Origin of the sequence: Pararhizobium mangrovi, assembly GCF_006516965.1 — a bacterium.
Taxonomy (GTDB): Bacteria; Pseudomonadota; Alphaproteobacteria; order Rhizobiales; family Rhizobiaceae; genus Pararhizobium_B; species Pararhizobium_B mangrovi.
Window position 1 is genome coordinate 1 of record NZ_VHLH01000001.1, and the last position, 55342, is coordinate 55342.

The window sequence follows — 55342 nt, forward strand, 5'->3', positions numbered from 1 at the left end:
CACCAGCCTCCCATCCGGCCAGAAGCTTGAATCAGAAAACAGCGGCAGACGGAATCCTGGACCGATTCACGAAGCTCGGATCACGCTCTAGCTATCGAGTAACATACTGGTCCTCATCTTATGAAGCGCCGGCGCGCTCGCTCGGTTTCCAGCTACAAGAATTGACAGTATATCACGAACGTCCATCAACGCCGACCCAACCACCTGTCCGGCGAATACCCCATGCGTAACAGATTTAAGCGAAACACCATATTCCCTAAGTCTATCTCTCACGGGAGATGATTTATCGAGACTCATGAGTTCAAAGAATATGGATTCATCGTTTTTCCAGAAGGCCGTATCGAATTTTTCCGATCCAGAAATATGAACACTCCAACACTGTCTTCTTGCAGAACGCACGACCTTCACAGCAGCAGACCCGCCTCCTGAGACATCACGGGCTCGCAATTCTTGAAGGAACAGCGACGCCAAGCCCGTAGTTGTGAAATGAAGATGACTAGTGTGTTCGGATGCGCCGCCGCTACGGGCTTCACGAAGAGCGTAGAACCCTATCCTGAGCTTCTCGGAGACAAATCCATCTAAGTGGTCAACAATATCCTGCCCTGCCTTCACCGATTCAACAACGAATGTAATGTTAGGTAGCGGGCTTGAACCCTTAGTATGTTGTAGCTTATTCCATAAACCGGGAACTTGATCTGTAAAATCGGACGAAGAAGTGATGACACCGACGGATGGCCGGACCTTATTTTTTCGGAAAGGAAAGACACCTGCATAGAAAACTGCGCTATCCTTACGAAACCGTGATGTCTGGTTGGCACCGACTAAGCTGCCTACTACCATTCTTCCACAAAGATCTTCATCGATCACCTTCGGCGAATACATGTTTACCTTTTCCAATTGATCTATCGGAAAGGCGCCGAAACCGTTTAAAGCAATTCCTCCAAAATAATGCCCCTTGCCGAAAAATCTTTCCGTCATCGTTCGAAATTCCTCAAATGAGAACGTCTTGCGATGGAAGGAATTCAATGTTCTTCCTGGTCCAAAATACAACTCGTCATTTGGGACGGTGAGAACAACGCAGCCGCCTGGCGCCAATCTCGATCTAATCAACTGGAGGAACTGTTCTGGCTTCTCCAGATGCTCTAGGGTTTCTATCGAGACAATAACGTCGAACATTCGGTCGCATCGGTGAAGATACTCCAGAGCATCATCGCAATAAAAATCTAAATTATCGATGCCTCTGAAATTAGTTTTAGCGGACAAAATTGCTTCTTCGCTGACATCAACGCCGATGACTTCGCGCGCCCCCCAGCAGCTAGCGAGCTGCGCAGATCCCAAACCTTCGCCGCACGCAATATCAAGCACCGATCGGCCAGCAGTATAGCTTGATGCGAGTAGGTACCGTGCCTGATGTATAGCAACAGCAGTACTCACGTACGATGAGCCAGGTGCAACCCGCTTGCGTTCGATCGGCATACGCTAGTCCCATCCAAGTTGGCTGCGAATTAATGGCCCAAATGGGGCAACACACGAACATCTTAGCGGAGCCTGCGCTACACCGCCATTATTTCGACCGGCGACTGCGTTTCCGAGTAGATACAACCAATTCTCTACGAAGTCCGGGTGACGAAGATGCTTCTCTGCGAATGCGGCAGCTTTCAAACTCATTTGCGCTCGAAAATCTGGCTTGCTCGCCCTCATTAGAGCGATTGCCAGTGAACCCGCCGTCGAGCGATCGGCTAGGCATCCCGTTTCTCCTTCCGATATTAAGTAATTCACTCCGGGACAATCCGAATATCCGACACACGGCACGCCGTAACTAAAGGCCTCGATCACTACATTAGGAAGCCCTTCCTCAAAAGAAGGTATTACTAGAAGAGAAGCATCAGCATAAATTTTGTCCGGGTCTGAAACGATTCCATGATCTGTTATAGAAATTTTTGGATTTTCCGCCTTAAAGCGCGTAAGCTCTTCATAGAAATTATTCGATCCATAAAGATGAAGTTGCCATTCTGGGTCGGCATCAGCAAATCTAGCGAATGCCTCAACTGCGGACATTCCGTTCTTGTTGCGGTTTTTCATTGCACCGACTGCTATGATTTTTTTTTGCGGTGATGTCTGTGTTGATGCTGGTTCATGCTTGAGAGAGTTGAAGAACGAGTAGGAGAACGGCTTGATCGCAGGTGTTATTGTTTGTGCGTAGTCGGGGACTGTAAAGCGGACCGCCGCAGCTCGGCTAAAAATCCCTTGGCGTAACCAGAACGCGTCTTCGAGCGTGCTGCAGCCGTCCTGTTGCATAACGTACAAAGTTGAAACCATTCGGCTTGGATTCGTACATTCTTGAATGACAAATGGAGCAGCAACGAGATCGCTAATTTCAGCAATCCGTCGAAAAAAGCCTGCCATCCCAAAACCAACGACAACGTCGTAACGACCGCGCTCGCGCAACAAGTCATCGTCTTCCCGCAAGTTTAATGGTCTGATATCAACGCCTGACGGAAGTTCGTATGATGGCGCTGCGTCCTTCCGTGAGTTGCACAAAATGGAAGCCGTCCCTCCGTTTTGATCAATTATACCTGATACTTCAGCAGCAACTTTTTCGGCCCCGCCTTTTCCGGTCAGAAAGCTTGGGATAAGTAAACCTACTCTCATCGTAACACCAATTCCCCTATTAAAGCGAGTCAAACATGACTGATATCTCTTTTCGAATTGATTTTCTCAATTCCGTTTCTAGGAAGCCGATCCGCGTTTTGTGACGGGCTACAACGTCGCTCGATCGTTTTAACAAGCGCTCACCTTTTTTGTTCTTAGACTGCTCTTCTTTCAAGCGCTCTCGTAGTTCTTCGATCCTCTGAAGATCTTTTGGATATAGGTGCGTCTCCTCGATGGTACCGTTTTGAACTTTCTCGTTTTGGAGGTTGAGTAACAGCTTACGTTTCTCAGTCTGCAACGCATCGAGTGACGAAAGCCTGACCAACCGCAAACCAGCGACTGATAGGCAACGATTCAATAGTTTCGCTAGCGACATCATGCACCCCGCTCTCTAAATGCACTTCGAATGGGTTCTACCCGACACCCCATGATTAATTTGCAACCTAATGCAGATCTAACTGCATGCCGCGAGAGATCTAACTGCTAGGCCTTGAACATGGAATCTTAATACGATCATATCTACTACGGTGGTCGCCGTCGCAGTTGGCCCGGTTCCTGAAAACAAGCCCTACCTGATAGCATCTTCGACCTATAACTGAACTGGCATCCATCAGCGATTAGAATGCTGGCCTTTGCTGTTACGCCTGAAGGTGCGGGTTCATCAACCTGTCGAGATATGAAGTCCCCTCTTAAGTTGCATCAGAGCCGGCTGCAGCGAGAGTTCTAGCGGCCGCAGGGGTCTGATATCTGCGCAGCGAGTCCGGTTTCGCGGCGTTGACGCCCCGATTGCAATGGGCGGTGGCGGTCCCTATGGAGTCGAAGTTGGAGCAATGGCTCTCTTTCAATAGTGCATCACGCATCCAGTCTTTGAAGCTTTCAACGGAGCTATTCTGCATCCGCATTCCTAGCGCAATGTCCTGGCACTAGGCGTTGCGCCCCCTAGCCTGGGCGAACATGGAGTTCGAAGTGAAGTCCGGGCCGTGGTCAAGCTACACGCTGTCTGCCCCGAGCTATCCATCACTAAGCATGCTGTCTTATGGAGCTACGGATACGACAACCTCGAATATCAGGACCCCAAGTTCTCTGAGCGCGCCTAGAACTTCTCTGCAACTCCAATAGGGCAAGAAAGAATTTTCTTGCAGGCGTAAATGCTCTGTACGGCTATAGGGATTATGCCACGTGCATCGGACTGTATCGCTGTGTCGAAAACTCGGGCGGCTCTCTCGCAAATTCCGTCGAACTACAATCTGAAGCTGATCGGTACGGTGATGCACAAGGTGCTTGCTCGAAATCCGAGCATTCCTCGAAGTTGCAGAGCAGTTCGGCTGCTCGAGCGTGAGAAACCCGCCATACCTTCCACTCGCGCATTCTGGCGCCGAGCTTGTCGGAGAAGTCCAGGACGTCGCGCGAACAACGAATTTCCTTTTTGGAACGGTAGGCTTGGTGCAGCTTGAACCTTTGCCCATTCTTGACGGCCCGAACCTTCCGGCTGGCGATGATGTCCTCGGTCGTCTCATGGATACGGTGGTTCGTTCGCGGCGAGATCGCGATGGTCGGAGACAAGGCTCGGCAGGCCTCGACGAATTCTCTGAGAATTACGGCAGGGTGGGTGATTGCAGTAGCCATTTCGAACTCCGTTGTTGATGCGGCGCTGGTGCGCCGATCGCACTTTACGGAATGGCTCGGAGGGTCCGGGTGCTCATTGAGCGCATTTCGACCGGATCGTCGCGCTTACAGCGCGCACCTCGCAACGCGGTGATGCCCGTAATTGGCAAAATGACCACCGCGGTCAAAGTGTGGGGTGAATTGGTGCTGCACGTTCGACAAAATACAGAAAAACGCGCCATTACAGGAACTTAACGGGGTAGAGTGGCGGACAGAGAGGGATTCGAACCCTCGAGACGGTTACCCGCCTACACGCGTTCCAGGCGTGCGCCTTCGACCGCTCGGCCATCTGTCCGCTTCGCCGGCCGGCCGCATCGAAGCCGGTCGGCGGGGCGTTTGCCGGGTCGACCGGTTCGCCGCGGCGGACTATAGTCACAGCTTCGTGCGGATCAACCGGTTTCTGGCGATTTCCCAAACTTCGGATGGGTGTCGCTCCTGGCGGAAGGCCTCCGATCGACGTTCGCTTCGCCGCGACGGAGCGCTTGTGCCTCATGCGGGGTCCGCTTCGATCGGCCAAATTCGGCTCTGGCGATTGCGGGATGGCGCGGATGTCCTACCTAGGGCGGTAGGTTCGATCGATCGGCCGTTCGCCGATCCCGCTACGCGCAGAGGCTTCGATGCGGTTCGTCTTGTCCGTCATTGCGCTCGTCGCACTTGTCGCAGCCATCGCGACGGGCTTGCTGGATGCGGTGCGCTCCGTCGCCGTCGGAGGCGTCGCGTTGACGCCGATCGCTTCACCCTGGGTCGCAGCGGCGCCTTCGAGCTATCACGTGACGATCGCAGCGCTAGCGGCCGGCGCGCCGGGCTTCGTCGCGGCCGGCTTCGCCTGGCTGATGGCGCAGCCGGTGATCGTTCCGTCCGCGGCGATCGCGCTTGCCGCCTATCTTGCGGCCGTTCGGGCGGGGTCGTCCGCCGCGCGGGGAAGGCCCGCCGGGCGTTCGGCCTGGCTCCATCAATCGAGGAGATGATTGCGATGTTGTTCAACGATCTTTTCGCGAAGAAGACCGAGATGGTCACCGCGGCGAATGCGCTGCCCGGCCGTTCCGAGGCGATCCCGACGGCCGAGCGCCACCGGGTCAACGACCATCCTCTCAAGGGGCCTTATCCGGAGACGAGCCAAATCGCCATGTTCGCCATGGGTTGCTTCTGGGGGGTCGAGCGGCTGTTCTGGCGCATGCCGGGCGTGTGGGTGACGGCGGTCGGCTACGCCGGTGGCCATACGCCAAACCCGACCTACGAGGAGACGGTGACGGGCAAGACCGGCCATGCCGAAGCCTGCCGCGTCGTCTACGATCCCGAAACGGTGAGCTATCGTGACCTCCTGAAGGTCTTCTGGGAAGAGCACGACCCGACCCAGGGCATGCGCCAAGGCAACGACGTTGGCACGACGTACCGCTCGGCCATCTTCGTCTACGACGCCGAACAGCGGCGCGAAGCGGAGGAAACGCGCGATGCCTACCAGGCGGCGCTGCGCGCGGCAGGCCGGTCGGATCGCATCACCACGGAGATCCTCGACGCGCCGGAATTCTATTTCGCGGAGGACTACCACCAGCAATATCTCGAGCGAAATCCCGGCGGCTATTGTGGGCTGAAGGGAACCGGCGTCGATTGTCCGGCGGCGTGAGCCGGGCCTTCCGCCGGTTTTGAACGGCTGGTAAATTTTCACGTGAAATTCGCGTTTGGGCGTGCAAGGATGCGCTCCGGCACCGGAAGCGCGGCTTTCGGCCATGCCCGGCCATGTGCCGGGCAGGCTTCATTTCCGTGCGCTGATCCGGCAACGGCCAGCAACCACAGAGGGCTCGAACACATGAAAAGACTCCTGCTCACCGCCGTCGCACTCGCCGCCCTTTCGGCCGGTGCCGTGGCGAAGGACTTCAAGCCGGCCGTCATCTACGACATGGGCGGCAAGAACGACAAATCCTTCAACGAGGCCGCCTATAACGGCGCCCAGAAGTTCAAGAAGGAGACAGGCGTCGATTTCCGTGACTTCGAGATCGCCAACGATGCGCAGCGCGAGCAGGCGCTACGCCGCTTCGCGCGCGACGGCGACAATCCGATCGTCGTCGTCGGCTTTTCCTGGGCCAACGCCATCCAGTCGGTCGCGCCGAAATATCCCGATACGGACTTCGTCATCATCGACGCGACGGTCGACGCCAAGAACGTGCGTTCGGTCACCTTCGCGGAGCCGGAAGGCTCCTATCTCGCCGGCATCATGGCGGCCATGGCGTCGAAGACCCACACGGTCGGCTTCATCGGCGGCATGGACGTACCGCTCATCCGCAAGTTCGAGTGCGGCTACATCGGCGGCGTGAAGCATGCCGACAAGGACGCCAAGGTACTGACCGCGATGACCGGCACGACGCCGGACGCCTGGAACGACCCGGTCAAGGCCGGCGAGATCGCCAAGTCGCAGATGGACCAGAGCGCCGACGTGATCTACGCCGCCGCCGGCGGCTCGGGCACGGGCGTGCTGCAGGCGACCGCGGACGCGAGCAAGCTCGCCATCGGCGTCGATTCCAACCAGAACTACATGCAGCCCGGCCATGTGCTGACCTCGATGGTCAAGCGCGTCGACGTCGCCGTCGAGCAGGCGTTCAAGGACGAGCAGCAGGCGGTGAAGGACGACGGAAAGTCCTTCAAGACCGGCGAGCAGCATCTCGGGCTCGCCGATAACGGCGTCGGCGTGGTGTTCGACAAGTACAACAAGGATCTCGTCACCGACAAGATGAAGCAGGCCGTCGAAGAGGCCAAGCAGAAGATCATCTCCGGCGACATCAAGGTCCACGATTATCTGACCGACGACAGCTGCCCCTATCAGTCCAGCTGAGCCGCTTCGAAACACGGGTTTCCGGTCGGTCGTGTTCCGGACGGGGACCGCAATGCTTCGTTGCGATCCATCCCCGACGTCGCGTGCTTCAAGCGCGCGACGTTGGTGCTTTCATCATCGATCCTGCTTTCGCATGGCGAATGGCGAGAACGGCCTGGTGCCGATCTCGCTTGCGACCGAATGCCGGACTTTGAATCCGCTCGCGAAGGCGATAGCCATGGACGTAATCTTCCGGCAGACGAGATGGCACGCGGCAGGCGATGAGTGAAACGGCGATCGCGCTGAAGGGCATCGACAAGAGTTTCGGTTCCGTTCACGCAAACCGCAACATCAATCTCACGGTGCGCAAAGGCACCATCCACGGCATCGTCGGCGAGAACGGCGCGGGCAAGTCGACGCTGATGTCGATCCTCTACGGCTTCTATCAGGCCGATGCCGGCGACATCCTCGTCAACGGCGAGAAGGTGGAGATCCGCGATTCCAACGCAGCGATCGCGGCGGGTATCGGCATGGTGCACCAGCACTTCATGCTGGTCGAAAACTTCACCGTGCTCGAAAACATCATGCTCGGCGCGGAAGACCGGCAGGTCCTCAACGCCGGCATCGCGCGCGCCAGGCGCACGCTGAAGGAACTCGAAGAGGAATACGCGCTTCAGGTCGATCCCGATGCGATCACCGAGCAGCTTCCCGTCGGCAGCCAGCAGCGCGTGGAAATCCTGAAGGCGCTCTACCGCGGCGCCGACATCCTCATCCTCGACGAGCCGACCGGCGTGCTGACGCCGTCGGAAGCCGACCACCTTTTCCGCATCCTCGAGCAGCTCCGCAACCAGGGCAAGACGATCATCTTCATCACGCACAAGCTGCGCGAGGTGATGGCGATCACCGACGAGGTCTCCGTCATGCGCCGCGGCGAGATCGTGGCGACGAAGGAGACGTCGCAGACGTCGGTCGACGAACTCGCCGAGCTGATGGTCGGCCGGCGTGTGCTGCTCCGCGTCGACAAGGGCGAGAGCACCCCGCGCGAGACGCGCCTCGAGGTTAAGAACCTCACAGTCGACGACGAGCGCGGCGTGACGATGGTCAAGGACGTTTCCTTCGCCGTGCGGGCCGGTGAGATCGTCGGCATCGCGGGCGTCGCCGGCAACGGCCAATCCGAACTGATCGAGGCGATCTCCGGCATTCGCCGTGCGCGCTCGGGCGAAGTCATCCTCGAAGGGGAGCCGATTTCGGTCAGCGGGGAGGCGGATCCGCGGCGGCTGCGCGCGCGCGGCCTCGCGCACGTGCCGGAAGACCGCCATCACATGGGCCTCGTACTGCCCTTCGAGGAGAGCGAGAACGCCATCCTCGGCTACCAGACGGATGCGCGCTACGTGAACGGCGCCTTCCTCAATCTCGGCGCCATCCGGTCCGACGCCGGCGAGAAGATGGAGCGCTACGACATCCGCCCGCCGGACCCGCGGCTGAAGACGGCGAACTTCTCCGGCGGCAACCAGCAGAAGATCGTGCTCGCGCGCGAGATCGAGCGCGATCCAGAAGTGCTCATCTTCGGTCAGCCGACGCGCGGCGTCGACGTCGGCGCCATCGAGTTCATCCACAAGCGCATCATCGAGATGCGCGACGCCGGCAAAGCCGTGCTCGTCGTCTCCGTCGAACTCGACGAGATCCGCGGCCTTTCCGATCGCATCCTCGTCATGTTCGACGGGCGCATCGTCGGCGAGCGTGACGGGGAGGCGGGCGAGAACGAACTCGGGCTGCTAATGGCCGGTGTCGAAGAGGAGGGGACGGCGGCATGAGCACGCCCTATGCGAAGTTGCCCGCCTGGGCGGAATACGTTCTCCTGCCCTTCGTCAACGTCGTCGTCGCGTTTCTCGTCGCCGGCCTCGTCGTGCTTCTGGCCGGCGACAGTCCGCTCCACGCCTTCCAACTGATGATCGAGGGTGCCTTCGGCTACGGCGAGGGGATCGGCTACACGCTCTACTACGCGACGAACTTCATCTTCACCGGGCTCGCCGTCGCCGTCGCCTTCCACTGTTCGCTCTTCAACATCGGCGGCGAGGGGCAGGCGTATGTCGGCGGCATCGGGGTGGCGATCGCCGCCCTGTGGCTCGACCGTTTCGTGCCGTGGTGGGTCACGTTCCCGGTCGCGATCGCGCTTTCGGCCGGCTTCGGGGCGCTTTGGGCCTTCATTCCCGGCTATCTCCAAGCCAAGCGCGGCAGCCACGTCGTCATCACGACGATCATGTTCAACTTCATCGCATCGAGCCTGATGGTCTATCTGCTCGTCCATGTGCTGAAGCCGGTCGGCGCAATGGCGCCGCAGACGCGTACCTTCGCCGAGGGCGGACAGCTGCCGACGCTCGGCTGGCTCCTGAAGCTCTTCGGACTCAATCCGGGCATCGCGCCGTTCAACATCACCTTCCTGCTCGCGCTCGTCATGTGCTTCCTCGTCTGGGTGCTCGTGTGGCGCACGCGCTTCGGCTACGAGCTTCGCACGCTCGGCTTTTCGCGCGGGGCCGCGCGCTATGCCGGCATCAACGAGGCGAAGATCATCATCCTCACCATGATGATCTCGGGCGCGCTCGCCGGCATGATGGCACTCAACAACGTCATGGGCGACCAGTTCCGCCTGCAGCTCGACTTCGTCAACGGCGCCGGCTTCGTCGGCATCGCCGTCGCGCTGATGGGCCGTTCGCACCCGCTCGGCATCATCCCCGCCGCGATCCTCTTCGGTGTCCTCTATCAGGGCGGCGCGGAGATCTCCTTCGACATGCCGGAGATCTCGCGCGACATGATCGTCATCATCCAGGGGCTGGTGATCCTCTTCGCCGGCGCGCTCGAAAACATGTTCCGCCCGGCGCTCGCGAGCGCGTTCGGCCGGATCGGCCGGTCGAGGCGCGACGTCGCGGCCCCGGCGGCAGGAGAATAGGCGATGGTCTGGCAGACGATACTCGATCTTCTGGAATCGACGGTGCGTGTCTCGCCGCCGCTGATCTTCGCAGCCCTTGCCGGCCTGTTTTCGGAGCGCTCCGGCATTTTCGACATCGGCCTCGAAGGCAAGATGCTCGCCGGCGCGTTCGCCGCCGGTGCGGCGGCCTCCGTCAGCCATTCCGCGCTGATCGGCCTGCTGGTGGCGATCGTGGTGTCGCTGCTTCTGGCGCTCGTCCACGCCTTTGCCTCGATCACCCAGCGCGGCAACCAGATCGTCTCGGGCGTCGCGATCAACTTCATCGCCGCCGGCGCGACCGTCATCCTCGGCCAGGCATGGTTCGACCAGGGCGGGCGCACGCCGCAGCTTGCGGCCGGCGAGCGCTTCACGACCGTTGACCTGCCCTACGCACAATGGGCTTCGAACCACATTCCCGTGCTCGGGCCAATCTACGAACACCTGATCTCGGGCCAGTTCTGGCTCACCTATCTCGCCTTCGCGATGGTGCCGTTCACCTGGTGGGTGCTTTATCGCACGCGCTTCGGCCTGCGCCTGCGTGCCGTCGGCGAGAACCCTGCCGCGGTCGATACCGCCGGCATCTCCGTCACGTGGCTGCGCTACCGGGCGGTGATGTGCGACGGCATCCTGTGCGGCATCGCCGGGGCCTATCTGTCGATGGCGATGGCGGCAGGCTTTACGAAGGGCATGACGGCCGGTCGCGGCTACATCGCGCTCGCCGCCCTCATCTTCGCCAAATGGCGGCCGGTGCCGGTGCTCTTCGCCTGCCTTCTCTTCGGCTTCCTCGATGCCTTCGGCATCCGCATGCAGGGCGTGCCGCTGCCGATCATCGGCCAAGTGCCGGGCCAGTTCGTGCAGGCACTTCCCTATATCCTGACCGTCGTTTTGCTCGCCGGCTTCATCGGCCGCGCCATCCCGCCGCGCGCCGGCGGCAAGCCCTATGTGAAGGAACGCTGACGCCATGGCCGACGACGCCGTGAACGCCCTGTTCGATGCCGCGCGCGATGCGATGGCGCATGCCCACGTGCCGTATTCGCGCTTTCCGGTCGGCGCGGCGATCCGCGACGGCGAGGGCCGCGTCCATACCGGCGCGAACATCGAGGTCGTCTCGTTTCCCGAAGGCTGGTGCGCGGAGACGACCGCGATCGGCCACATGGTCATGGCCGGTGGCCGGCACATCGAAGAGGTCGCCGTCATCGCGGAGAAGCTCGCGAAATGCACGCCTTGCGGCGGCTGCCGGCAGCGCCTCGCCGAGTTCGGCACGGCCGAGACGAAGGTGCATCTGTGCGACGAGACCGGCGTCGTGGAAACCGTGCGCCTTTCCGATATGCTGCCGATGGGCTTCGATGCGGAACTGTCCAAATGAACCGGATGATGACCCCGGCGGCCGAGGCGCTGAAAGCGCGGCTCGGCGGTCTCTCGCCGCGCCATGCGCTGGTCCTCGGCTCCGGCCTCGGTACCCTCGTCGAGGCGATCGCCGATCCGGTGCGCGTGTCCTATGCCGATCTGCCGGGCTTTCCGGTGTCGTCCGTTTCCGGCCATGCCGGCGAGATCGTCGCGGGCACGATCGGCGGCACGCCGGTCGTCGCGCTGTCCGGCCGCGTCCATTTCTACGAGACCGGCGACCCGGCGGCGATGCGTCCTGCCATCGAGACGCTGCGCGACCTCGGCGTCGAAACGCTGATCCTCACCAACGCCGCCGGCTCGCTGAAGCCGGACATGCCGCCCGGATCGGTGATGCGCATTGCCGACCACATCAACTTTTCCGGTTGGAACCCGCTGATGGGCACGCCGGACGCCCCGTTCGAGGACGGCCGCTTCGTCGGCATGTCGAGCGCCTACGATCAACCGCTCGCTGAAGCGATGCGCAAGGCCGCGAAGCGCATCGGCGTCGAGCTTCACGAAGGCGTCTACATGTGGTTTTCCGGCCCGAGCTTCGAGACGCCGGCGGAGATCCGCATGGCACGCACCCTCGGGGCCGATGCCGTCGGCATGTCGACGGTGCCGGAAGTCATCCTCGCGCGCTTCTTCGGCTTGCGCGTGGCGGCGGCCTCCGTCATCACCAATCTCGGTGCCGGCATGGACGCCTCCGAGCTCTCCCATGCCGAAACCAAGGAGATGGCGCCCGTCGGCGGCAAGCGCCTCGCCGCTCTTCTCACCGCCCTTTTCGAAGAGGAAGCACCATGACCGTCCTGCCGCAGGAGATCGTCCGTGCCAAGCGCGACGGCAAGGCGCTTTCGGCCGAGGAGATCGGAGCCTTCGTGAAGGGCCTGACGGACGAGAGCTTCGGCGAGGGGCAGGTCGCAGCCCTTGCCATGGCGATCTTCCTGAACGGCATGAGCCGCAAGGAAGCCGTCGCTCTGACGCTCGCCATGCGCGATTCCGGCGACGTGCTCTCCTGGGAGGGCATCGAGGCGCCGATCGCCGACAAGCATTCGACCGGCGGTGTCGGCGACAACGTCTCCCTGATGCTCGCACCGATCGTCGCGGCCTGCGGCGTCGCCGTGCCGATGATCTCCGGGCGTGGCCTCGGACACACCGGCGGCACGCTCGACAAGCTGGAATCGATCCCGGGCTATACGGCGATGCCCTCCTCGGAAGCCTTCCGCAAGGCGGTGAAGGAAGCAGGCTGCGCGATCATCGGCCAGACGGGTAATCTCGCACCCGCCGACAAGCGCTTCTACGCGATCCGCGACGTGACGGGCACGGTCGAGTCCATTCCGCTCATCACCGCCTCGATCCTCTCGAAGAAGCTCGCTGCCGGTCTCCAGGCGCTCGTCCTCGACGTGAAGGCCGGCAGCGGCGCCTTCATGCCGGACGCCGAGAGCGCGATGGAACTCGCCAACACGCTGGTCGAGGTCGCCGACGGCGCCGGCCTGCCGACGACGGCGCTCGTCACCGACATGAACGAGCCGCTCGCCAGTGCCGCCGGCAACGCGCTCGAAGTAAAGAATGCCGTCGACTTCCTGACCGGTGCGCATCGCGACCCCCGCCTCGAAGAGGTCACGCTGGCGCTCGCCGCGGAGATGCTCTACTGCGCCGGCAGGACGGTGAGCCCGGACGATGCGGCCGCCATGGCCGGCGAGGCGCTTGCAGAAGGCAATGCGGCGGAATGCTTCCAGCGCATGGTGGCGACGCTCGGCGGGCCTACCGACTTCGTCGAGAACGTCGAAAGCCATCTGCCGAAAGCGCCGATCGTGCGCACCGTCGAGGCGCCGGAAGGCGGCGTTCTGACCGCCTGCCGCACGCGCGACCTCGGCCTCGCCGTCGTCTCGCTCGGCGGAGGGCGCCGCAACGCATCCGACGAAATCGATCATGCCGTCGGCCTCAGCGATCTCCGTCCGCTCGGCACGAAGCTCGAACGCGGCGACGGTTTCGCCACCATCCATGCCCGCGACGAGGCGAGTGCCGACGCGGCACACGAAGCGCTCCTTTCCTGCTACACGATCGGCGAGGCATACGAGGGCACCGCAAGCACGGTGCTGCGGCGCATCGACGGTTCGAGCCCTGCGAAGGGCTGAGCGAGCTGCGAAAGGTACGCTGCGGGAACCGTTTTCAACCGCACGGATGCCGGGTCGAGCGGCAGCCGGAACGAAGCCCGCGCCACCGCGAACCGTATGGCGCAGGCGCGAAAGCCTACTTCGTGCCGTACATCCGGTCGCCGGCGTCGCCGAGGCCCGGAACGATGTAGCCGCTCTCGTTCAGTCGCTCGTCGATGGCGGCGGTGAAGACGGGAACGTCCGGATGCGCTTCGCGGAAACGCTCGATGCCTTCGGGTGCTGCGAGCAGGCACAGGAAGCGCAGGTTCTTCGCGCCGCGTTCCTTCAGCCGTTCGATCGATGCGATCGAGGAATTGGCGGTCGCGAGCATCGGATCGACGACGATCACCAGCCGGTCGCCGATATCCTCGGGCGCCTTGAAGAAATATTCGATGGCCTGAAGCGTGTCGTGGTCGCGATAGACGCCGATATGCGCCACGCGTGCCGAGGGCACGAGATCGAGCATGCCTTCGAGAAGCCCGTTGCCGGCGCGCAGGATGGAGGCGAAGACGAGCTTCTTGCCTTCCAGCACCGGTGCGTCGATGGTCGCCATCGGCGTCTCGATGCGCTCGGTGGTCAGTTCCAGATCACGCGTGATTTCGTAGCACAGAAGCGTGGAGATCTCGCGCAGGAGGCGGCGGAAGCCGGCCGTCGAGGTCTCCTTCTTGCGCATGAAGGTGAGCTTGTGCTGCACGAGCGGATGATCGATGACCGTGACGCCGTCCATGGATGGTCCCTTCCGGTTGCCGTCCTTTGATACCGCGGCCTTAGATACCTTCCTCGGGACGAGAGCAAGGAATTGTGCTCTGACTGTCCACCTTTGCGAGCAGTTCCCCGCGGGTTTGTTCGTCGACGAAGGCCGCCTCGATCGCGGTTCGAGTCATGCGACGCAGCGCGGCGTCGTCGAAGCCCATGGCTTGCGCGGCCATCGCGTATTCGTGCCCGAGCGAGGTGTCGAAATAGGGCGGGTCGTCGGAATTGAGCGTCACCGGGACGCCGGCCGCTACCAGTTCGGCAAGCGGATGCGACGCGAAATCGGCCGCGATGCCCAGTGCGACGTTCGATCCCGGACAGACTTCGAGTACGGTCGTCGTCTCGGCGAGGCGCTCGACGAGTGCGAAATCCTCCACCGCGCGGACCCCGTGCCCGATGCGCGAAGGCGCAATGTGATCGAGCGCGTCGCGCACGCTTTCGGCGCCGGCAAGTTCGCCGGCATGCACCGTGATTCCGAGGCCGGCTTGCCTGGCGAGCGAAAAGGCGTCGGCGAACGCGTCGAGCCGGCCGATGCGCTCGTCCCCCGCCATGCCGAAGCCGGTGACGAGGGGATGCGGGCCGCTCGCGGCGAAGCGCGCGGCGCGTTCCACCGCTTCGGCTCCGAGATGGCGCACGCCGATGACGATCATGCGGCATTCGATGGCGTGCTTCGCCCGGGCGCGGGCGATGCCTTCGCCGAGACCGGCAACGTAGGCGAGCGGCGAGAGACCGGCATCGGCGGCGTGGTCGGGCGAGACGAAGATCTCGCTGTAGATCGCGCCTTGCGCGGCGATCGAAGCGAGGTAGCTTTCGGCGAGCCGGGCGTAGTCCTCCTCGGTGCGAAAGAGGCTGGAAGCCGTGTCGTAGGCGGCGAGAAAGCTCGTGAAATCGTGCCAGACGAAGCGATCGCCGTCGATGAACGCGGAAACGTCGGTGCCGTAATGCGCAGCCTGTTCGACGACGAGCCCGGGCGAGGCCGCGCCCTCGATATGGCAGTGCAGTTCCGCCTTCGGAAGTTCGTGCGTCACAGGAAGCTCGTTCCGTGCCTTCCGGGTTCGAGGCCGAGATGGGCTGCGATGCTTTCGCCGATATCGGCGTAGGTTTCGCGCACGCCGATGCCGCGGGCACGCATGCCCGGGCCGAACGCGAGAACCGGCACCCGCTCGCGCGTGTGGTCGGTGCCGCGCCAGGTCGGATCGCAGCCATGGTCCGCCGTCAGCACCACCATGTCGCCGCGCTTCAGCTTGCGGCCGAGCTCGGGCAGGTGCGCGTCGAAGGCTTCGAGGGCGGCGGCGTAGCCCGTGACGTCGCGGCGGTGGCCGTAGACCATGTCGAAATCGACGAAGTTGGCGAAGACCAGATCGCCGTCTCCGGCTTCCTCGATCGCTTGCATCGTCGCCTCGAACAGCGCCTCGTTGCCGCTCGCCTTGCGCAGGTCGGTAACGCCCTGATGGGCGAAGATATCGCCGATCTTGCCGACGGCGATGACCTGCCGGCCGGCTTCGCTCGTCCGGTCGAGCAGCGTCGGCTCGGGCGGGGGCACGGAATAGTCGCGGCGGTTGCCCGTGCGTTCGAACGCGGCACTCGTCTCGCCGACGAAGGGCCTGGCGATCACGCGTCCGATATTGAGCGGGTCGACGAGTACGCGCACGCTCTCGCACAGCGCATAGAGGCGATCGAGCCCGAAATGTGTCTCGTGGGCGGCGATCTGGAAGACGGAATCACTCGACGTGTAGCAGATCGGCTTTCCGGTGCGGATGTGGTCCTCGCCGAGCGCCTCGATGATCTGCGTGCCGGAAGCATGGCAGTTGCCGAGGATGCCGTCGAGATCACCTTCGCGGCAGACCGCTTCGACAAGATCGGGCGGGAAGGCGTCGCCTTCCTTCGAGAAGTAGCCCCATTCGAAGGAGACCGGCACGCCGGCGATCTCCCAATGGCCGGACGGCGTGTCCTTTCCCTTCGAGGTCTCGCTCGCCGCGCCGTAGATGCCGATCGGCCGGGCCGGCCGGTTGAGCCCCTCGGGCAGCGCGCCGTTCGCCTGATAGGCGGCGTGGACGAGGCCGAGCGCCGTCATGTTGGGCAGGTGGAGCGGACCGGAGCGCAGGCCTTCGCGATCACCGAGGCCGCGCGCGCAGAATTCCGCGATATGGCCGAGCGTATCGGCACCGAGATCGCCATACCCTTCCGCATCCGGCGCCCCGCCGATGCCGAAGGAATCGAGGACGAGAAGAAATGCACGCGCCATACCGGCCTCCAGTTCGCCGCGGGCAGGAGCGGCGTCGATCAAGGTCTATCGCATCGTGGGGGCTGCGGAAAACCGGTTTCGCTCGCAGTGTCAGCAGTTCGTGCAAGCGAGGCCGATGTTTTGGCGGGGGCGCAGGTAATAGGTCTTCCCGAGCGTCAGGGTGTCGAGATCGAGGTCGGCTGCGCCCGGCATCATCAGGCCGTGCTGCACGGAGACCCTCGCGCGAACGAGGTTGGCCTCGCCGTTCGGAATGTCGCCGGCATCGGCGATCAGGTCGTCCGGAACATCGACCGCGCTGCCCTTGCCGAACGGTTCCTTGCCATCCTGATTCCATGACCACGCGACCCGTGCGTCGCCGTTCTGGATGCGGATGCCGGTGATCTGCATGACGTACGATTTCGAAGTGTAGGGCGTCATGACGGCCTCGACGACGTCGTTCATCGTCTTCAGGTAGGTCTGGTCGACGCTGTCCTGACGCGTCACCAGGTCGCCGACCGTTTCGGCCGCACGTGCCACCTTCTTGTCGATCGACATCGCCACGGAGATTTCCGCAGCGCCGATATAAAGCAGGATCAGCACCGGCGCGACGAGTGCGAACTCGATCGCCCCGATGCCGCGCACGTCGTCGCGGAAGCGCCCGACCGCCGATCGCGCGCGTGAGAGGGCCCGGTGCGTGCGGGCTGCGAGACCGTCAGGGATAGTTTTCATTCGTGAAGGCCGCAGTCGCCACCATGAGGAAATAGGAAGAGGAGGCACCGGCGCTCTGGCGCACATTGCTGAGATACGGGCGGATGAGATCGGCGGTGATCGGCCAGCGGTAATAGGCGCGCACCATCGTCTTGGCGCCGGGACCGGCAGGCGCGTACGCGAAGGAGGACGTGTCGAGCGGGCCGTACGTCTTGCCGCCCTGGCGCGGAACGCCGGTCGGCATGTCGGCGAAGCTGTCGAAGGAACGCACGTCGAGCAGCAGCTTCGGCGCGGTGCTCGACCCGTTGCACGACATCATGATGTCGATTTCCTCGCAGAACGCGGTCCGGAACTGCTCGGCGTTCATGAACGTGCCCGCGTGGCCGGTCTGGCCGACGATCTGGCCGGTGCGCAGCTTGCGCCCCATCGTGTCGACGGCGTTTTCGAGAAGCTGTTCGCCGGTGAAGGCGACGAAGGTCTCGATGATGGCGAAGACGATAAGGAAGAAGGGGATTGCGAGCAGGGCGAACTCGATCGCCGCCGCGCCGTCCCGCGATGCGAGGAGGCGCCGGAACGGGCCGCGAAGGCCGTATGATGAACGCGCGCGCGCCGGGTTCGAACTGCGCATGGGATAGGCTCGTCCTTGCTTCACGCTTCGTTTCTAGCGCGAAGGCGTTGACGAAACCTTGCGGTTTCAAACGGATGGCGAAGTGTGCGGGTTCACCACGGCCGGCGGATCAGTTGCCGTTGGAGCTACGTTTCTCGCAGCTGGCCGCGCAGGAAAGGACGGTGCGCTCGATGCTCTGGCCGCTCTGCCGGTAGACCCGTACCGTGTTGGCACGCGTGGAAGAGACGACGATCTCGCGGTCGACGACCGCGTCGCCGTTCTTGGCGAGGATGACGAGATTGGTCGAGCCGTAGGACTTTCCCGTCAGCACCACCGTCTTCGGATCGGCGACGGTGACGTCGGCGATGTCGGAATTGCCGACGATGACCTGCTGCACCGGTCGGTCGAGCTTCAGGATACGCGCATGGTCCATGGTCACGACGATGGACGAATGCTCCTGCGCTGCCGCCGGCACCGCCGCGACGAGGAGGCTTGCGAGGATGAAGACGAAGCGATGCAGCGGTGCGATCGCATTATGATAGGCAGGCATGGCTTTGTCCCGGCTCCTTCGAACGCCGGGCACCGTGGCATGCGATGGTGAACGAAGCCTTAAAGACCCGAACGGCTGCGGGTGAAGGGAAGAATGCTTCGCCCATCGGCTCGGCGCGGGATCGGATAAGCGTTTCTTAACCCCGGTCGTTAAGCACGTCGCAATCCGCTCCGGCGAGAATGGCGATCGTGCGAAGCGCTCGTCGTCGCGGGCGCATGGATGAACGGGTGAGGGGCCGGTACGTCGGTCTACCCGAAGGAGCGGCTTCGATGGCGTCCATGCTGGATATCGCGGTACCGATCGTCATGCTCGTCGTGTTCGCATCCTGCATGTGCACCGGCGGGCTGAGCGATCTGGCATCCATGCGGATCCCCAACCGTGTCAGCGTGGTCCTGGTCGCCACGTTCGTCCTGCTTGCGCCCGTATCCGGCATCTCGCTCGCGCTTTACGGAACGCATCTGCTTGCGGGGGTGGCGGTGTTCGCGGTGGGGTTTGCGCTTTTCGCGGCAAACGTGATCGGCGGCGGCGACGCCAAGATGATCGCCGCGACGGCCGTGTGGTTCGGCCTTTCCGGCGACCTTGCCGACTTCCTGGTTTCGACGGCGATCGCCGGCGGCGTGCTCGCCCTTTGCATCCTTGCGCTTCGTGCGGCGGCCGGACGGCTTGCCGGGGTCGGTATTCCGCTTCCCGCCCATTTCCACGATGCACGTGCCGGGCTGCCCTACGGTGTCGCGATCGCGTTCGCCGGCCTCGTCACCATCATGCATACGCCGCTGGCGCAGATGGCGATCGCCCGCTTTCACGCATGACGCCGGAAAGCGAAGCCGTCCGGTAGGTTTGCGTTAACCAATTATCTCATTAGATCGTTAACCGTAATTATACGATTGATTGCGCATGTTCGGCTCCGCAACCTTACGCAAGCAGCCGAGGGCCGCGCATGAAACCCGCCCGTCTCGTCATACTGGCCGTAGCCGTCGTCGCCGCCGGGCTGGCAGGCTATATCGCCATGAACATGACCGGCGGCGGGACGGAGACCATCCGCGTACCGGTCGTTCAGCAGGCCCAGAACAAGAAGGTCCTCGTGGCGAAGGCGAGCCTTCCGGTCGGCGCGCGCCTGAAGGCCGACGACCTCGCCTGGCACGACTGGCCGGAAGACGGCGTCGTCGACGGCTTCTACACCAAGAAGGAGCGGCCCGACGCGATCGAGAAGCTGAAGGGCTCGGTCGTTCGCATTCCGATGTTCGCGGGCGAACCGGTGATCCGCGAGAAGATCGCGGGCGCCGGCGGCAACGCGATGGCCTCGCTCCTGCCACAGGGCAAGCGGGCGGTGGCGACCCGCATCTCGGTCGCCGACGGGGCAGGCGGCTTCATCCTGCCGAACGATCGCGTCGACGTCATCATGGTGCGTCGCCAGAACGAAGGCAGCTACGCGACCGAGACCGTTCTTTCGAACATCCGCGTGCTCGCGATCGACCAGAACATGAAGGGCGATCCCGACGGCAAGAACGCCGTCGTCGGCGCCACGGCGACGCTGCAGCTTTCGCCGAAGCAGGCGAAGATCCTGGCGGTCGCCCAGCAGGTTTCGGACCGGCTGGTGCTGGCGCTGCGCAGCACCGCGGACGCCGGCGAGACGGACAGCGGCGGCGCCGACGACCTCGTCAACGACCAGGGGCAGTCGGGTATCCAGATCATCAAGTCGGGCGCGCTCAGCAGCATCACCGCACCGAACGGCGGATCGACGGGGCCAAGCGACACGATGATGGCCGACAAGGTAATGGGGCAGGGCAAGTAATGAAGCTGACACGGGCCATGGCGAACGTCGCGCGGCTGGCTGCGCCGACAGCGCTTTGCGCGAGCGCGTTCATTGCCGCGACGGGGCTTTGCGCATCGCCCGCGGCGGCGCACTCGAATATCATCAAGATCAGCGAGAACGGACCGGACGCCTCGCGCGACGTCTCGCTCGGCCTGAACAAGGCGGTGGTGATCGACCTTCCCGCCGACGCACAGGACATCCTCGTCGCCGATCCCAAGGTGGCGGACGCCGTCACCCGCTCGGCACGTCGGCTCTACGTCTTCGGCAAGCAGGTCGGCCAGACCAACATCTTCGTCTTCGGTGCCGGCGGCCGGCAGATCGTCTCCCTCGATCTTTCTGTCGAGCGCGACGTCAGCAATCTGCAGAAGCAGCTGGGGCGGTTCATTCCCGGCTCCGACATCAAGGTCGAGATCATCAACGACAACATCGTCCTGACGGGAACGGTCAAGAGCCCGCAGGATTCCGCCCGTGCCGCCCAGGTCGCCAACATCTTCGTCAGCGGCGGCGAGGCGACGTCCAGCACGGCATCCGCGACCGCTTCCGTCCTCGGCTCGAACCAGCGCAACTCGCAGATCGTCAACCTTCTGCAGATCACCGGGCAGGACCAGGTGAAGCTGAAGGTCACCGTCGCCGAGGTGAAGCGCAACATCCTCAAGCAGCTCGGCCTGGATACGTCGCTGAGCGGCTACGGCGCCCTGCAGACGGCACGGCTGACGAACCTGCCGGGCAGCCTGGCGGCGTCCGGCACGGACGGGGCGCAACTCGCGCTCGGCGGCAATCTCGGCCAGGGCGATATCTCCGGGACGCTGCGTGCGCTCGAGCAGGCGCAGGTGATCCGCACGCTCGCCGAGCCGACGCTGACGGCGATCTCCGGCGAAAGCGCGGATTTCCACGTCGGCGGCCAGGTCTACTTCACCACCGTCGTCGACGACAACCAGTCGTCGCTCGAGTCGATCGACTACGGCATCGAGCTCGGCTTCACGCCCGTCGTGCTGTCGCCCGGGCGCATCAGCCTCAAGATCAACACCGAGGTTTCCGAGCCGCAGTCGACCGGTCAGTCCGGCCAGTACGCCAAGTCCACGCGTACCGCCAGCACCTCGGTGGAACTGCCGTCGGGCGGCTCGATCGTCATCGCCGGCCTGCTTTCCGACAATGTCGACCAGACGGTCGCCGGCGCGCCGGGCCTTTCCAAGATCCCGGTTCTCGGCACGCTCTTCCGCAGCCGCAACTTCCAGCGCAAGCAATCCGAACTGGTGGTGATCGCGACGCCCTACCTCGTCCATTCGGTCGCCCGCAACAAGCTGGCCCGGCCCGACGACAACCTGGTGCCGGCCCGCGACGGGTCCGGGTACTTCATGGGGCGCGTGAACCGCATCTACGGCAAGACGAAAACCGACGTGCCGGACGGGCGCTATCACGGTCTCGTCGGCTACATCTACAAGTGATCGGGGCATGGGGATGATCAATTCGACACGCATCGGGGGCGGCCGAAGGCTGCGTGCCGCCGGGCTCGGCGTTCTCGCCCTTTCCGTCCTCCAGCTCGCCGGTTGCGTCGGCGGCCCGCCGGCCCACAGCGTGATCGTCGGCTCGGTGCCGACGGACTATCGCACGCGCCATCCGATCGTGGTTTCCTCGCGCGCCAAGACGCTCGACGTGCCGGTCGCCGCCGGCGCCCGCTCGCTGACGAGCGGCAACGCCGACATCGTGCGCGGCTTCGCCGACGATTTCGAAAAGGACGAGGCCGGCCTCATGCACGTGCTCGTGCCGGACGGCTCGGTGAACACGGCCGCCGCCGGGCGCATGATGCCGCAGGTGCGCCGCGTGCTCGCGCGGCGCGGCGTGCCCGCAGGCCGCATTGTCGTCTCGCGCTACGATGCCAGCGGTTACGAGGAAGCGCCGATCCGCCTCCTCTATCAGGGGCTTGATGCGCATACCGACGCATGCGGACGCTGGCCGAAGGACCTTGCGGACCAGCCGGGCAACGAGAGCTACGAGAATTTCGGCTGCGCGATGCAGAACAACCTCGCCGCCGAGATCGACAATCCGGGCGACCTCATCGCCCCGCGCGGCATGTCGCCGATCGATTCGCAGCGGCGCACGGTCGTCTACGACAACTACGTCCAGAACGGCACGGGCGGCGGATCCTCATCGCAATAGGAACGTGCCACGCACGCGCTTCGCGCAGGTGGATCGAACAGACGGGAAATCGAGATGAGTGACATCGCCCGAGAAGAAGACGTGGGAGCCTTCCAGGAAGAGACCGCCGGCATGCGTGTCGACGAGATCCGGCCGCTTCCGCGCATTTCCGTGCAGGCGTTCTGCGAAAGCGAGGGGCTCTTCCGCACGATCGAGCGTTGCGGTCAGGACCGGCGCATGGCGAAGGTCAATCTGCGCGTGACCCATGGCGGCATCCAGGCTGCGGTTTCGATGTTCGAGACCGCGCCGACGCCGAACCTCATCCTGCTCGAGGTGACCGCCCAGCCGAAGGACGTCATGGAGACGCTGGCGCCGCTCGCCGACGTATGCGACCCGACGACCAAGGTGGTGCTCGTCGGCCATTTCAACGACATCGCGCTCTATCGCGAACTCGTGCGGAACGGCATTTCGGAATACCTCGTCGCGCCGGTCTCGCTCGCCGACGTGCTCGCCTGCATCGCGACCATCTTCGTCGATCCCGAAGCCGAGCCGCTCGGCCGGTCGATCGCCTTCGTCGGCGCCAAGGGCGGCGTCGGCTCCTCGACGATCGCCCATAATTGCGCCTTCGGCATCTCCGACCTGTTCGAGACCGAGACGGTCCTTGCCGATCTCGATCTCGCCTTCGGCACGGCGAGCATCGATTTCGACCGCGATCCGCCGCAGGGCATCGCCGAAGCGGTTCATTCGCCCGATCGCCTGGACGAGGTGTTCCTCGACCGGCTGCTCGCGCGGTGCTCGGACAATCTGTCCCTGCTTGCGGCGCCTTCGCTTCTCGACCGCACCTACGATTTCAAGAGCGACAGCTTCGCTCCGCTCGTCGAGATCCTGCGCCGCAATGCGCCCGTCAGCATTCTCGACGTGCCGCATGGCTGGTCCGAATGGCACCGCAGCGTGCTCGGCGAGGCCGACGAGATCGTCGTCACCGCGGTGCCGGACCTTGCCAATCTGCGCAACACGAAGAACCTCTTCGATGCGCTCGCCAAGCTGAGGCCGGACGACCGCCCGCCGCATCTCGTGCTCAACCAGGTGGGCGTGCCGAAGCGTCCGGAGATCGGGCCCGACGATTTCTGCGAGCCGCTCGGCGTCCAGCCGGTCGCGCTGGTGCCCTTCGACAGCCAGCTCTTCGGATCGGCGGCCAACAGCGGCCGGATGATCGCCGAGATGAGCCCGAAATCGACGACGTCCGAGACCTTCTCCCAGCTCGCCCACATTCTCACGGGCCGGATCGAGGCGCATCGCCCGCGCCGCGGCGGCCTTGCCGGCATCATGCAGCGGCTCGCCCGCAAGTAGCCGGGGCCGCCACAGGAAATTCACGAAGGCACTCGCATGTTCGGAAAGCGCACCCAGAACGATCTCGCGCGCGGCAAGGTGGTCGAAACGCAGGCCGCCGAAGCCGCGCCGCTCGCCCCCGAATACGAAGGCACGCAGACGCGCGAGCCTTCGCCCGCACGCGAGAAGGGATCGGCGCATGAGCCGGTGGAACCGAACACGCCCAAGCCCGCCAAGATTTCTCCGCAGACGGTGAGCCAGCCGGCGCCGCGCCGGCGCAGTGCCCGCACGGAATCCTACTACGACACCAAGTCCCAGGTCTTTTCGGCGCTGATCGACACGATCGATCTCTCGCAGCTCGCCAAGCTCGACATGGAGAGCGCGCGCGAGGAAATCCGCGACATCGTCAACGACATCATCACCATCAAGAACTTCGCGATGTCGATCTCCGAGCAGGAAGAACTGCTCGAGGATATCTGCAACGACGTGCTCGGCTACGGGCCGCTCGAGCCGCTTCTGGCGCGCGACGACATCGCCGACATCATGGTCAACGGCTCCGGCCAGACCTTCATCGAAGTGAACGGGCGGACCGAGGAGTCCGAGATCCGCTTCCGCGACAACGGCCAGCTCCTGTCGATCTGCCAGCGCATCGTCAGCCAGGTCGGCCGACGCGTCGACGAATCGAGCCCGATCTGCGACGCGCGCCTGCCGGACGGCTCGCGCGTCAACGTCATCGCTCCGCCGCTCGCCATCGACGGAACGGCCCTGACGATCCGGAAGTTCAAGAAGGACAAGCTCACCCTCGACCAGCTCGTCAAGTACGGGACGATCACTCCGGAAGGCGCGACGATCCTCCAGATCATCGGCCGGGTGCGCTGCAACATCGTAATTTCCGGCGGCACGGGCTCGGGCAAGACGACGCTTCTGAACTGCCTGACGCGCTATATCGACACCGACGAACGCATCATCACCTGCGAGGATTCCGCCGAGCTCCAGCTCCAGCAGCCGCACGTCGTACGCCTCGAAACGCGCCCGCCCAACATCGAGGGCGAGGGGCAGGTGACGATGCGCGACCTCGTCAAGAACTGCCTGCGCATGCGGCCCGAACGCATCATCGTCGGCGAAGTGCGCGGACCGGAGGTCTTCGATCTCTTGCAGGCGATGAACACCGGCCACGACGGCTCGATGGGCACGATCCACGCCAACTCACCGCGCGAATGCCTGTCGCGCATGGAGTCGATGATCGCCATGGGCGGCTACGCCCTGCCGGCAAAGACCGTGCGCGAAATCATCACCGGCTCGGTCGACGTCGTGATCCAGGCGACCCGGCTTCGCGACGGCTCGCGACGCATCACGCACATCACCGAAGTGCTGGGCATGGAGGGTGACGTCATCATCACCCAGGATCTCATGACCTTCGACATGGAGGGCGAGGACGCGGACGGCCGGATCATCGGCCAGCACAAGTCCACCGGTATCGGCCGCCCGCATTTCTGGGATCGCGCGCGCTACTACGGCGAGGAAAAGCGCCTTGCGGCGGCGCTCGACGCGATGGACGAGACGAAGGCCTGAGGGCCGCGTGACCGGTTCGGTTCACGATCGGATTTTGGGGGCAAGGGACATGCGGCGCATAGCTGGACAGGAACGGCGCAAGGCAGGAGCGAGCCGGCGACATGCCGTTTACATCACCCCGACCACGCCTTCGCGGGGGTCCTGAGGCGATGTTCGGGCCGGGACTGAATGTCGTCGTTCTGACGCTGCTCGTGGCCGTCGCCGTCGCCGCGGTCCTTTATGCGCTGCTCTTCTCGCGCTTCGAGAGCGCCAAGCGCACCGACGGGCGCATGCGTCGCGTCAAGGATGCCCATACGGATCGTGCCAACGCCAAGGCGGCACGCGAGCGCATGACGGAGGCGAACAAGCGCCGCAAATCCGTTCAGGACTCGCTGAAGGGGCTCGAGGAACGACAAAAGGAGGACAGCCGGACCAAGGCACCGCCGCTCAAGGATCGCATCCGGCAGGCGGGACTGTCGCTTTCGACGCAGCAATTCGTCATCTTCAGCGCCATCGCGGGCTTCTTCTTTGCGTTCGTCACGTTGATCGCAGGGCTACCGATCTATGTCGTCGCCGGTGCCGCCATCGTCGCCGGCCTCGGGCTGCCGCGCTGGGTCATCGGCTTCCTGCGCAAGCGGCGCCTCGGCGCTTTCATGAACGAATTTCCCAATGCGCTCGACATCATGGTGCGTTCCATCCGCTCCGGCCTGCCGCTGCCGGACGCCATGCGCCTCATCGCGTCCGACGGGCAGGAGCCGGTCAAGACGGAATTCCAGCGCGTCGTCGAATCGCAGCAGATGGGCATGAGCGTTCCGGACGCCTGCGCGCGCATGTACAAGAACATCCCGCTGCCGGAGGCGAACTTCTTCGCCATCGTCATCGCCATCCAGGCACAGGCCGGCGGCAACCTTTCCGAAGCGCTCGGCAACCTTTCGCGCGTCCTGCGGGATCGAAAGAAGATGAAGGCAAAGGTGCAGGCGCTCTCGATGGAGGCGAAGGCGTCGGCCGCGATCATCGGTTCGCTGCCCTTCATCGTCGCGACGCTCGTCTACCTGACGTCGCCCGACTACATGACGGTGCTCTTTACCGACGTACGCGGCCATCTCATCCTAGGCGCTTCCGCGGTCTGGATGACGATCGGCATCCTCGTCATGCGCAACATGATCAATTTCGAGGTCTAGGGCGCCATGTTCACTTCTTTTGCCGCCACGCTGACCAATCCGTCCTTCGTCATGGCGGTTCTCGTCGCCGTCGCCGTCTTCGCGACGCTCTATACGCTCGTCGTGCCGTATTTCGAGCGCGACACGCTCGCCGGCCGGATGCGTTCGGCGGCGCTGGAGCGCGACCAGATCCGCGCACGCGAGCGGGCGCGGCTCAACTCCGAACAGAACGCCCAGAAGGCGGGCCTGCGCCGCAAGAACAACACCTCCGTGCGCGAGATCGTCGAACGGCTGAACCTGAAGGATGCGCTCGCCGACGCATCGACGACGAACAAGCTGCGCGCCGCCGGCCTTCGCTCGCAGAATGCGCTCAACATCTTCCTCTTCGCCCGCTTCGTGCTGCCCTTCGTCTTCCTGGCATTCGCGCTCGTCTACCTGTTCGTCCTCGGCGGCCTTTCGCAGCGCCCGATGATGGTGCGTTTCCTGGTCTGTATCGGTGCGGCCTATGGCGGCTTTTACGCGCCGATCGTCTTTCTATCCAATCGCGTGTCGAAGCGGCAGAAGTCGATCCGCATCGCCTGGCCGGACGCACTCGATCTGCTTCTCATCTGCGTGGAGTCCGGCGTTTCGATCGAGCAGGCGTTGCGGCGCGTTGCCGACGAGATCGCCATTCAGTCCGCCCCGCTCGGCGAGGAACTGATTCTGACGAACGCGGAGCTTTCCTATCTGCAGGATCGTCGGGTCGCCTTCGAGAATCTCGGTCAGCGGACGGGTCTGGATGCGGTGAAATCCGTTGCGCAGGCGCTCATCCAGGCCGAGCGCTACGGCACGCCGATCTCGCAGGCGCTTCGCGTGCTTGCACAGGAAAGCCGCGACGAGCGGATGATGGAGGCCGAGAAGAAGGCCGCAGCCCTGCCGCCCAAGCTGACGGTGCCGATGATCCTGTTCTTCCTGCCGGTGCTTTTCGGCGTCATTCTCGGACCGGCGATCATCCAGGTCATGAACAATTTCGGCTGATCCGCGAAGCCTCTTCGGCACGGATCGTCCGTGATCGCTTCGGTGCCGATAAAACCGGTTCGAAGCGCTCGCCGCTGAAGGTCGCGGGTTTGAATGCCGCTGCGGCGGTTACCCCGTCTTTCCGCCGTCCTTGTTCGACGCGGAAAGCTTCTTCCAGGAATTCTGCTGGGAGAGGACCTTTTCCAGATAGGCCATGTTGGCCTCCGCCTGTTCCTTCGGCAGGTCTTCGGTGGCAAGCCTTTCGGCTTCCTTGAAGCGTCCCTGGAGTCCGACGACCAAGGCAAGGTTCTGGCGTACGCGCGTGTCGGCGTCGGGTTGTGCCGCCGCCTTGCGCAGATAGCTTTCCGCCGTCTGGAGATCGCCGGTCAGCACGTAGGACATGCCGAGATTGGAAAGGGTGGAGGCTTCGTTCGGACGGATGTCGAGGGCCTTGCGATAGGCGTTGCGCGCCTCGTCGGTCCGGCCGAGCTGGTCGAGGATCGCTCCGCGGGCGGAAAGCAGCCGCCAGTCCGGACGGTCCGGTGTCTGCGCGCGCTCGATCGTCGAGAGCGCCTGTTCGAGCTGACCCGCCGCGGCCTGGGCCTTGCCGTAGGCGGCGAGAACCTCGCGGTCGTTGGGAAACTTGATCGCCATCTGGCGCATCACCGCCAGCGCCTGATCGTTGTCGCCGGTCATGCGCAGGATCGTCGCGTAGGACATGCCGATGCGGCGATCGTCCGGCTTCTGGTCGTAGAGCGCACCGATGCGACGTTCGGCATCGGCGAGCTGGCTCGGCGTCATCTGTGAGACGCGCGGCGCTGCGCGCCTGCCGAGCGAGCCGGTGGTCATGGTGCCGTTCGTGGCGCAGCCGGCGAGCGCGATCATCAGCGTCGCCGCCGATGCGCCCATCATGATTCTGGATATCCGCCCGTGCGGCCTGTCGACGCGTATCATGCCCCAACCCCGAATGCTGCCGGTCGATACCGGCCCTCGTGCATGCCGGCTACGCTCGTCGGCGTCCCTTGCCGGCGCCTTGCGGGTGGCTTAGGCTTGGCATCCCGTCACCCTTGGTTCAGCAATATTCCGTTAACGCTAACAGAGCGTTAATTCATCGCCGGCGGCAGCGCCGGCAAGAAAGGTCGCCGATGTCCGCCTTCTCCTACTTCGAGCGCGCCAGTGTCTTCGCCGACGCCGCGAAGGATGGTCGTCCCATCTACGCCTTGACGCCCGGCGAACTGGAAGGCGAGGACCTGGACGAGGGGGCACGCGAATGGGTGCGTGCGAACGGCTTCAAGGCGAAGTCGGGCGAATTCCTGCCGGTACCGGGTGCGGGCGGCGTTCTCGCCGCCGCCCTGCTCGGTCTCGGCGATGCGCCGAAGGACGCTCCGTTCGTCACCGGCTCGCTTGCGCAGCGGCTGCCGGAGGGCAACTGGTACCTCGCCGCCGGCGACGTCGAGGTCCACGCCGCCGCCCTCGGCTTTTCGCTCGGCAGCTACCGCTTCGACCGGTTCAAGAGCGCGCCGGAGACGAAGGCACGGCTCTGCCCGCCGGACGGTTCGGAAAGGGCCGAGCTCGATCGCCAGACGGCCGGCGTCTTCCTCGCCCGCGACCTCGTCAACCTGCCGACCAACCACATGGGCCCCGAAGCGCTGGAGGATGCGTTCCGCCGCCTCGGCGCGCACTATGGCGCGAACGTCTCGGTGACGAGCGGCGACGCGCTTCTCGACGAAAACTTCCCGATGATCCATGCCGTCGGCCGTGCCGGCGCGGAGGCACCGCGCCTCCTCGACATGCGCTGGGGCCGGACGGGCGCGCCCAAGGTCACGCTGGTCGGAAAGGGCGTCTGCTTCGATACGGGCGGGCTCGACATCAAGCCGCCGTCGTCGATGCTGCTCATGAAGAAGGACATGGGCGGTGCCGCGAACGTCATGGGGCTCGCGCTCATGGTCATGGATGCCGGGCTCGACGTGGATCTGCGCGTGCTGGTGCCCGCCGTCGAAAACGCGATTGCCGGCAACGCCTTCCGGCCGAGCGACATCCTGACGAGCCGCAAGGGGCTGACGGTGCAGATCGACAACACCGACGCCGAAGGCCGTCTGGTGCTGGCCGACGCGCTGGCGCTCGCCTGCGAGGAAACCCCCGATCTGCTGATCGACATGGCGACGCTGACGGGTGCCGCCCGTGTGGCGCTCGGTCCCGACGTCGCACCCTTCTACACCCACGATACGGCACTTGCCGGCGCGCTTTCGGCCGCCAGCGAAGCCGAACACGATCCGCTCTGGCGCATGCCGCTCGTCGCCGCCTATGACGACATGCTAACGACGAAGGTCGCCGACATCACCAACGCGCCGTCCGGCGGCTTCGCCGGTTCGATCACCGCCGCCCTGTTCCTGAACCGCTTCGTCGAGCCCGGCACGCGCTGGGCGCATTTCGACATCTATGGCTGGAACCCCAAGGCCAAGCCCCATGCGCCGGTCGGCGGCGAAGCACAGGGCATCCGCGCGCTCTACCGCGTCCTGCGCGAACGCTACGGCGAGGCCTGAACCGACCCTTCCGAACGCGCCGGCAAGCTTAAGGCTGCGGCTTGCCGGAAATAGGAGATGAAGCCATGTCCGATGCGCTCGACCAGCGCCTTCACGCCTATCGAAAGGACCTTGCCGACGTCCGGCTGAAGGATACGGCCGAGGCCGCGACGTATGTGGAAGCGAAACCGTGCCATGTCGTCGCCTCGGTCGCCGACCTCAAGCGCGCTCCGCGGCGCGAGGCCGGCACCGACACGCAACTGCTGCTCGGCGAGGCGGTCGAAATCTTCGAGCACGCCGCCGGCTGGTGCTGGGTCCAGGCAAAGCGCGACGGCTATGTCGGTTATGTCGAGGAGGGAACCCTTCGTTCCGGCACGTTCGCGCCGACGCACCGGATCGTCGCGCAACGCACGTTCGTCTATCCGGATGCCGACCTGCGCCTTCCGCCGACGGACACGGTTTCGGCCGGCAGCCTGATCGCAATCGACGGCGAGGCCGAAACGCGCGGAACCCGTTACTTCCGGCTTGCCGGCGGCGGTGCCGTCGTCGCCGATCACTGCCGTCCGGTGCACGAACCGGCGGCGGCGGACTACGTTTCGATCGCCACCCGCTTCCTGCACACGCCCTATCTATGGGGCGGGCGCTCGGGCTTCGGCATCGACTGTTCCGGTCTTGTCCAGCTTTCCCTTCAGCTCGCCGGGCACGAAGCCCTGCGCGATACGGACATGCAGGAAGGCTCGCTCGGCCACGCCTTCGATCCGGCCGCGGAAGGCGGATTGCGCCGGGGCGATCTCATCTTCTGGAAAGGCCATGTCGGCATCATGGAGGATGGCGAGAGCCTGTTGCACGCGAACGGCCACGCGATGGCCGTGGCCCGCGAGCCGCTCGATGCGGCAAGGGCGCGCATCGCCGCGACCTATGGCCCCCCGACCTGCTTTCGACGGATCGCCGGCGCCGTCTGAGTTCGCGAGGCCTCAGAGCGCTTCCGTATGAACCTGAGAAGTCCTAGTAGCGCCGCGTCGGATCCACCGTATCGCTCAGCGGTTCACCGGCCTCGTGGGCATCCATCTGGCGTACCATCGGCGGCACCAGTTCCGCCGGTACGGAGATTGCGGCGGCATGTGGCGTGACCGTGACCTTCGGATGAGACCATAGCGGGCTATTGGCGGGCAACGGCTCCGTCTCGAATACGTCGAGTGATGCGGCGCCGAGGCGGCCGGCGTCGAGCGCGGTGAGGATCGCGGCCTCGTCCTGCAGGCCTCCGCGACCGGCGTTGATCAGGATGGGTGCGCCGAGCGGACCGCGCTCCTTCATCTTCGCGAAGAGATCGCCGTCGACGATATGGCGGGTCGCCTTCGTCAGCGGCAGCAGGACGACGAGAATGTCGAGATCGGAGAGGAAGGTTTTAAGCCCGTCCTCGCCGTGGTGACAGGTCACGTTATCCACGGTCTTCGCGCTTCGCGACCAGCCGGTTACGCGGAAGCCGAGATTGGCGAGCTTTCCCGCCGCATCCGTGCCGAGTTCGCCGAGGCCCATGATGCCGACGGTCACGTCGCTCGCAGCCGGCTGGTTCAGTTCCTCTTCCCAGATCCGGTTTGCCTGGCGCTGCCGATAGGCCGCCCCGCTTCGATGATGGTCGAGCACCCGCCAGACGACGTATTCGCTCATGCGCATGGTCAGATCCCAGGAGACCGCGCGCACGATCGGTACCGCCGGCGGTTCGCCTGCGGCAAAGACGTGGTCGACGCCGGCCCCGACGGAAAAGATCGCCTGAAGGTTCGGAAGGCGCGAGAGCACGTCCGGCTCCGGCTTCCATACGACCGCATAGCGGATCGAGGCGTCCTCGGGTCCATCGGGTTCGCTGACGATGCGTCGATCGGGGGCGGCGGCCGTCAGGGCTGCCATCCAGTCGTCGGCGGGAAAGCCGGTGATCGAAAGGAGGACGGTACCTTTTTCCGTCATGGTCGGTCTGTCTCGCTCGTAAAGGGAACTTCCGTCTGCCTTGCGAACCAGTTCAGCGCAAGCAGGGTGAAGACATTCGCGATGCGCCCGTCGTCGGCTGCGGCGATCGCATCGGCCGGCGTGCAGGAAATGGGATGGATGATTTCGTTCTCGTCATGCCCGGCGCGCGCGAGAAGATCGCGCGAATTGACGCGTGCGAGATAGAGCGTCACGTTCTCGTCGGTGATGCCGGGCGACGAACAGAAGCGGTTGATCTCGCGCATGTCGGTTGCGACGAGCCCCGTCTCTTCGGTCAGTTCGCGCCGTGCGGCTTCCTCGTTCTCCTCGCCCGGATCGACGGCCCCGGCGACCACTTCGACCATCATGCCGCGCCCGTTCGCCAGATGGCCGCCGATGCGGAACTGGCGAATGAGAACGATCCGGCCGGCATCGGGGTCGAAGGGCAGGACGGCGACGATCGGCGGGCTGCGCAGCGCCTGCCGGGTGACGGAGGCGCCTTCCTGTTCGAAGGTGAAGACGTCGACCGGGCGGAAACCGTCATAGCCGCGTTCCTCGCTCTTCATTGCAACCTGGCTTGCGCCGTCGGCGATCGGTTTCTCGCTCATTGGTTCACGACGCCGCGCGGTGCGGTCTCCAGTTTGAAGGCGGCCGCCATCAGTGCCTTGGTGTAGTCGGTTTGCGGCGCGTCGAAGATCGCCTCGGCCGTGCCTTCCTCGACGATCTTTCCGTCGCGCATGACGATGACGTCGTTGGCAAGCGCACGCACGACCTTCAGGTCGTGGCTGATGAAGAGATAGGCGAGCGAATGGTTGCGTTGCAGTTCGCGCAGAAGATCGACCACCTGCGCCTGCACACTCATGTCGAGCGCCGAGGTCGGCTCGTCGAGCATGACGAATTTCGGTTTCAGCACCATGGCGCGCGCGATCGCGATGCGCTGGCGCTGACCGCCGGAAAACTCGTGCGGATAGCGCCAGCGCGTCGCCGGGTCGAGGCCGACTTCGCCGAGCGCTTCCGCCACACGGCCGTCACGCTGCCTCGAGGACAGGGTCGGTTCGTGGATGCGCAGGCCCTCCGCGACGATGTCGGCGACGGACATGCGCGGGGAGAGCGAGCCGTAGGGATCCTGGAAGACGACCTGCATGCGGCTACGCATCGGCTTCATCTCGCGGAAGGAGTATTCCGCGATGTCGCTGCCGACGAAGGCGATGCGCCCCTTCGAGCCGATGAGGCGCGTGAGCGCAAGACCGAGCGTCGTCTTGCCGGAACCGGATTCGCCGACGACGCCGAGCGTCTGGCCTTCGCGCAGCGTCAGGTCGATGCCGTCGATCGCCTTCACGTTGTCGACGACGCGGCGCAGGAAGCCGCGTCGCACCGGGAACCACACCTTCACGTCCTCGCCCTGAAGCACGATCGGTGCCTCCCGGTCGGCGACCGGCGGCCGACCCTTCGGCTCGGCGGAAAGAAGGTGTCGCGTATAGGGATGCTCGGGCTTGGCGAAGATCGCTTCGGTCCGGCCGCGTTCGACGATCTTGCCGTTCGTCATCACGCACACGCGGTCGGCGAACTTGCGCACGATGCCGAGGTCGTGGGTGATGAAGAGCACGGCCATGTGGTACTCGTCGCGAAGCTTGCCGAGGAGATCGAGGATCTGCGCCTGCACCGTCACGTCGAGTGCCGTCGTCGGCTCGTCGGCGATCAAGAGCTTCGGCCGGTTGGCGAGCGCCATGGCGATCATTACGCGTTGCCGCTGGCCGCCGGAAAGCTGGTGCGGATAGGCCGAAAGCCGGCTTTCGGCATTGCGGATGCCGACCTGGTTCAGGAGTTCGAGCGTGCGTTGGCGCGCCGGCTTCTCGCGCATGCCCTGATGGATCGCCAGAACCTCGCCGATTTGGCGTTCGATCGTGTGGAGCGGGTTGAGCGACGTCATGGGCTCCTGGAAGATCATGGTGATCCCGTTGCCGCGCACCTGCCTCAGACGCTTGTCGGAAACCGCCAGCAGATCCTCGCCCTCGAAACGGATCTCGCCGGTCGGGTGGGCCGCGGCCGGATAGGGCAGGAGCCTCAAGACCGAAAGCGCGGAGACCGATTTGCCCGAACCGGATTCGCCGACGAGTGCGAGCGTCTCGCCGGGCGCGATGTCGAAGGAAATGCGATCGACCGCGGTCGATACGGCCGCGTCCTGCTGGAAGGTGACGGAAAGATCGTGCACCGAAAGGAGCGGCGCCTTCGTCGGTTCCTCGCTCATATGCGTCCTTCGGTTCCCCTTCGCTCGCCCGTCCGCGTGATTCAATGCCTGCGGACGGTCGTTCTTCGTCCTTACCCCATCGTGACCAGACTGGCCACGGCGATGACGTAGAGTGCTGCGACTATCCACCCCTCGAAGCCGATGTTGCGGCGTTCGCGCTGGAGCATGCCGAGCACGAAGATCGCGGTCATCGCGATCACGATCGCCGTCAGGAAGCGCTCTCCGTCCGTGATCGCGTGGTAGATCGAACCGTTACGGTAGGCAATATCGGCGACACCGGCAAACAGGGTGTCGAAGGCGTTGCCGCCGATGATGCCGCCAACGGCGAGCTGCGGCGATCCTGCGCGCACGGCCGCGATCGCCGTGACGAGCTCCGGCAGCGACGTGACGGTCGACGTCAGCAGCGTTCCGACGAGCCCTTGCGAGACGTCGAGCGAGGAGACGAAGGTCGTCCCGATCTGCGCGACGGCGAAACCCGCGATGCCGACGAGCACGAGGCAGAGGAGAAAGCCCGGAATGGTCCGCTTCAGCGGCGTGTGTTTGGCCTCGTCGTCGGGTTCGTCCTCCTTCGTTTCGTGCGTCGGGGTGACGCGCCACATGGGATCGACGCTCGAGGACTGTGCCAGCGACAGCCCGTAGACATAGCCGACGAAGATGAGGATCGATGCGGGGTGGATCGCGAAGACGGTGATGTCCGGGCCGAGGCTCGCAGCCAGCATGATACCGAGAAGCGCGATCAGCACCGAGCCGTTGATGATGTTGGAGATGTCGGCGCCGGCATGTTCGAGATTGGCGCGGCGGTAGAAGAAGTCCGCGACGACGAGAAAGAGGCTCTGCACGGCGATGCCGCCGATGGCGTTGGAATAGGCGAGCGAGGCGTAGCCGTTATACGCCGTCCAGGCCGACGTGATGACGCCCGGCAGCGAGGTCGCCGCGCCGAGCAGCACCGCACCCGTCAGCGCCTCGCCGAAACCGGTCTGGTCGGCGATGCGATCGGCGAGGAAGCTCATTTTCGAGCCCGCGACGAGGATGACGACCGTCGCGACGGCGAACACGGCGAACTGCAGCCAGAGCGCGCTCTCGGCCGAAAGCAAGAGGTTCATGAAGACCTTTCGCCGGAGCGGCGTTCAAGCAGCGGGACGCCGCCTGCGGCGCCGTGGGTGACGAGCGGGAACGCGTCGACAGGGAAAAGGGTTCAGGCACCGCATTTCGCAAGCGACTGAAACCCGACCACGATGCAGATTTGCGGGAAAAGCGCGCCTTTGTCGAGATGACACTGGCGTACTCGGCCGGAAAGTTCGATTGGCGATGGAGCGAAATCGCGCCTGATGTCGTGGGAACCCTAACCGGCGATCGCCGCGATGATTTCTTCGAGGATTGTAAGGTTCGGTTCGATGGCGAGAACGGTTCCCGACACCGCTTCCGGCATGCGGGGATCGGAGGGGATCGAATGGCTTCTGCTTAGCGCTACTTTGGCAGTTACCGATTTGAGGGTTCCCACGCGTTCCGATCGATGATCCATAGGGTCTTCAGCAAAGCTGGAAGCGGACCGGCGCAGAGATCTGGACTGAGGGCTCTTGCCGTTCCCGGCGGGGTTACTGCACAAGACGCCGGTACGGATATGCCCGGCCTACGTGGCGGGTCTTATCGGTCCTGGCGATCGCAAGAGCATCCAGCCCATGGCGGCGTGCGACGAGGATGTCGGTTATGACCGGATGCATCACTTCATCGCCAGCGGCACCTGGGACACCGCCCCGCTCGAGGCGGCGCTGCTGCCGGAGGCGGATCGGCGAAGCGCCATGGGTCAGTCATTAGCTGCGCGAATACCGTTCGGGAAGCAAGGTTTGCACGGATGCGATACGGGCTCCATCCGGCCCCGGCACGATGATTTCGGCGTCCGGAGCGTAGTCGGCGATCATCTCCCGGCACATGCCGCACGGCGATACAATGCGGGGCTCGGGATCGTCGGGCCCCTGCTGGCGTACGGCGACGATCGCGGCAATGCTTGCAGCGTCTCCGGCCGTTGCGGCCGCGCCGATCGCCACCGCTTCGGCGCAGACCGTGATGCGCCCGATCGTGCATTCGAGATGAACGCCCGTATAGATGCGTCCCGAACGCGTAACGAGCGCACAGCCGACGTGGTGGCGTCCGGCCGAATAGCGGGTGCGGATCGCGTCTCGGGCCATATCGACCAACAAGCGTTGTCTTTCTTCCAGCATTGCGATCATCCTTACCGTTGCGGCAATCGGCGGCCCGTCGTTCGAAAATTCGCTCGGGCCACGGAGCAAGGCTCTTTTCCGGGGGCGCGACGCGGTCTATATTCCGTCTTGCGGTCTGCGCTTCCCGACAGGGTTCACAATCCCCGGGGCCTTAATCGATCTCAGGGGAGCTGTCCCTGCTTGAGCCCGTGGGTTCTTGCATATGGCGCCCACCTACAGTGTAGGTTCCCGGGATCGTATATAATCCATCGGTTGTCGCGGATCGCATTCGGACCCATCGGTCCGACACCTTTCTCTTCCATCGATCGTCGCTTGCCCTTCGGGGCTTTCGCCACAATGTCTTCATGGATTAAGACCCATGGACCGGCATCGAGGCAAGGGAGAGGGCGAGATCGACAAGGCGACGCTTCGGCGACGGGCGCTCGATGCGCGCGACGGGCTATCCGAAGAGACCCGTATCGAAAAGAGCATGGCGATTGCCGATCACGGCGCCGGGCAGTTGACGTTCGAGGCAGGCACGATCGTTGCCGGCTTCATGCCGATCCGCTCCGAACCCGATCCGCGTCCGTTGATGGCCTCGCTCGCCGAGCGCGGCGCGCGGCTATGCCTTCCCGTCGTGCTCGACAGCACCACCATCGTCTTTCGTGAACTGATCCGCGGCGCGACCCTCGTGCCGACGGGTTTCGGTACGCTCGGTCCGGATGCCGACGCGGCCGTCGTTCATCCGGGCCTCATGCTCGTGCCGCTCGCCGCGTTCGATCGAAACGGACACCGGATCGGCTACGGGGCGGGACACTACGATCGCGCGATCGCCCGCCAAGTAGCCGAGGGAATCCATCCCCGTCTCGTCGGCATCGCCTTCGACCTGCAGGAAATCGATGCGGTGCCCACCGAGCCGCACGACCATCCGCTCGATTGCGTGCTCACCGAAACCGGGCTTCGCGCGTTCGCGACCGACGCCTTTCACGATACGCGCTAGGGAGACCCCATGCGACTTCTCTTTCTCGGCGATATGGTGGGGCGTACCGGACGGCACGCGGTCTTCGACCGGCTCCCGGGTCTCGTCTCCGATCTCAGGCTCGACTGCGTGATCGTCAACGGCGAAAACGCGGCCGGTGGCTTCGGCATCACCGAATCGATCTTCAACGACACCATCGACGCCGGCGCGGACGTGGTGACGACCGGCAATCACGTCTGGGACCAGCGCGAGGCGCTGACCTTCGCCGATCGCTACGACCGGTTCCTGCGACCCGCGAACTTTCCGTCCGGCACGCCCGGCCGCGGATCGACGCTGATCACCACGAAGAACGGCGCGCGTGTGCTCGTTGCCAACGTCATGGGGCGGCTCTTCATGCAGCCGGACCTCGACGATCCCTTCGCAGCGGCGGAAGCCATTCTCGCCGCCTGTCCGCTCGGCGAGCAGGCGGATGCCGTCGTCTTCGACTTCCACGCCGAGGCGACGAGCGAGAAGCAGTGCTTCGGCCATCACGTCGACGGGCGCGCGAGCCTCGTCGTCGGCACGCATACCCACGTCCCGACGGCCGACTGCCAGATCCTGCCCGGCGGCACGGCCTACCAGTCCGACGCCGGCATGTGCGGCGACTACGATTCCTCGCTCGGTATGGACAAGGAGGAGCCGCTCTCGCGCTTCGTCACCAAGCTGCCGCGCGGCCGCTTCGAAGTCGCCTCCGGCCCGGCGACGGTGTGCGGGCTCGGCGTCGAGATATCCGATCGCACGGGCCTTGCGGAGAAGGTGGCGCCGCTTCGTCTCGGCGCGCGGCTCGCCGAAACCGTACCTGCCTTCTGGCAGGCGGATTGAACGCCGTAGGTGAGACGCCTACATGGCGATGGTCATTTTGTCGCAGGTTCCGGGGGCACGGTTTTGGACTGGTTCGCCACGCATTTCGACTTCGTCAACCAGCCCGAAGGCTGGATCGCACTCGTCACGCTCGTGGTCATGGAGGTGGTGCTCGGGATCGACAATCTGATCTTCATTTCGATCCTGACCAACAAGCTGCCGGAGGAAAAGCGCGCGACGGCGCGGCGCACGGGGATCGGCGCGGCGCTGGTGCTGCGGCTCGGCCTGCTCGCCACCGTCTCGATCATCGTCGGCCTCACCGCGCCGGTCTTCACCCTCTTCGACCACGGCTTTTCCTGGCGCGACATCATCCTGCTCGCCGGCGGTCTCTTCCTCGTCTGGAAGGCGACGCGCGAAATCCACCATGCGGTCGATCCGCACGAGGAGAAGGAGAAATCCTTCGGTAAGGCGGCATCGATGACGGTCGGCGCCGCGATCGTCCAGATCCTGCTGCTCGACCTCGTCTTCTCGATCGATTCGATCATCACCGCCGTCGGCATGACCGATCACATCGCCATCATGTTCATCGCCGTGATCGTCGCCGTGACGCTGATGCTGATCGCTTCCGGGCCGCTGTCGCGCTTCATCGAGGCGAACCCGACGATCGTCATGCTGGCGCTCGGCTTCCTCATGATGATCGGCATGACGCTGATCGCCGACGGCCTCGGCTTCCACGTACCGAAGGGTTACATCTACGCGGCCATGGCGTTCTCCGCGCTTGTCGAGGCACTGAACATGCTGGCACGACGCAAGCGCCGCCGGCAGCCGCAAACCGCCGAAGAGACGGCTTGAGCCTTCTGTCGCAAGTCGGCGATGAATGGTTGAGGGCCGACGTTCTCAGTACCCACTGACGTCATCCTCGGGTCGGGGTCGAGCCCGAGGATGAAGAGTGGAAAGTCCGCCGTCCTATCGATGCCGGTTAAAGGGGACGTCATGGGCGTTTCCGCCAAAACCATACAGCTCTAGAAACGAAGCTGTTTCGAGATTCCGACATCCGGCTCGCCGCCGCCCGCGTTCGCCTTGGCGATCTGCCAGCCGAACTTGAGCGTCGAGTTCGTCGAGGCCCAGACGTGCCCCTCGTCGAGCTTCAGCGCGAGCATCGTCAGGTCGGGATCCTCCTTGCCGTGCTCGAACCATGCCTCGATGACGGCGTTCCAGAAGCGGTCGCGGATCTCCGGATCCATGCGCTCTTCCAGGCTGCCGGAAAGCGAAGCGTGATAGTCGTGGCTCTTGCCGACGACCGCCACGAGGCCGCGGCCCCTGCCTCCGACGTTCTGGACTAGGTCGCTCGATTTGCGGGCGAAGAACCAGATGGTCTTCGTCTCGCGATCGAGTTCCGGCGCCATCGGCTGCTGCGCGCCCTTGCCTTCGACGCCCAGCATGACGGCATGGATGTTGTCGATCTCTTCCCAGAGCTGGTGTTCCGGTTCGGTCTCGGCGAGCTTGAGGTCGGCCATCGTCGCGTTTCCTTCGTGATCTTCGGATGGTGGATATCGTCGCGCGGAAGACGTCCCGCGCAGCATCTGCCGGGTAACGTCATCACCCGCCAAGCGTTCCGCATTGGCATGGCGGGCCGGTTGAAAGGTGCGTGATCTGGACGCGCCCCGCCGGGCTGGCCTATAAGGCGGTCGGAAAATTCGAGGTTGCACGTGGTGCCCGACGGCGCCGGCCGTGCGACCGAAAGCACGCGAAGCGATCGCGAACGCACCGGAACGACGAGAAGGAATGCCATGGCCGGCCATTCACAGTTCAAGAACATCATGCACCGCAAGGGCCGGCAGGACGCCGTGCGCTCGAAGATCTTCTCCAAGCTCGCCCGCGAGATCACCGTCGCGGCGAAGATGGGCGCGCCCGATCCGGACATGAACCCACGCCTGCGTCTGGCGATCCAGAACGCCAAGGCGCAGTCGATGCCGAAGGACAACATCGAACGTGCGATCTCGAAGGCGACCGGCGGCGACGCGGAGAACTACGACGAGGTTCGCTACGAAGGCTACGGCCCCGGCGGCGTCGCGCTGATCGTCGAGGCGCTGACCGACAACCGCAACCGTTCGGCTTCCAACGTACGGGCGGCTTTCTCGAAGGCCGGCGGGTCGATGGGCGAGACGAACTCCGTCGCGTTCATGTTCGACCATGTCGGCGAGATCGTCTATTCGCCCGACGCCGGCGATGCAGAGACCGTGATGGAAGCGGCGATCGAGGCCGGTGCGGAGGATGTCGTCTCCGACGAGGAGGGCCATGTCATCATCTGCGCCTTCGAGGACATCGGCGACGTCTCGAGCACCCTCGAAGAGCGCCTCGGCGAGGCTCAGATTGTGCGCCCCGTCTGGCGCCCGCAGACCAACACGCCGGTCGACGAGGAAAAGGCGGAGTCGGTCCTGCGACTGATCTCCGTGCTCGACGACGACGACGATGTCCAGAACGTCTACTCGAATTTCGAAGTCGACGACGCGGTGATGGCGAAGCTGTCGGCGTAGGGTCTTTGCGACCATGACGATTTTCAAAGCCCCGTCGTGTTCGTCACGGCGGGGCTTTTTGGTTTGCATGTCGCGCTGAAAGCTACTCCGCCGCTTCCCGATGCCGTTCGCCCATTGCGTCGGCGACGATCGACAGCGTCGTCTTGCGCATCTCGAAGTCGAAGATCGGTGCGGAGACCATCAGTTCGTCGATACCGGTGTCGGCCACGAACCGTTCCGCCTTGGCCTTCACCGTCGCCGGAGAGCCGATCAGCGCATAGCGGAAGGTGTGCTCGACGCCTGCCTTCTCGCGCGGATGCCAGATCGCGTCCATGTCCTCGACGGGCTTCGGCACCTGGCCGGGATTGCCGCGGCGAAGATACACGAAGTTCTGCTGTGCGGAGGTGAAGTGGTAGCGCGCCTCTTCGTCCGTTTCGGCGGCCGAGGCCATGACGCCTGCCATCGCGTAGGGCTTTTCGAGCTGAGCCGATGGCTGGAAGCGATCGCGATAGACCTGCAGCGCATCGAACAGCATGTCCGGCGCGAAATGCGAGGCGAAGGCGAAGGGCAGGCCGAGGGCTGCGGCGAGCTGCGCGCTGAAGAGGCTCGATCCCAGAAGCCAGATCGGAACATTGGAGCCGCTGCAGGGCACCGGGTTGAGGTGCCGGGAAGGATCGCGCGGGCCGAGATAGGCCTGCAGTTCCTGGACGTCCTGCGGAAAGGCGTGCGCGCTCGCCTCGAGGTCGCGGCGCAGGGCACGCGCGGTGCCCATGTCGGTGCCGGGCGCACGGCCGAGGCCGAGATCGATGCGGTCCGGGTAGAGGGCTGCGAGCGTGCCGAATTGCTCGGCGATGACGAGCGGCGAGTGGTTCGGCAGCATGATGCCGCCGGATCCGACGCGAATGTGGTTCGTCCCGCCGGCGATATGGCCGATGACGACGGCCGTCGCGGCGCTCGCGATACCAGGCATGTTGTGGTGCTCGGCCACCCAGTAGCGCGTGTAACCGAGGCTTTCGGCGTGGCGGGCCAGGTCGCGCGAGTTGGCGAGCGCTTCGGACGGAGTGCCGCCTTCGGTGATGGGGGAAAGGTCGAGAACGGAATAGGCGGTCATGATTCATCTCCTGGCCTTCGAGGCGAAGGCGCGTCAGGGTCGCTGTTGCCGTCGAATCTAGAGATGGTGCCGCCATAGCGCCACCCGCCTGGGACGATTGGACTACCGCGTTTTTGTTTTGTTCACTTCTAGGCTGCATGCCGGACGGATAAGACGCTAGGATGGACGCATGACCGCAGCGATTCGCATCATCGGTATCGACCCGGGTCTCAGGAACACCGGCTGGGGGATCGTCGAGACCCTCGGTTCGTCGCTGCGCTTCGTCGCGGCCGGGACGGTGCATTCCGATGGTACCCTCGATCTCGCCTCGCGGCTGGCGCAGCTTCACGACGGTCTGGCCGAGGTCGTGCACGCACAGCAGCCCTTTGAGGCGGCGGTCGAAAAGACCTTCGTCAACAAGGACGCCACCGCCACGCTGAAGCTCGGCCAGGCCCGCGGCATCGCCATGCTCGTGCCTGCGCGCGCCGGACTGAAGGTCGCGGAATACTCGCCGAACGCGGTGAAGAAGGCCGTTATCGGCGTCGGACACGGCGACAAGAAGCAGATCCACATGATGGTGAAGGTGCTTTTGCCGAAAGCGACGTTCGATACGGCGGACGCGGCCGACGCGCTGGCGATCGCGATCTGCCATGCGCACCATCGCGAGAGCGTGGCGTACCGGTTTGCGGTATAGCCTTTGTTCTTGACTTGTTCCTTTAGTAAGAATAGTTCTTACTTGTAAGAGTGGAGAACGGAATGCGTATGACGAGCAAGGGACAGGTGACGATTCCACGGGATCTACGCGAGCTTGCCGGCCTCGGCCCACGGACCGAAGTCATCTTTGCCATCGAAGACGGAAAGGTCACGATCGCCCGCAAACACGACGAGACGGCGTCCCGCGATGATGAAAGGTTGAAGGCTTTTTTGGCAGCGCTCGATCGGCTCGAAGGCACGGGCAATCCGAACATCGACGCTAACGCCGTCATGCGCGCGACCCGCGGCGAGGAATAGGGAGCCGTGGCAAGCAACCTCGAACATGGCTGCCCGCTGTGGATGTTTCGATGGTGACGCTCGTCGACACGAACGTCCTCATCGACCTCGCGGTTCGTGATGCGGAATGGCGGGTGTGGTCGCATGCTCGGCTTTCAAGTGCGCGAGAGCACGGCGCTATCGTCATCAATCCGGTAATCTATTCGGAGTTTTCCTACCGCTACACGGATCCCGAAGAGGTGGAGGCGGTGCTAGATCCCGAAGCATTTCGGCGAGAAGGCCTTCCGTGGCCGGCCGCTTTCGCCGCAGCGCAAGCGTTTCGTCGGTATCGGGAAGCGGGAGGCAAGCGCGACCGGGTGCTTCCTGATTTTCTGATCGGCGCGCACGCCGCGATCCGCGGCTACGATCTCTTGACGCGCGATACCGGCCGCTATGCCACCTACTTCCCCACCGTCTCGCTGATCACGCCGGAGAGCCATCCATGAAGAGCGCCCCGCGATGATCGGCAAGCTCAAGGGCACCATCGACGAGATCGGCGAGGATCACGTCGTGCTCGACGTGCACGGCGTCGGCTACGTCGCCTATTGCCCGGGCCGCGTGCTTGCGCGTCTGGCCGTCGGCGAGGCGGCGGTGCTCTTCATCGAGACCTATGTGCGCGAAGATGCGATCCGACTCTACGGCTTTTCCTCGGTGCTCGAACGCGAATGGTTCCGCCTTCTTCAAAGCGTGCAGGGCGTCGGCGCCAAGGTCTCGCTCGCCGTCCTGTCCACGCTTTCGCCGAGCGAGCTTTCTAACGCGGTCGCGCTGCAGGACAAGACGTCGATCTCGCGCGCGCCGGGCATCGGCCCGAAGGTCGCGCAGCGCATCGTCTCGGAGCTGAAGACGAAAGTGCCTGCCGGGGCGATGGAAGCGGGCGAGGGCATGGCCTTCAAGCAGGCCGTCGGCGAGGGAACCGCGCCCGGTGCCGCGGCGGATGCCGTCTCCGCGCTCGCCAATCTCGGCTATTCGCGCGAGCAGGCGGCGACCGCCGTCAACGCGGCCGTAAAATCCGCCGGCGAGGATGCCGGAAGTGCGACCCTCATCAAGCTCGGCTTGAAGGAACTCGCACGGTGAGTAGGCTCGCGCTCCGTCCAACCTTTCGCAGCGAGTGCTGATCGATGAGCGATGCCGACCGCCTCGTGACCGCCGACCGGCGCAGCGAGGATCTCGACCAGGATCTGCGCCCGCAGTCGCTCGACGCCTTTACCGGCCAGGCGGCGGCGCGCGCGAACCTTAAGATCTTCATCGAGGCCGCGAAGACACGCGGCGAGGCGCTCGATCACGTGCTCTTCGTCGGTCCGCCGGGGCTTGGCAAGACGACGCTCGCGCAGATCATGGCGAAGGAACTCGGCGTGAACTTCCGCGCCACCTCCGGCCCGGTCATCGCCAAGGCCGGCGACCTCGCGGCCCTGCTCACCAATCTGGAGGAGAACGACGTTCTCTTCATCGACGAGATCCATCGCCTCAGCCCGGCCGTCGAGGAAATCCTCTATCCGGCAATGGAGGATTTCCAACTCGACCTCATCATCGGCGAGGGGCCGGCCGCGCGCTCGGTGAAGGTCGACCTTTCGCGTTTCACGCTCGTGGCGGCGACGACGCGGCTGGGACTGCTCACGAACCCGCTGCGCGATCGTTTTGGCATCAATGTGCGCCTCAACTTCTATACGGACGATGAGCTTCAGGACATCGTTACGCGTGGCGCGCGGATCATGAGACTGCCGATGGAAGCAGAAGGCGCGCGCGAGGTTGCCCGTCGCGCCCGTGGTACCCCGCGCATCGCCGGCCGTCTTCTGCGCCGCGTGCGCGATTTCGCGGAGGTCGCGCAAGCCGAAAAGGTGACGCGCGATGTCGCCGATAAGGCGCTGAACCGGCTCGACGTCGACGCAATTGGCCTCGACGAGCTCGACCGGCGTTACCTTTCCATGATCGCGAAGAATTTCGGCGGTGGTCCCGTCGGCATCGAGACGATCGCCGCCGGTCTTTCGGAGCCGCGCGACGCGATCGAGGACATCATCGAGCCCTATCTGATCCAGCAGGGCTTCATCCAGCGAACCCCGCGCGGGCGCATGCTGACGGCGAACGCCTGGGGCCATCTGGGACTTGCCGCACCGGCCGCCCCGCGCGAGCAGGTTGGCCTGTTCGAAGATCCCGATGACTAGAGCATTTTCCAGCCGGATTGATCCAGTCTGGCGTCGTGAACAATGCGCAGACCGAAGGGATAGAGCGCTGGACCTGATTCAATCAGGTCGTAAAGCGCGCTAGGAACGCGTTCGTCCGACCGGAATCCGCTCGCAGTTTCCGGATCGGGACCGAAGCGGATCGTCACCACCGGGTCGGCAGTCCGGGCGTCGATGCGTCGGCGCGCGATGCTCCTGCTTCTCGAGCTGCGTATACCTGTTTCAGACGACGTCAAGCCGAAGGCGCTTAATCCTGCCGCTTCGTTCGGTGGGATAGCCCGAACGTTTCGGTTTCACGTGAAAGCGCCCACGATGTCGCTTCAACGCGGCATTGGGGACAGGAGCCGTCGATAAAACGGCGTACCCTCGCTCCATCGGCCTCGGCCTCGACCCAAGGATCCAGCTCTGCCGCTACACCGGGTCGAGTTCGGATTGAACGGTCCAGTGGACGCCCGACACCTTGGCCGTACGGAGAGCGTCCCGAAGGCGTGATGCCGGTCAGTCCGCGTGTCTCCGCGCGGCCGGCATCTCCGCCAGTCGGTCGGCGAGGTCGACGATCTGCGGGAAAGGGCGTCGGCGTTTAGGGCTGGAAAGCGCGGTGAAGACGGTTTTTGCCTCCACCTCGACTTCGGCGAGCGAGGGGCCCGCGAGTGCGCCGCGGGCAAGGTGCAGGAGGTTGGTCGCTTCCTCGCGCAGCGCGTCGAGGTTCGCATCGCTCGCGCAGTGCCTTGCGACGATCTCCAGCGTGCGCAGGAAATGGGTGGTGGCGATCTTGTCGCCGGCTGCGTATTCCCGGATCGCGCCGAGCGAACGGCGAAGATAGGAATGGAATCCGAGCGTTTCGGCAACGATGCACAGCTTGCCCTGCGCATCGATGCGTAACGGATCGGGTGCGGGCCGGCCGGCAAGCTGTGCGAGGGCAGCACCCAGCCAGTCGATGCAGGTGATGGCCGTGAAGGGGTCGTTGACGCCCGGCGAAAGCGCCCGAGCCGCGATCTCGACGAGTTCGTCCACCATGAAGAGCATGTCGTCGGTCGGCGTGCGAAGCGCGCCCATCGCGAACGCACTGCGGATGCCGCGTTCGGCCTCCGGGGTCACCCGCTCCTTCGGCCATGCCTCGCAAAGCAGCGACCCTTCGAAGACGAAGTCGCCCGGGCGCACGGTAAGCCGGATGACGATCGTGTGCTGGCTGGCGGTCGACATCAGCGTCGTGTCGTCGAGGAACTGGATGTAGCCGCGCGTCTCGGCGTTCACTTCGGCGAATTCCTCCGCGACTGCCGCCGCATCGGCACCGGGGCGCAGTGCGGCGGGAAGCTGCCACCATGCCTCCTCAGCGTCTTCGCGCGTCGCCGTCCCCGTGCCGACGTTCTTCGGAAAACGGCTGTCGATTTGCGCCAGCAGCGCGTCGCCGATGCCGCGGATGACGTTCGAAATGTGAATGCGGGAGGGAACGTGATGGATGAAGTAGATCAGCACGGCGATCGAGCACAGCGCCAGCGCCATCGAAAGGATGAGCCCGAGATTGGGCACGAAGCCGTTCGAAACGAGGTCCGAGGCGCTGGAGCTTTCGTCCGCGGAATGGATCGTGCGCAGCACCATGATCGAGAAGACGAAGGTGGCGGTGAAGACGCCGAGTGTGATCTGGTTGCCGCGGTCGGAGAGGAAATTGGTGAGAAGCCGTGGGCCGTACTGGCCCGAAGCGTAGACGACGGCGGCCATCGTCACGGAAAACACCGTACCGGCAACGCCGATCATCGAGCCGGCGACGGCGGTCAGGATGGCGCGCGCGCCGTCCGGCCGGCTCGCGACGAAGAAGAGCTGGCTCGGTATCCAGTTGCCGCCGAGCCACCGGTCGATCATGGTCGAGGCCAGCGAAAGCACGAAGGCGGCAAGCGCCATGATCGTCGGAATGAACCAGTAGCTGGAGCGCAATTGCTCCAGAAGCTTGTCGAACCGCGCCCTCAGACCCATCACGCTATCCCTTTCCGTGTCCGGCGATGAAAGCACGGGCGAGTTGACGGACGGTATCCTCGAGCCGCCGTTTCCCGCCCGGTCGCCAGCCGAGAGCGCGCAGGCGATCGCTCCTCATGATGCCGAGCGCGGACGGGTCGCCGCGCTCGGGCAGGGCATTTTCGCATGCGCTTTCCTCGGCAAGCATACGAAGGATGTCTCGGCGGTCGGCGACGACGTCGGAGACGTTGAGGAGCAGGTCCGACGGCGCCGATGTGCGAAACAGCGCGAGGCGGACGGCCTGCGCAACGTCTTCGCCGTGCACTTCCGTCCCGCAGCGCGGTGCGATCGCGCGTCCGGCGAGCCAGTCGGCAAAGAGCGCTTCCCATTTGTGGCGACCGGTGCCGGGCGTCGCGCCGTAGACGCCGGTCACGCGCAGGCGGGTCGTGACGAAATCCGGTCCGGCGAGGGCGGCAAGGTCGGCTTCCGCCTCGTGTTTGACGGTACCGTAGAGAGTGTCGGGATGCGCCACCGTCTTTTCGTGAAGCGATGTGCCGGCCGGTTCAGAGCCATAGACGGCGCGCGAGGAAAGGAAGACCGCCGATCGGATGCCGGCCGCCTTCGCCGCTTCGAAGAGCGCTCGGCTTCCATCGCGGTTGGCGCGGCTGAAACCGGCAGGATCGTCGCCTTCGCCACCGCGATAGCGACCCGGCACGTGGGCGAAGGCCGCGTGGACGAGATGGGTCGTCCCGGCGAGTGCCGCGGGGGCGAGATGGTATGGGTCGAGCGTCAACCTATGAAATTCGACGGGTCGCGAAAAGCCGGGTTCCGGCAGCGCGCGCCCGGCGGCGACGACCGCGTGACCTTCGGCGAGCAGGTGTTCGACGACGAAGCGTCCGACATGGCCGGCACCGCCGGTGACAAGAACCCTCACTGCGCGGTACCCGGTCCGGGGAGGCCGGCGATATCGGGGATCGGCGCGCCGTCGTGGAAGGCGTGCCACAGGTCGATCAGCGGCCGAAGCCGGTCGGCCCTGCCGTGGCCGATTTCCCACGGCTTTTCGTACTGGTAGTGCAGCACGCCGATCGAGGGCCAGTGCCAGAGTTCCGGCAGGTTGAACCAGACGTATTGCAGCATGTTCATGGTGACCGGCAGACCGTGCCAGTCGGGAAAGTACGTCTGGAGGAATGTCTGGTCGGTGCGCGGCCAGAAGGCGTCCGGCGCATCCAGCGCTTCGAGCATCGCCGCGTAGGTCGCGTTGGAAGGGCGCGCGACGAAGACGCCCGAGTTCAGCCGATGGAAGTCCACGAGGCTCTCGTAGACGTTGGGGGCGGCGGAGAATTCGGGGTAGGCGAAAAGCTTGTCGATGGTCTTGAGCACCAGCGTATCGGCGTCGAGAAAGACCACGCGCTCGTACTCGGTCAGTTCCCACAACCGCAATTTCGCGAAGTTGTCGAGCGGCGTGTGGAAGTCTGGTTTACGCCCCTTCGTGAACGGCTTGTCGGCATGCAGGCGACCCCTGGCATGGCGCGCATCGAACGCTTTTGATGTCGCAAGCAGTGCGACCGGATGGAGGCGCGCACCGAGTTCGGCAAGAGGTGCGAGGTCGGCTTCGCCGACGCCGCCGGTATGCATGACGACGATGTCGGCCGCGGTGCCGGAAAGGCGCAACGAGCGAACGAGTGCCTTCGCGCCTTTTGCGAAGTCCGCATTGGTGACCAATGTGACGTAGGCGTAGCGGGGGCGGGGCGGGTTCAATGTTTATTCAATGCCTAATAAAGGATAGTCTGCTATTCAAGGTCCCGTCGAAGACGCCCGCATGCTGGACCGTGGAGATAGGGCATGGCCGTCAAACACAAAGAGACAAAAGTTCACAGCGGAACGAAAGGGGGAAAGACCGGCTGTGGAACCGACACCAGAGAACACCCTTCCCATTGGGTGAATACGCACGAGCGTATCAGCTGCAACAAGAATGGCTGCAGAAACTAGGCGCGTCTTCACCCAACGTCGATCGGACGATGCCTGTGCGAATGACGCAGCCGATCAGCCGACGCTCTTCAGCCGCTTTCCCTCCGGATCGCGCTCCACCGTCTTGGCAATCTCCTTCGTCCACGCGGAAACGGCCGGAACGCGCGAGCGGTCGATGCGGTAGGCGTATTTGCGGGCGACATCGACGACCTCGCTCATCAGCCCCTGTTCGAGCGTGATCGGATCGAGGCCGAGGGCGCGGAACTGTTCGTTGCGCACGACGAGGTCGTTCTCGGCGGCTTCCTTGCGCGGGTTCGGCAGGTAGGCGATCTTCGTCCCCGTCATCTCGGCGATCATCTCCGCCAGATCGCGCACCCGGTGCGTCTCGGTCATCTGGTTGAAGATCTTCACCCGGTCGCCCGCTTCGGGCGGATTGGCGAGCGCCAGTTCCACGCAGCGCACCGAATCCTGGATATGGATGAAGGCGCGTGTCTGGCCGCCCGTGCCGTGGACGGTCAGCGGATGGCCGATCGCCGCCTGGATGAGGAAGCGGTTCAAGACCGTACCGTAGTCGCCGTCGTAGTCGAAGCGGTTGACGAGCTGCTCGTGCCGGCGTGTCTCATCCGTGTGCGTGCCCCAGACGATGCCCTGGTGCAGGTCGGTGATGCGAACGCCGTCGTTCCTGGCGTAGAACTGGAAGACGAGCTGATCCAGGCACTTCGTCATGTGATAGATCGAGCCCGGATTGGCCGGGTAGAGGATCTCCTGGCTGGCGGTCTCGCCCGAAAGCGTCTCGACGCCGACCGGCAGGTATCCTTCCGGGATCGCGGCGCCGACGCTCGAATAGCCGTAGACGCCCATCGTGCCGAGATGGACGAGGTGGGCGTCGAGGCCGATCTCAACCATCGCGTTCAGGAGGTTGTGCGTGGCGTTGACGTTGTTGTTGACCGTGTAGTTCTTGTGGCGGTCCGTCTTCATGGAATAGGGCGCGGCGCGCTGCTCGGCGAAATGGACGACGGCGTCCGGTCGTTCCTCGGCGAGCCAGTTCTTCAGGACGTCGTAGTCCTTTGCCAGATCGATGAGGTGGAAATGGATGCGCCGTCCGGTCTCGGCGTGCCAGATTCGCGTGCGTTCCTGGATCGAATCCATCGGCGTCAGCGACTGCACGCCGAGTTCGGTGTCGATCCAACGGCGCGAAAGGTTGTCGACGATGTGGATCTCGTGGTCGCGCGCAGACAGGTGCAGCGCGGTCGGCCAGCCGACGAAACCGTCGCCACCCAGAACAGCAATCTTCATGGCGTTATCGTACCCTCTTGTCCGGTAGAGCGCGGAAGCGGTATCGCTTCGGTGTGACAGAAATACAGGTCTGTTCGGCGATTCCAAGCGCGAATGGCGCTTCGGCGTTCGCGTGCGGACGCGGCAGACGGAGCGGTGCGTGAACCATTCCATCGCAGGCGAACTGAGCGCGACGGGGCATCGCCTCCTCCAGCGCGTCTACTATGAAGACACGGACTTTTCCGGTGCCGTCTACCATGCGCGCTACCTGCATTTCCTCGAACGCGGTCGCACGGACTACCTGCGCCTTCTCGGCGTCGAGCAGGGTGGGCTGCTTTCCGGCGACGGCGGGGACGGCGAGGGGCTCGGCTTCATGGTGCATCGCATGGAGATCGATTTTCGGGCGCCGGCGCGCATGGACGACATCCTGACGATCGCCACGACGAGCGAACGGGCGGGCGGCGCCAAGCTCGTGCTCGTTCAGACGATCGAACGGGACGAACGTCTGCTGATCACGGCGCGCGTCGTCGTCGCGGTCGTCAACGGGCGCGGCCGCCCGCGCCGCCTTCCGCCGGCGCTCGCGGAAGGGCTTCGGGCGCACGCGACGGCTGCGCGTGATGGGGTGTCTTCGAACGAGGGGTGACGGCGCCAAGCGCCGGTTCGGGCGTGGCATACCGGCCCTCGGTTCGGTGAACGAGCGTTCAAACCGTCGTGATCGGCGGCCGGGAAAGGGTGGACTGCGCGACGCGTGCACCGGAAAGTAACGCTTGCTTAACCATAACAGGTGCCTAATGCGTAGCGATCGCGGCGTTCCGCACTCGCCATGCTTTGACCAAGATTGGCCTAGAGAAGGCGAAAAAGAGCGCCGGCGGGCCGTGTCGAGCGGCCGGACGGCATCCGTGCCGCTTGGCAAGTCCGGCCGGATGGAACTCGCCAACCGCTTGAGAAGGCGGCGGGCGCTCGGACCTTGAGGGCACTTGGGTAATGGATAACGTAGCACTGGCGGCGACGAGCCATGTGACGCTGTGGTCGCTGTTCATGCAGGCCGGCTTCATCGTCAAGCTCGTGATGCTCGGCCTTCTCTGCGCTTCGGTCTGGACGTGGGCGATCATCGTCGACAAGGCGGTCGCCTATGGGCGCATGCGCCGGGCGCTGAACGGTTTCGAGCAGATCTTCTGGTCCGGACAGTCGCTCGAGGAGCTCTACCGGACGCTTTCGGACCGAAAGACGACGGGCATGGGTTCGCTCTTCGTGGCGGCGATGCGCGAATGGAAGAAATCCTTCGAACGGGGCGCACGCTCGCCGGAAGGCCTGCAGATGCGCATCGACAAGGCGATGGACGTGACGCTCGCCCGCGAGGCGGAGCGACTGGAAGCGCGGCTCGGATCGCTGGCGACCATCGGTTCGGCCGCACCCTTCGTTGGGCTGTTCGGCACCGTCGTCGGCATCATGACGTCGTTCCAGTCGATCGCCGGCTCGCAGTCGACGAACCTCGCCGTCGTGGCGCCGGGCATCGCCGAGGCGCTGCTTGCGACCGCGATCGGTCTCGTTGCCGCCATTCCGGCCGTCGTCGCCTACAACAAGTTCACCGGCGACGTGGGCAAGCTCAATCAGCGCATGGAAGGCTTCGCCGACGAGTTCGGCACCATCCTTTCGCGCCAGATCGACGAAAAGCTGCAGGCGCCGCAGCACCGGGCGGCCGCCGAATAGGCGCCGCGTTCAAGCAAACCGACGGGGAAACCAGCCGATGGCCATGTCCGCAGGCAGTTCCGCATACGCGGCCGGTTCGCGCCGGCGCGGCCGCCGCCGCGGTGGCGGGCGCCAGCCGATGAGCGAGATCAACGTCACGCCGCTCGTCGACGTGATGCTGGTGCTGCTGATCATCTTCATGGTGGCGGCACCGCTGATGACGGTCGGTGTGCCGATCGACCTGCCGGAGACGCAGGCGAAGGCGCTGAACTCCGACACGCAGCCGATCACGATCTCGGTGAACAAGGCCGGCGAGATCTTCCTTCAGGACACCAAGATCCCGCTCGACGGCGTGGTTCCCAAGCTCAAGGCGATCGCCGGTACGGGCTACGACCAGCGCATCTACGTGCGCGGCGACACGAATGCCGGCTACGGCGTGGTCATGAAGGTCATGGCGCGCATCTCCGCCGCCGGTTTCAGCAATCTCGGGCTCGTCACGAGCCAGGAGAAGAACGACGGCTGATCCGCGACCATGAAGACGGCGCTTGTCACATCTGCGGTTTTGCATGCGGCCGTCATCTCCTGGGCGCTCGTCAGCCTGAGTGCGCCGCGCACGCTCGACGTCGCGGACATGGAGGCCGTGCCGGTCGACATCGTGCCGGTGGAATCGATCACGCGCACCGAGCAGGGCGACAAGAAGGCGCCGAAGAGCGATACACCGGCGCCAAAGCCCACGCAGCGCCCGGACCCGGTCAAGGACGCCAAGAATGTCGGCGACAACACCGTCGATCTCGACGGGCCTTCCGGCGAGAAGCCGAGCAAGCGCGAGGTGAAAGCGGCGGCACCGCCGAAGGCCGACGAAAAGAAGCCCGAGATCAGCGACGAGAAGGCAGCCGAGCCGAAGCCTGCCCCGAAGGCACCGCCGAAGCCGAAGGAAACCGAGGTCGCCTCGCTGCCGAAGCCTCAGGAGACGCCCGAACCGGCACCGGCACCCGCACCGGACGAGGCCGCCAAGGCGGCGCCGGCTCCGGACGAACCCCAGCCGGCGCCCGAGGACGACCAGCCGGCGAAGGAAGCCGCGCCGGATTTCGCGAGCCTTCCCGACGCCGGACCGACGCCCGCGAGCCGCCCGAAACCGCCGGCTCCGAAACCGGAAGAGGCCGAGAAGAAGCCCGAGCCGAAACCGGAGAAGAAGACCGAGGAGCCGAAGCCGGAAGAGATGAAGGTCGCCGAGGCGAAGCCCGACGACGCGCCGAAGCCCGAGGACACCCCGAAGGACGAGCCGAAGCCGAACAAGGCCGCCGCTTCGAAGAAGTCGGACTTCGACGCCGACCAGATCGCCGCGATGCTCAATCGCGACAAGCAGCAGGGCGGCGGCGCCAAGCGCTCCGACCAGGAAGCCTCGCTCGGCACGACGAAGCCTTCGCTCGACGACCGGCTGACGCTTTCCGAAATGGACGCGCTGCGCAGCCAGATCCAGCGCAACTGGAACATCATTCCCGGCCTCGACGGGGCCGACGAGGTGCGCATCCGCGTTTCGATGCGCCTCGATCCTTCCGGCGCGATCGTCGGCCAGCCGCAGGTCGATGCGACGGGCGGGCCCCTGCAGACGCGCCAGACGCTCGCCTCCGGCGCGCGCCGCGCCGTGCAGATGGCCTCGCCGTTCCAGGGGCTGCCGCGTGAAAAATACGATTCATGGTCCGAGGTCGTGGTGAACTTCGACCCGAGCCGGATGTACTAGAAAGGCTTTCTGCGATGAAACTGACGAGACGACAGTTCGCCGGGGGCATGCTTGCGCTTCCCGGGCTTGCGAGCCTGGCACGTCCGGCGTTCGCCCGTGTCGAGGTCGATGTCAATCAGGGCAGCGTGAAACCGCTGCCGATCGCCATCACCGACTTCATTTCCGACGGAGACCTCGGTCCGCGCGTCTCGAAGGTGGTCTCGGACGACCTGCAGCGCTCCGGCCTGTTCGCGCCGGTCGATCCGAGCGCCTTCATCGAGCAGATCTCCGACCCCAACAGCACGCCCAACTTCGACAACTGGCGCGTCCTGAAGGCACAGGCGCTCGTCACAGGTGCGGTCGGCCGGGAATCGGACGGACGCCTGCGCGCGGAGTTCCGGCTGTGGGACGTCTATGGCGGCCGGCAGATGACCGGCCAGCAGTTCTTCACGCAGCCCGACAACTGGCGGCGCGTCGCGCACCTGATCGCCGATGCGATCTACGAGCAGCTGACCGGCGAGAAGGGCTATTTCGACACGCGCATCGTCTTCGTCTCCGAGAGCGGTTCGAAGACGCAGCGCGTGAAGCGGCTCGCCATCATGGACCAGGACGGCGCGAACGTGCGCATGCTGACCAACGGGTCGAGCCTCGTGCTGACGCCGCGTTTTTCGCCGAACAGCCAGGAAATCACCTACATGTCCTTCGAGGGCGGGCAGCCGCGGGTCTACCTGCTGCAGCTTTCGAACGGCAACCGCCAGCTCGTCGGCAACTTCCCGGGCATGACCTTCGCACCGCGCTTCTCGCCGGACGGCCAGCGCGTCATCATGAGCATGGAGCAGGAAGGCAACGCCAACATCTACACAATGGACCTCGGCTCGCGGCAGACCTACCGGCTGACGAGCACGTCGGCGATCGACACCTCGCCGTGCTACTCGCCGGACGGGCGCCAGGTCGTCTTCGAATCCGATCGCGGCGGCGCGCAGCAGCTCTACGTGATGGGGTCCGACGGCTCGAACCAGAACCGGATCTCCTTCGGCAACGGCTCGTATTCGACGCCGGTCTGGTCGCCGCGCGGCGACGTCATCGCCTTCACGAAGAAATCCGGCAACGCGTTCGCGATCGGCGTCATGCGCCCGGACGGTTCGGGCGAGCGCACGCTGACGAGCGGCTTCCTGAACGAGGGGCCGACGTGGGCACCGAACGGTCGGGTCATCATGTTCTTCAAGGAGCCGGCCGGCGCGCCGGGACCGCACCTCTATTCGGTGGACCTTTCCGGCTACAACGAGCGCCGCGTGCCGACGCCGGACTACGGCTCGGATCCGGCCTGGTCGCCGCTTCTCAGTTAGGCAAACGTTCACCCTGTTCGTTGGCTGCCCGTTAACCGCGATCGGTTAGGGTAGCGATAACCTTAATGCCCTCAAGGAGACCGGCCATGTTCCGTTATGGAACCCTCGTCCGCAGCCCCGTCGTTCTGGCTCTCGTCGCCACGCTCGCCATTGCGGGCTGCGCTTCCAAGCGTGGACTGCCGAACAACGCGGCCGACCTCGGCCTCAATGGCCAGAACGGTGCGTACGGCGCCAATGGCGGCTACGGCAGCGCATCCGCACAGCCGGGCTCGCGAAAGGACTTCACGCTGAACGTCGGCGACCGGGTCTTCTTCGACACCGATTCCTCCTCCATCCGGGCGGACGCGCAGGCGACGCTGGCGCGCCAGGCGCAGTGGCTCAA

The 55342-nt window shown here is 64.4% G+C and carries 56 protein-coding genes, 1 tRNA gene, 1 other RNA gene and 1 pseudogene (1 of these 59 cut by a window edge); 37 read left to right on the forward strand and 22 right to left on the reverse strand.

Annotation, left to right across the window (positions count from 1 at the left end):
- Nucleotides 1-87: 87 nt before the first annotated feature.
- From FJU11_RS00005 to FJU11_RS00020, 4 genes are all read right to left on the reverse strand, one after another.
- Nucleotides 88-1476 (reverse strand): class I SAM-dependent methyltransferase, encoded by a 1389-nt coding sequence (locus tag FJU11_RS00005; protein WP_141164955.1) that lies wholly within the window; start codon nt 1474-1476, stop codon nt 88-90.
- 3 nt (nt 1477-1479) lie between these two features.
- Nucleotides 1480-2652, reverse strand: coding sequence for a glycosyltransferase (locus tag FJU11_RS00010; protein ID WP_141164956.1), 1173 nt, complete (start codon nt 2650-2652; stop codon nt 1480-1482).
- Between the two features lie 1170 nt (nt 2653-3822).
- Nucleotides 3823-4278, reverse strand: coding sequence for a hypothetical protein (locus tag FJU11_RS00015; RefSeq protein ID WP_141164957.1), 456 nt, complete (start codon nt 4276-4278; stop codon nt 3823-3825).
- 244 nt (nt 4279-4522) lie between these two features.
- A tRNA-Ser gene (locus tag FJU11_RS00020) sits at nt 4523-4612 on the reverse strand.
- A gap of 322 nt (nt 4613-4934) precedes the next feature.
- Here FJU11_RS00020 and FJU11_RS00025 point away from each other — a divergent pair.
- The 9 genes from FJU11_RS00025 (at nt 4935) to deoA (ending at nt 13609) form a co-directional block, all read left to right on the forward strand.
- On the forward strand, nt 4935-5285 hold the full coding sequence (locus tag FJU11_RS00025) for a hypothetical protein (protein WP_141164958.1): 351 nt from the start codon (nt 4935-4937) through the stop codon (nt 5283-5285).
- A 5-nt stretch (nt 5286-5290) separates the two neighbouring features.
- Nucleotides 5291-5941: a peptide-methionine (S)-S-oxide reductase MsrA gene (gene msrA, locus FJU11_RS00030; protein WP_141164959.1), complete on the forward strand. Its 651-nt coding sequence runs from the start codon at nt 5291-5293 to the stop codon at nt 5939-5941.
- 183 nt (nt 5942-6124) lie between these two features.
- The gene (locus FJU11_RS00035; protein WP_141164960.1) at nt 6125-7144 is read left to right on the forward strand and encodes a BMP family lipoprotein; all 1020 of its coding nucleotides are present in this window, start codon (nt 6125-6127) and stop codon (nt 7142-7144) included.
- 260 nt (nt 7145-7404) lie between these two features.
- A complete protein-coding gene (locus FJU11_RS00040; RefSeq protein ID WP_141164961.1) occupies nt 7405-8937 on the forward strand; it encodes an ABC transporter ATP-binding protein in 1533 nt (510 codons plus the stop codon).
- Nucleotides 8934-10070: an ABC transporter permease gene (locus tag FJU11_RS00045; protein ID WP_141164962.1), complete on the forward strand. Its 1137-nt coding sequence runs from the start codon at nt 8934-8936 to the stop codon at nt 10068-10070. The genes FJU11_RS00040 and FJU11_RS00045 overlap by 4 nt, the downstream gene beginning before the upstream one ends.
- A gap of 3 nt (nt 10071-10073) precedes the next feature.
- Nucleotides 10074-11045, forward strand: coding sequence for an ABC transporter permease (locus FJU11_RS00050; RefSeq protein ID WP_141164963.1), 972 nt, complete (start codon nt 10074-10076; stop codon nt 11043-11045).
- 4 nt (nt 11046-11049) lie between these two features.
- On the forward strand, nt 11050-11454 hold the full coding sequence (locus FJU11_RS00055; RefSeq protein WP_141164964.1) for a cytidine deaminase: 405 nt from the start codon (nt 11050-11052) through the stop codon (nt 11452-11454).
- A gap of 8 nt (nt 11455-11462) precedes the next feature.
- Nucleotides 11463-12275 carry a purine-nucleoside phosphorylase gene (locus FJU11_RS00060; protein WP_141165267.1) on the forward strand — a complete coding sequence of 271 codons (813 nt, stop codon included), beginning with the start codon at nt 11463-11465 and terminating at the stop codon, nt 12273-12275.
- Entirely contained in the window at nt 12272-13609 is a 1338-nt protein-coding gene (gene deoA / locus FJU11_RS00065) for a thymidine phosphorylase (protein ID WP_141164965.1), read from the forward strand. Before FJU11_RS00060 ends, deoA begins: the two co-directional genes overlap by 4 nt.
- A 115-nt stretch (nt 13610-13724) precedes the next feature.
- On the opposite strand, the gene upp is transcribed toward deoA, so the two are convergent.
- The 6 genes from upp to FJU11_RS00095 all read right to left on the reverse strand — a co-directional run bounded on the left by upp (nt 13725) and on the right by FJU11_RS00095 (nt 18469).
- Nucleotides 13725-14354: a uracil phosphoribosyltransferase gene (gene upp / locus FJU11_RS00070; protein WP_141164966.1), complete on the reverse strand. Its 630-nt coding sequence runs from the start codon at nt 14352-14354 to the stop codon at nt 13725-13727.
- A gap of 40 nt (nt 14355-14394) precedes the next feature.
- Entirely contained in the window at nt 14395-15408 is a 1014-nt protein-coding gene (locus FJU11_RS00075) for an adenosine deaminase (protein WP_141164967.1), read from the reverse strand.
- Entirely contained in the window at nt 15405-16625 is a 1221-nt protein-coding gene (locus FJU11_RS00080; RefSeq protein WP_141164968.1) for a phosphopentomutase, read from the reverse strand. The genes FJU11_RS00075 and FJU11_RS00080 overlap by 4 nt, the downstream gene beginning before the upstream one ends.
- A gap of 90 nt (nt 16626-16715) precedes the next feature.
- Nucleotides 16716-17333 (reverse strand): TadE/TadG family type IV pilus assembly protein, encoded by a 618-nt coding sequence (locus FJU11_RS00085; protein ID WP_181407976.1) that lies wholly within the window; start codon nt 17331-17333, stop codon nt 16716-16718.
- Complete coding sequence (locus FJU11_RS00090) at nt 17317-17940, reverse strand: TadE/TadG family type IV pilus assembly protein (protein WP_141164970.1); 624 nt, start codon at nt 17938-17940, stop codon at nt 17317-17319. The genes FJU11_RS00085 and FJU11_RS00090 overlap by 17 nt, the downstream gene beginning before the upstream one ends.
- A 109-nt stretch (nt 17941-18049) precedes the next feature.
- Complete coding sequence (locus tag FJU11_RS00095; protein WP_141164971.1) at nt 18050-18469, reverse strand: pilus assembly protein N-terminal domain-containing protein; 420 nt, start codon at nt 18467-18469, stop codon at nt 18050-18052.
- 269 nt (nt 18470-18738) lie between these two features.
- On the opposite strand from FJU11_RS00095, the gene FJU11_RS00100 reads away from it, so the two are divergent.
- The 8 genes from FJU11_RS00100 (at nt 18739) to FJU11_RS00135 (ending at nt 27475) form a co-directional block, all read left to right on the forward strand.
- Nucleotides 18739-19278, forward strand: coding sequence for an A24 family peptidase (locus tag FJU11_RS00100; protein WP_181407977.1), 540 nt, complete (start codon nt 18739-18741; stop codon nt 19276-19278).
- A gap of 128 nt (nt 19279-19406) precedes the next feature.
- The gene (gene cpaB / locus FJU11_RS00105) at nt 19407-20261 is read left to right on the forward strand and encodes a Flp pilus assembly protein CpaB (RefSeq protein WP_141164973.1); all 855 of its coding nucleotides are present in this window, start codon (nt 19407-19409) and stop codon (nt 20259-20261) included.
- Nucleotides 20261-21727, forward strand: coding sequence for a type II and III secretion system protein family protein (locus tag FJU11_RS00110; protein WP_235890693.1), 1467 nt, complete (start codon nt 20261-20263; stop codon nt 21725-21727). Before cpaB ends, FJU11_RS00110 begins: the two co-directional genes overlap by 1 nt.
- Before the next feature lie 13 nt (nt 21728-21740).
- Entirely contained in the window at nt 21741-22439 is a 699-nt protein-coding gene (locus tag FJU11_RS00115; protein WP_181407978.1) for a CpaD family pilus assembly protein, read from the forward strand.
- Between the two features lie 111 nt (nt 22440-22550).
- A complete protein-coding gene (locus FJU11_RS00120) occupies nt 22551-23768 on the forward strand; it encodes an AAA family ATPase (RefSeq protein ID WP_235890735.1) in 1218 nt (405 codons plus the stop codon).
- A 36-nt stretch (nt 23769-23804) separates the two neighbouring features.
- Nucleotides 23805-25319: a CpaF family protein gene (locus FJU11_RS00125; RefSeq protein ID WP_235890695.1), complete on the forward strand. Its 1515-nt coding sequence runs from the start codon at nt 23805-23807 to the stop codon at nt 25317-25319.
- Nucleotides 25320-25468: 149 nt separating this feature from the next.
- Nucleotides 25469-26479, forward strand: a complete 1011-nt coding sequence (locus FJU11_RS00130) for a type II secretion system F family protein (RefSeq protein ID WP_141164976.1) — start codon at nt 25469-25471, stop codon at nt 26477-26479.
- Nucleotides 26480-26485: 6 nt separating this feature from the next.
- Nucleotides 26486-27475, forward strand: a complete 990-nt coding sequence (locus FJU11_RS00135) for a type II secretion system F family protein (RefSeq protein ID WP_141164977.1) — start codon at nt 26486-26488, stop codon at nt 27473-27475.
- Nucleotides 27476-27583: 108 nt separating this feature from the next.
- Here the strand turns inward: FJU11_RS00135 and FJU11_RS00140 are convergent, their stop codons facing one another.
- Entirely contained in the window at nt 27584-28366 is a 783-nt protein-coding gene (locus FJU11_RS00140) for a tetratricopeptide repeat protein (protein WP_328591711.1), read from the reverse strand.
- A gap of 233 nt (nt 28367-28599) precedes the next feature.
- On the opposite strand from FJU11_RS00140, the gene FJU11_RS00145 reads away from it, so the two are divergent.
- Together FJU11_RS00145 and FJU11_RS00150 are read left to right on the forward strand one after the other, a co-directional pair.
- Nucleotides 28600-29997, forward strand: coding sequence for a leucyl aminopeptidase family protein (locus FJU11_RS00145; RefSeq protein ID WP_141164979.1), 1398 nt, complete (start codon nt 28600-28602; stop codon nt 29995-29997).
- Nucleotides 29998-30062: 65 nt separating this feature from the next.
- Nucleotides 30063-30938 (forward strand): C40 family peptidase, encoded by an 876-nt coding sequence (locus FJU11_RS00150; protein WP_141164980.1) that lies wholly within the window; start codon nt 30063-30065, stop codon nt 30936-30938.
- Between the two features lie 43 nt (nt 30939-30981).
- Here FJU11_RS00150 and FJU11_RS00155 read toward each other — a convergent pair whose 3' ends face one another.
- The 4 genes from FJU11_RS00155 to FJU11_RS00170 form a co-directional block, all read right to left on the reverse strand.
- Nucleotides 30982-31938: a 2-hydroxyacid dehydrogenase gene (locus tag FJU11_RS00155; protein ID WP_141164981.1), complete on the reverse strand. Its 957-nt coding sequence runs from the start codon at nt 31936-31938 to the stop codon at nt 30982-30984.
- Nucleotides 31935-32543, reverse strand: a complete 609-nt coding sequence (locus tag FJU11_RS00160; protein WP_141164982.1) for an NUDIX domain-containing protein — start codon at nt 32541-32543, stop codon at nt 31935-31937. Before FJU11_RS00160 ends, FJU11_RS00155 begins: the two co-directional genes overlap by 4 nt.
- Complete coding sequence (locus tag FJU11_RS00165; protein ID WP_141164983.1) at nt 32540-34183, reverse strand: ABC transporter ATP-binding protein; 1644 nt, start codon at nt 34181-34183, stop codon at nt 32540-32542. Before FJU11_RS00165 ends, FJU11_RS00160 begins: the two co-directional genes overlap by 4 nt.
- A gap of 71 nt (nt 34184-34254) precedes the next feature.
- The gene (locus FJU11_RS00170; RefSeq protein WP_210242818.1) at nt 34255-35286 is read right to left on the reverse strand and encodes a sodium:calcium antiporter; all 1032 of its coding nucleotides are present in this window, start codon (nt 35284-35286) and stop codon (nt 34255-34257) included.
- Nucleotides 35287-35339: 53 nt separating this feature from the next.
- On the opposite strand from FJU11_RS00170, the gene FJU11_RS00175 reads away from it, so the two are divergent.
- A complete protein-coding gene (locus FJU11_RS00175) occupies nt 35340-35648 on the forward strand; it encodes a hypothetical protein (protein ID WP_141164984.1) in 309 nt (102 codons plus the stop codon).
- A 112-nt stretch (nt 35649-35760) separates the two neighbouring features.
- Nucleotides 35761-35973 (forward strand): annotated as a pseudogene (locus FJU11_RS00180) (transposase); the annotation flags it as partial.
- 21 nt (nt 35974-35994) lie between these two features.
- On the opposite strand, the gene FJU11_RS00185 reads toward FJU11_RS00180, so the two are convergent.
- Nucleotides 35995-36411: a cytidine deaminase gene (locus tag FJU11_RS00185; RefSeq protein ID WP_328591713.1), complete on the reverse strand. Its 417-nt coding sequence runs from the start codon at nt 36409-36411 to the stop codon at nt 35995-35997.
- Between the two features lie 100 nt (nt 36412-36511).
- Here FJU11_RS00185 and ssrS point away from each other — a divergent pair.
- The 4 genes from ssrS to FJU11_RS00205 all read left to right on the forward strand — a co-directional run bounded on the left by ssrS (nt 36512) and on the right by FJU11_RS00205 (nt 39052).
- Nucleotides 36512-36670, forward strand: a non-coding RNA gene (gene ssrS, locus FJU11_RS00190) — 6S RNA.
- Between the two features lie 90 nt (nt 36671-36760).
- Nucleotides 36761-37381 carry a 5-formyltetrahydrofolate cyclo-ligase gene (locus tag FJU11_RS00195; protein ID WP_141164986.1) on the forward strand — a complete coding sequence of 207 codons (621 nt, stop codon included), beginning with the start codon at nt 36761-36763 and terminating at the stop codon, nt 37379-37381.
- 9 nt (nt 37382-37390) lie between these two features.
- Nucleotides 37391-38221: a TIGR00282 family metallophosphoesterase gene (locus tag FJU11_RS00200; protein ID WP_141164987.1), complete on the forward strand. Its 831-nt coding sequence runs from the start codon at nt 37391-37393 to the stop codon at nt 38219-38221.
- 63 nt (nt 38222-38284) lie between these two features.
- On the forward strand, nt 38285-39052 hold the full coding sequence (locus tag FJU11_RS00205; RefSeq protein ID WP_141164988.1) for a TerC family protein: 768 nt from the start codon (nt 38285-38287) through the stop codon (nt 39050-39052).
- Between the two features lie 170 nt (nt 39053-39222).
- Here the strand turns inward: FJU11_RS00205 and FJU11_RS00210 are convergent, their stop codons facing one another.
- Entirely contained in the window at nt 39223-39717 is a 495-nt protein-coding gene (locus FJU11_RS00210) for a pyridoxamine 5'-phosphate oxidase family protein (protein WP_141164989.1), read from the reverse strand.
- A gap of 273 nt (nt 39718-39990) precedes the next feature.
- On the opposite strand from FJU11_RS00210, the gene FJU11_RS00215 reads away from it, so the two are divergent.
- On the forward strand, nt 39991-40737 hold the full coding sequence (locus FJU11_RS00215) for a YebC/PmpR family DNA-binding transcriptional regulator (RefSeq protein WP_141164990.1): 747 nt from the start codon (nt 39991-39993) through the stop codon (nt 40735-40737).
- Nucleotides 40738-40819: 82 nt separating this feature from the next.
- Here the strand turns inward: FJU11_RS00215 and FJU11_RS00220 are convergent, their stop codons facing one another.
- Nucleotides 40820-41827: an LLM class flavin-dependent oxidoreductase gene (locus FJU11_RS00220; RefSeq protein WP_141164991.1), complete on the reverse strand. Its 1008-nt coding sequence runs from the start codon at nt 41825-41827 to the stop codon at nt 40820-40822.
- A 169-nt stretch (nt 41828-41996) separates the two neighbouring features.
- Between FJU11_RS00220 and ruvC the strand changes: the two genes are divergently transcribed.
- The 5 genes from ruvC to ruvB all read left to right on the forward strand — a co-directional run bounded on the left by ruvC (nt 41997) and on the right by ruvB (nt 44994).
- On the forward strand, nt 41997-42500 hold the full coding sequence (gene ruvC, locus FJU11_RS00225) for a crossover junction endodeoxyribonuclease RuvC (protein ID WP_141164992.1): 504 nt from the start codon (nt 41997-41999) through the stop codon (nt 42498-42500).
- Nucleotides 42501-42562: 62 nt separating this feature from the next.
- Nucleotides 42563-42817 carry a type II toxin-antitoxin system PrlF family antitoxin gene (locus FJU11_RS00230; protein WP_141164993.1) on the forward strand — a complete coding sequence of 85 codons (255 nt, stop codon included), beginning with the start codon at nt 42563-42565 and terminating at the stop codon, nt 42815-42817.
- Between the two features lie 50 nt (nt 42818-42867).
- Nucleotides 42868-43281: a type II toxin-antitoxin system VapC family toxin gene (locus tag FJU11_RS00235; protein ID WP_141164994.1), complete on the forward strand. Its 414-nt coding sequence runs from the start codon at nt 42868-42870 to the stop codon at nt 43279-43281.
- A gap of 13 nt (nt 43282-43294) precedes the next feature.
- Complete coding sequence (gene ruvA / locus FJU11_RS00240) at nt 43295-43909, forward strand: Holliday junction branch migration protein RuvA (protein ID WP_141164995.1); 615 nt, start codon at nt 43295-43297, stop codon at nt 43907-43909.
- Nucleotides 43910-43953: 44 nt separating this feature from the next.
- A complete protein-coding gene (ruvB, locus tag FJU11_RS00245; RefSeq protein ID WP_141164996.1) occupies nt 43954-44994 on the forward strand; it encodes a Holliday junction branch migration DNA helicase RuvB in 1041 nt (346 codons plus the stop codon).
- Between the two features lie 516 nt (nt 44995-45510).
- Here ruvB and FJU11_RS00250 read toward each other — a convergent pair.
- The 4 genes from FJU11_RS00250 to FJU11_RS00265 all read right to left on the reverse strand — a co-directional run bounded on the left by FJU11_RS00250 (nt 45511) and on the right by FJU11_RS00265 (nt 50226).
- Nucleotides 45511-46983 carry a DUF2254 domain-containing protein gene (locus tag FJU11_RS00250; protein WP_141164997.1) on the reverse strand — a complete coding sequence of 491 codons (1473 nt, stop codon included), beginning with the start codon at nt 46981-46983 and terminating at the stop codon, nt 45511-45513.
- A 4-nt stretch (nt 46984-46987) separates the two neighbouring features.
- Nucleotides 46988-47896: an NAD-dependent epimerase/dehydratase family protein gene (locus FJU11_RS00255; RefSeq protein WP_141164998.1), complete on the reverse strand. Its 909-nt coding sequence runs from the start codon at nt 47894-47896 to the stop codon at nt 46988-46990.
- Complete coding sequence (locus tag FJU11_RS00260; protein WP_141164999.1) at nt 47893-48720, reverse strand: glycosyltransferase; 828 nt, start codon at nt 48718-48720, stop codon at nt 47893-47895. Before FJU11_RS00260 ends, FJU11_RS00255 begins: the two co-directional genes overlap by 4 nt.
- 285 nt (nt 48721-49005) lie before the next feature.
- Nucleotides 49006-50226 carry an NAD-dependent epimerase/dehydratase family protein gene (locus FJU11_RS00265; RefSeq protein ID WP_141165000.1) on the reverse strand — a complete coding sequence of 407 codons (1221 nt, stop codon included), beginning with the start codon at nt 50224-50226 and terminating at the stop codon, nt 49006-49008.
- Nucleotides 50227-50365: 139 nt separating this feature from the next.
- Here FJU11_RS00265 and ybgC point away from each other — a divergent pair, with 139 nt between their 5' ends.
- The 6 genes from ybgC to pal form a co-directional block, all read left to right on the forward strand.
- Entirely contained in the window at nt 50366-50848 is a 483-nt protein-coding gene (gene ybgC, locus FJU11_RS00270) for a tol-pal system-associated acyl-CoA thioesterase (protein WP_141165001.1), read from the forward strand.
- 341 nt (nt 50849-51189) lie between these two features.
- The gene (gene tolQ / locus FJU11_RS00275; RefSeq protein ID WP_141165002.1) at nt 51190-51915 is read left to right on the forward strand and encodes a protein TolQ; all 726 of its coding nucleotides are present in this window, start codon (nt 51190-51192) and stop codon (nt 51913-51915) included.
- A 37-nt stretch (nt 51916-51952) separates the two neighbouring features.
- On the forward strand, nt 51953-52417 hold the full coding sequence (gene tolR / locus FJU11_RS00280; RefSeq protein WP_141165003.1) for a protein TolR: 465 nt from the start codon (nt 51953-51955) through the stop codon (nt 52415-52417).
- Nucleotides 52418-52426: 9 nt separating this feature from the next.
- On the forward strand, nt 52427-53635 hold the full coding sequence (locus FJU11_RS00285; protein ID WP_141165004.1) for a hypothetical protein: 1209 nt from the start codon (nt 52427-52429) through the stop codon (nt 53633-53635).
- Between the two features lie 14 nt (nt 53636-53649).
- Complete coding sequence (gene tolB, locus FJU11_RS00290; RefSeq protein WP_141165005.1) at nt 53650-54960, forward strand: Tol-Pal system beta propeller repeat protein TolB; 1311 nt, start codon at nt 53650-53652, stop codon at nt 54958-54960.
- A gap of 86 nt (nt 54961-55046) precedes the next feature.
- Nucleotides 55047-55342: the 5' portion of a peptidoglycan-associated lipoprotein Pal gene (gene pal, locus FJU11_RS00295; RefSeq protein WP_141165006.1), read on the forward strand. 250 nt of this gene lie beyond the right edge of the window; only the first 296 of its 546 coding nucleotides appear in the window; it begins with the start codon at nt 55047-55049; its stop codon lies beyond the right edge, outside the window.

What these genes read in the sequence shown, in the direction of transcription:
- ruvA (WP_141164995.1), top strand. Translation starts at nt 43,295, where the DNA reads ATGATCGGCAAGCTCAAGGGCACCATCGACGAGATCGGCGAGGATCAC.
- FJU11_RS00085 (WP_181407976.1), bottom strand. Translation starts at nt 17,333, where the DNA reads ATGAAAACTATCCCTGACGGTCTCGCAGCCCGCACGCACCGGGCCCTC.
- FJU11_RS00265 (WP_141165000.1), bottom strand. Translation starts at nt 50,226, where the DNA reads ATGAAGATTGCTGTTCTGGGTGGCGACGGTTTCGTCGGCTGGCCGACC.
- ruvC (WP_141164992.1), top strand. Translation starts at nt 41,997, where the DNA reads ATGACCGCAGCGATTCGCATCATCGGTATCGACCCGGGTCTCAGGAAC.
- FJU11_RS00110 (WP_235890693.1), top strand. Translation starts at nt 20,261, where the DNA reads ATGAAGCTGACACGGGCCATGGCGAACGTCGCGCGGCTGGCTGCGCCG.
- FJU11_RS00215 (WP_141164990.1), top strand. Translation starts at nt 39,991, where the DNA reads ATGGCCGGCCATTCACAGTTCAAGAACATCATGCACCGCAAGGGCCGG.
- FJU11_RS00200 (WP_141164987.1), top strand. Translation starts at nt 37,391, where the DNA reads ATGCGACTTCTCTTTCTCGGCGATATGGTGGGGCGTACCGGACGGCAC.
- FJU11_RS00025 (WP_141164958.1), top strand. Translation starts at nt 4,935, where the DNA reads ATGCGGTTCGTCTTGTCCGTCATTGCGCTCGTCGCACTTGTCGCAGCC.
- FJU11_RS00045 (WP_141164962.1), top strand. Translation starts at nt 8,934, where the DNA reads ATGAGCACGCCCTATGCGAAGTTGCCCGCCTGGGCGGAATACGTTCTC.
- deoA (WP_141164965.1), top strand. Translation starts at nt 12,272, where the DNA reads ATGACCGTCCTGCCGCAGGAGATCGTCCGTGCCAAGCGCGACGGCAAG.
- tolB (WP_141165005.1), top strand. Translation starts at nt 53,650, where the DNA reads ATGAAACTGACGAGACGACAGTTCGCCGGGGGCATGCTTGCGCTTCCC.
- FJU11_RS00195 (WP_141164986.1), top strand. Translation starts at nt 36,761, where the DNA reads ATGGACCGGCATCGAGGCAAGGGAGAGGGCGAGATCGACAAGGCGACG.
- FJU11_RS00230 (WP_141164993.1), top strand. Translation starts at nt 42,563, where the DNA reads ATGCGTATGACGAGCAAGGGACAGGTGACGATTCCACGGGATCTACGC.
- FJU11_RS00040 (WP_141164961.1), top strand. Translation starts at nt 7,405, where the DNA reads ATGAGTGAAACGGCGATCGCGCTGAAGGGCATCGACAAGAGTTTCGGT.
- FJU11_RS00115 (WP_181407978.1), top strand. Translation starts at nt 21,741, where the DNA reads ATGATCAATTCGACACGCATCGGGGGCGGCCGAAGGCTGCGTGCCGCC.
- FJU11_RS00250 (WP_141164997.1), bottom strand. Translation starts at nt 46,983, where the DNA reads ATGGGTCTGAGGGCGCGGTTCGACAAGCTTCTGGAGCAATTGCGCTCC.
- FJU11_RS00165 (WP_141164983.1), bottom strand. Translation starts at nt 34,183, where the DNA reads ATGAGCGAGGAACCGACGAAGGCGCCGCTCCTTTCGGTGCACGATCTT.
- FJU11_RS00285 (WP_141165004.1), top strand. Translation starts at nt 52,427, where the DNA reads ATGAAGACGGCGCTTGTCACATCTGCGGTTTTGCATGCGGCCGTCATC.
- FJU11_RS00080 (WP_141164968.1), bottom strand. Translation starts at nt 16,625, where the DNA reads ATGGCGCGTGCATTTCTTCTCGTCCTCGATTCCTTCGGCATCGGCGGG.
- FJU11_RS00155 (WP_141164981.1), bottom strand. Translation starts at nt 31,938, where the DNA reads ATGACGGAAAAAGGTACCGTCCTCCTTTCGATCACCGGCTTTCCCGCC.
- FJU11_RS00145 (WP_141164979.1), top strand. Translation starts at nt 28,600, where the DNA reads ATGTCCGCCTTCTCCTACTTCGAGCGCGCCAGTGTCTTCGCCGACGCC.
- FJU11_RS00210 (WP_141164989.1), bottom strand. Translation starts at nt 39,717, where the DNA reads ATGGCCGACCTCAAGCTCGCCGAGACCGAACCGGAACACCAGCTCTGG.
- FJU11_RS00005 (WP_141164955.1), bottom strand. Translation starts at nt 1,476, where the DNA reads ATGCCGATCGAACGCAAGCGGGTTGCACCTGGCTCATCGTACGTGAGT.
- FJU11_RS00140 (WP_328591711.1), bottom strand. Translation starts at nt 28,366, where the DNA reads ATGATGGGCGCATCGGCGGCGACGCTGATGATCGCGCTCGCCGGCTGC.
- FJU11_RS00095 (WP_141164971.1), bottom strand. Translation starts at nt 18,469, where the DNA reads ATGCCTGCCTATCATAATGCGATCGCACCGCTGCATCGCTTCGTCTTC.
- FJU11_RS00125 (WP_235890695.1), top strand. Translation starts at nt 23,805, where the DNA reads ATGTTCGGAAAGCGCACCCAGAACGATCTCGCGCGCGGCAAGGTGGTC.
- FJU11_RS00060 (WP_141165267.1), top strand. Translation starts at nt 11,463, where the DNA reads ATGACCCCGGCGGCCGAGGCGCTGAAAGCGCGGCTCGGCGGTCTCTCG.
- tolR (WP_141165003.1), top strand. Translation starts at nt 51,953, where the DNA reads ATGGCCATGTCCGCAGGCAGTTCCGCATACGCGGCCGGTTCGCGCCGG.
- FJU11_RS00185 (WP_328591713.1), bottom strand. Translation starts at nt 36,411, where the DNA reads ATGATCGCAATGCTGGAAGAAAGACAACGCTTGTTGGTCGATATGGCC.
- cpaB (WP_141164973.1), top strand. Translation starts at nt 19,407, where the DNA reads ATGAAACCCGCCCGTCTCGTCATACTGGCCGTAGCCGTCGTCGCCGCC.
- FJU11_RS00220 (WP_141164991.1), bottom strand. Translation starts at nt 41,827, where the DNA reads ATGACCGCCTATTCCGTTCTCGACCTTTCCCCCATCACCGAAGGCGGC.
- FJU11_RS00100 (WP_181407977.1), top strand. Translation starts at nt 18,739, where the DNA reads ATGGCGTCCATGCTGGATATCGCGGTACCGATCGTCATGCTCGTCGTG.
- FJU11_RS00120 (WP_235890735.1), top strand. Translation starts at nt 22,551, where the DNA reads ATGCGTGTCGACGAGATCCGGCCGCTTCCGCGCATTTCCGTGCAGGCG.
- ruvB (WP_141164996.1), top strand. Translation starts at nt 43,954, where the DNA reads ATGAGCGATGCCGACCGCCTCGTGACCGCCGACCGGCGCAGCGAGGAT.
- FJU11_RS00015 (WP_141164957.1), bottom strand. Translation starts at nt 4,278, where the DNA reads ATGGCTACTGCAATCACCCACCCTGCCGTAATTCTCAGAGAATTCGTC.
- FJU11_RS00135 (WP_141164977.1), top strand. Translation starts at nt 26,486, where the DNA reads ATGTTCACTTCTTTTGCCGCCACGCTGACCAATCCGTCCTTCGTCATG.
- FJU11_RS00160 (WP_141164982.1), bottom strand. Translation starts at nt 32,543, where the DNA reads ATGAGCGAGAAACCGATCGCCGACGGCGCAAGCCAGGTTGCAATGAAG.
- FJU11_RS00130 (WP_141164976.1), top strand. Translation starts at nt 25,469, where the DNA reads ATGTTCGGGCCGGGACTGAATGTCGTCGTTCTGACGCTGCTCGTGGCC.
- msrA (WP_141164959.1), top strand. Translation starts at nt 5,291, where the DNA reads ATGTTGTTCAACGATCTTTTCGCGAAGAAGACCGAGATGGTCACCGCG.
- FJU11_RS00235 (WP_141164994.1), top strand. Translation starts at nt 42,868, where the DNA reads ATGGTGACGCTCGTCGACACGAACGTCCTCATCGACCTCGCGGTTCGT.
- FJU11_RS00150 (WP_141164980.1), top strand. Translation starts at nt 30,063, where the DNA reads ATGTCCGATGCGCTCGACCAGCGCCTTCACGCCTATCGAAAGGACCTT.
- FJU11_RS00055 (WP_141164964.1), top strand. Translation starts at nt 11,050, where the DNA reads ATGGCCGACGACGCCGTGAACGCCCTGTTCGATGCCGCGCGCGATGCG.
- tolQ (WP_141165002.1), top strand. Translation starts at nt 51,190, where the DNA reads ATGGATAACGTAGCACTGGCGGCGACGAGCCATGTGACGCTGTGGTCG.
- upp (WP_141164966.1), bottom strand. Translation starts at nt 14,354, where the DNA reads ATGGACGGCGTCACGGTCATCGATCATCCGCTCGTGCAGCACAAGCTC.
- FJU11_RS00035 (WP_141164960.1), top strand. Translation starts at nt 6,125, where the DNA reads ATGAAAAGACTCCTGCTCACCGCCGTCGCACTCGCCGCCCTTTCGGCC.
- FJU11_RS00050 (WP_141164963.1), top strand. Translation starts at nt 10,074, where the DNA reads ATGGTCTGGCAGACGATACTCGATCTTCTGGAATCGACGGTGCGTGTC.
- FJU11_RS00170 (WP_210242818.1), bottom strand. Translation starts at nt 35,286, where the DNA reads ATGAACCTCTTGCTTTCGGCCGAGAGCGCGCTCTGGCTGCAGTTCGCC.
- FJU11_RS00090 (WP_141164970.1), bottom strand. Translation starts at nt 17,940, where the DNA reads ATGCGCAGTTCGAACCCGGCGCGCGCGCGTTCATCATACGGCCTTCGC.
- FJU11_RS00010 (WP_141164956.1), bottom strand. Translation starts at nt 2,652, where the DNA reads ATGAGAGTAGGTTTACTTATCCCAAGCTTTCTGACCGGAAAAGGCGGG.